The 57,095-nt window shown below is 51.7% G+C and carries 56 protein-coding genes (1 of these 56 cut by a window edge); 28 read left to right on the forward strand and 28 right to left on the reverse strand.

Annotated features, from left to right (window positions below; translation table 11 throughout):
* From hslO to ACFFJP_RS20620, 3 genes are all read left to right on the forward strand, one after another.
* A partial coding sequence (hslO, locus tag ACFFJP_RS20610; RefSeq protein WP_377248763.1) for an Hsp33 family molecular chaperone HslO occupies window positions 1-865 on the forward strand: 865 nt, incomplete at its 5' end.
* Window positions 866-1,115: 250 nt separating this feature from the next.
* Complete coding sequence (locus ACFFJP_RS20615) at window positions 1,116-5,114, forward strand: S8 family serine peptidase (RefSeq protein ID WP_377248766.1); 3,999 nt, start codon at window positions 1,116-1,118, stop codon at window positions 5,112-5,114.
* Window positions 5,115-5,424: 310 nt separating this feature from the next.
* Window positions 5,425-6,963, forward strand: a complete 1,539-nt coding sequence (locus ACFFJP_RS20620; RefSeq protein WP_377248769.1) for a phosphoenolpyruvate carboxykinase — start codon at window positions 5,425-5,427, stop codon at window positions 6,961-6,963.
* Between the two features lie 109 nt (window positions 6,964-7,072).
* On the opposite strand, the gene envZ is transcribed toward ACFFJP_RS20620, so the two are convergent.
* The 5 genes from envZ to greB form a co-directional block, all read right to left on the reverse strand.
* Window positions 7,073-8,389, reverse strand: a complete 1,317-nt coding sequence (gene envZ / locus ACFFJP_RS20625; protein ID WP_377248772.1) for a two-component system sensor histidine kinase EnvZ — start codon at window positions 8,387-8,389, stop codon at window positions 7,073-7,075.
* A complete protein-coding gene (gene ompR, locus ACFFJP_RS20630; RefSeq protein ID WP_377248775.1) occupies window positions 8,389-9,114 on the reverse strand; it encodes an osmolarity response regulator transcription factor OmpR in 726 nt (241 codons plus the stop codon). Before ompR ends, envZ begins: the two co-directional genes overlap by 1 nt.
* A 104-nt stretch (window positions 9,115-9,218) precedes the next feature.
* On the reverse strand, window positions 9,219-9,431 hold the full coding sequence (locus tag ACFFJP_RS20635; protein WP_377248778.1) for a hypothetical protein: 213 nt from the start codon (window positions 9,429-9,431) through the stop codon (window positions 9,219-9,221).
* Window positions 9,432-9,567: 136 nt separating this feature from the next.
* Complete coding sequence (locus ACFFJP_RS20640) at window positions 9,568-9,855, reverse strand: VF_A0006 family four-cysteine protein (protein ID WP_377248781.1); 288 nt, start codon at window positions 9,853-9,855, stop codon at window positions 9,568-9,570.
* 72 nt (window positions 9,856-9,927) lie between these two features.
* Entirely contained in the window at window positions 9,928-10,425 is a 498-nt protein-coding gene (greB, locus tag ACFFJP_RS20645; protein ID WP_377248784.1) for a transcription elongation factor GreB, read from the reverse strand.
* A 171-nt stretch (window positions 10,426-10,596) separates the two neighbouring features.
* On the opposite strand from greB, the gene ACFFJP_RS20650 reads away from it, so the two are divergent.
* Entirely contained in the window at window positions 10,597-12,918 is a 2,322-nt protein-coding gene (locus ACFFJP_RS20650) for a Tex family protein (RefSeq protein ID WP_377248787.1), read from the forward strand.
* Window positions 12,919-12,986: 68 nt separating this feature from the next.
* Here ACFFJP_RS20650 and ACFFJP_RS20655 read toward each other — a convergent pair whose 3' ends face one another.
* From ACFFJP_RS20655 to bioH, 3 genes are all read right to left on the reverse strand, one after another.
* Window positions 12,987-13,907, reverse strand: coding sequence for a putative metalloprotease CJM1_0395 family protein (locus ACFFJP_RS20655; protein ID WP_377248790.1), 921 nt, complete (start codon window positions 13,905-13,907; stop codon window positions 12,987-12,989).
* 10 nt (window positions 13,908-13,917) lie between these two features.
* Window positions 13,918-14,217: an excinuclease ATPase subunit gene (locus ACFFJP_RS20660; RefSeq protein ID WP_377248793.1), complete on the reverse strand. Its 300-nt coding sequence runs from the start codon at window positions 14,215-14,217 to the stop codon at window positions 13,918-13,920.
* Window positions 14,218-14,353: 136 nt separating this feature from the next.
* Complete coding sequence (gene bioH / locus ACFFJP_RS20665; RefSeq protein ID WP_377248796.1) at window positions 14,354-15,124, reverse strand: pimeloyl-ACP methyl ester esterase BioH; 771 nt, start codon at window positions 15,122-15,124, stop codon at window positions 14,354-14,356.
* Window positions 15,125-15,172: 48 nt separating this feature from the next.
* Here bioH and ACFFJP_RS20670 point away from each other — a divergent pair, with 48 nt between their 5' ends.
* On the forward strand, window positions 15,173-16,012 hold the full coding sequence (locus tag ACFFJP_RS20670) for a ComF family protein (protein WP_377248799.1): 840 nt from the start codon (window positions 15,173-15,175) through the stop codon (window positions 16,010-16,012).
* Here the strand turns inward: ACFFJP_RS20670 and ACFFJP_RS20675 are convergent.
* Window positions 15,958-18,501, reverse strand: coding sequence for a M14 metallopeptidase family protein (locus ACFFJP_RS20675; protein ID WP_377248802.1), 2,544 nt, complete (start codon window positions 18,499-18,501; stop codon window positions 15,958-15,960). The genes ACFFJP_RS20670 and ACFFJP_RS20675 overlap by 55 nt on opposite strands.
* Window positions 18,502-18,629: 128 nt before the next feature.
* Here ACFFJP_RS20675 and nfuA point away from each other — a divergent pair, with 128 nt between their 5' ends.
* Together nfuA and ACFFJP_RS20685 are read left to right on the forward strand one after the other, a co-directional pair.
* A complete protein-coding gene (gene nfuA, locus ACFFJP_RS20680; RefSeq protein WP_377248805.1) occupies window positions 18,630-19,208 on the forward strand; it encodes a Fe-S biogenesis protein NfuA in 579 nt (192 codons plus the stop codon).
* A gap of 227 nt (window positions 19,209-19,435) precedes the next feature.
* Window positions 19,436-20,461 (forward strand): polysaccharide deacetylase family protein, encoded by a 1,026-nt coding sequence (locus ACFFJP_RS20685; protein WP_377248808.1) that lies wholly within the window; start codon window positions 19,436-19,438, stop codon window positions 20,459-20,461.
* Window positions 20,462-20,475: 14 nt separating this feature from the next.
* On the opposite strand, the gene ACFFJP_RS20690 is transcribed toward ACFFJP_RS20685, so the two are convergent.
* The 5 genes from ACFFJP_RS20690 to ACFFJP_RS20710 are packed head-to-tail and all read right to left on the reverse strand — an operon-like array spanning window position 20,476 to window position 24,372.
* A complete protein-coding gene (locus ACFFJP_RS20690) occupies window positions 20,476-21,123 on the reverse strand; it encodes an SCO family protein (protein ID WP_377248811.1) in 648 nt (215 codons plus the stop codon).
* Between the two features lie 39 nt (window positions 21,124-21,162).
* Window positions 21,163-22,071 carry a heme o synthase gene (cyoE, locus tag ACFFJP_RS20695; protein WP_377248814.1) on the reverse strand — a complete coding sequence of 303 codons (909 nt, stop codon included), beginning with the start codon at window positions 22,069-22,071 and terminating at the stop codon, window positions 21,163-21,165.
* Complete coding sequence (locus ACFFJP_RS20700) at window positions 22,068-23,120, reverse strand: COX15/CtaA family protein (protein WP_377248817.1); 1,053 nt, start codon at window positions 23,118-23,120, stop codon at window positions 22,068-22,070. The genes cyoE and ACFFJP_RS20700 overlap by 4 nt, the downstream gene beginning before the upstream one ends.
* Entirely contained in the window at window positions 23,117-23,644 is a 528-nt protein-coding gene (locus ACFFJP_RS20705; protein WP_377248820.1) for a redox-active disulfide-containing membrane protein, read from the reverse strand. Before ACFFJP_RS20705 ends, ACFFJP_RS20700 begins: the two co-directional genes overlap by 4 nt.
* Window positions 23,644-24,372 (reverse strand): SURF1 family protein, encoded by a 729-nt coding sequence (locus ACFFJP_RS20710; RefSeq protein WP_377248823.1) that lies wholly within the window; start codon window positions 24,370-24,372, stop codon window positions 23,644-23,646. Before ACFFJP_RS20710 ends, ACFFJP_RS20705 begins: the two co-directional genes overlap by 1 nt.
* Window positions 24,373-24,385: 13 nt before the next feature.
* Between ACFFJP_RS20710 and ACFFJP_RS20715 the strand changes: the two genes are divergently transcribed.
* Complete coding sequence (locus ACFFJP_RS20715) at window positions 24,386-24,595, forward strand: DUF2909 domain-containing protein (RefSeq protein ID WP_377248826.1); 210 nt, start codon at window positions 24,386-24,388, stop codon at window positions 24,593-24,595.
* 55 nt (window positions 24,596-24,650) lie between these two features.
* Here the strand turns inward: ACFFJP_RS20715 and ACFFJP_RS20720 are convergent, their stop codons facing one another.
* The 5 genes from ACFFJP_RS20720 to lexA all read right to left on the reverse strand — a co-directional run bounded on the left by ACFFJP_RS20720 (window position 24,651) and on the right by lexA (window position 29,747).
* The gene (locus tag ACFFJP_RS20720; RefSeq protein WP_377248829.1) at window positions 24,651-25,532 is read right to left on the reverse strand and encodes a cytochrome c oxidase subunit 3; all 882 of its coding nucleotides are present in this window, start codon (window positions 25,530-25,532) and stop codon (window positions 24,651-24,653) included.
* Between the two features lies 1 nt (window position 25,533).
* Window positions 25,534-26,103, reverse strand: a complete 570-nt coding sequence (locus ACFFJP_RS20725; protein ID WP_377248832.1) for a cytochrome c oxidase assembly protein — start codon at window positions 26,101-26,103, stop codon at window positions 25,534-25,536.
* A gap of 6 nt (window positions 26,104-26,109) precedes the next feature.
* Window positions 26,110-27,702 (reverse strand): cytochrome c oxidase subunit I, encoded by a 1,593-nt coding sequence (gene ctaD, locus ACFFJP_RS20730; RefSeq protein WP_377248835.1) that lies wholly within the window; start codon window positions 27,700-27,702, stop codon window positions 26,110-26,112.
* 3 nt (window positions 27,703-27,705) lie between these two features.
* Window positions 27,706-28,854 carry a cytochrome c oxidase subunit II gene (gene coxB, locus ACFFJP_RS20735; RefSeq protein ID WP_377248838.1) on the reverse strand — a complete coding sequence of 383 codons (1,149 nt, stop codon included), beginning with the start codon at window positions 28,852-28,854 and terminating at the stop codon, window positions 27,706-27,708.
* A 260-nt stretch (window positions 28,855-29,114) separates the two neighbouring features.
* Window positions 29,115-29,747 (reverse strand): transcriptional repressor LexA, encoded by a 633-nt coding sequence (gene lexA, locus ACFFJP_RS20740; protein WP_377248841.1) that lies wholly within the window; start codon window positions 29,745-29,747, stop codon window positions 29,115-29,117.
* Window positions 29,748-29,901: 154 nt separating this feature from the next.
* Here lexA and plsB point away from each other — a divergent pair, with 154 nt between their 5' ends.
* Window positions 29,902-32,328: a glycerol-3-phosphate 1-O-acyltransferase PlsB gene (plsB, locus tag ACFFJP_RS20745; RefSeq protein ID WP_377248844.1), complete on the forward strand. Its 2,427-nt coding sequence runs from the start codon at window positions 29,902-29,904 to the stop codon at window positions 32,326-32,328.
* Between the two features lie 27 nt (window positions 32,329-32,355).
* On the opposite strand, the gene tesB is transcribed toward plsB, so the two are convergent.
* Together tesB and ACFFJP_RS20755 are read right to left on the reverse strand one after the other, a co-directional pair.
* Entirely contained in the window at window positions 32,356-33,231 is an 876-nt protein-coding gene (gene tesB / locus ACFFJP_RS20750; protein ID WP_377248847.1) for an acyl-CoA thioesterase II, read from the reverse strand.
* Between the two features lie 71 nt (window positions 33,232-33,302).
* Complete coding sequence (locus tag ACFFJP_RS20755; RefSeq protein ID WP_377248850.1) at window positions 33,303-33,605, reverse strand: hypothetical protein; 303 nt, start codon at window positions 33,603-33,605, stop codon at window positions 33,303-33,305.
* A gap of 115 nt (window positions 33,606-33,720) precedes the next feature.
* Between ACFFJP_RS20755 and ACFFJP_RS20760 the strand changes: the two genes are divergently transcribed.
* Entirely contained in the window at window positions 33,721-34,182 is a 462-nt protein-coding gene (locus ACFFJP_RS20760; protein WP_377248853.1) for an EVE domain-containing protein, read from the forward strand.
* Window positions 34,183-34,239: 57 nt separating this feature from the next.
* The gene (locus ACFFJP_RS20765; RefSeq protein WP_377248856.1) at window positions 34,240-34,479 is read left to right on the forward strand and encodes a hypothetical protein; all 240 of its coding nucleotides are present in this window, start codon (window positions 34,240-34,242) and stop codon (window positions 34,477-34,479) included.
* Window positions 34,480-34,488: 9 nt separating this feature from the next.
* Here ACFFJP_RS20765 and ACFFJP_RS20770 read toward each other — a convergent pair whose 3' ends face one another.
* Both ACFFJP_RS20770 and ACFFJP_RS20775 read right to left on the reverse strand, forming a co-directional pair.
* Entirely contained in the window at window positions 34,489-34,899 is a 411-nt protein-coding gene (locus ACFFJP_RS20770) for a hypothetical protein (protein ID WP_377248859.1), read from the reverse strand.
* A 207-nt stretch (window positions 34,900-35,106) separates the two neighbouring features.
* A complete protein-coding gene (locus ACFFJP_RS20775; RefSeq protein WP_377248862.1) occupies window positions 35,107-36,828 on the reverse strand; it encodes a DUF885 domain-containing protein in 1,722 nt (573 codons plus the stop codon).
* A gap of 332 nt (window positions 36,829-37,160) precedes the next feature.
* On the opposite strand from ACFFJP_RS20775, the gene ACFFJP_RS20780 reads away from it, so the two are divergent.
* The 13 genes from ACFFJP_RS20780 (at window position 37,161) to hemB (ending at window position 47,830) form a co-directional block, all read left to right on the forward strand.
* Window positions 37,161-38,177 carry a diguanylate cyclase domain-containing protein gene (locus ACFFJP_RS20780; protein WP_377248865.1) on the forward strand — a complete coding sequence of 339 codons (1,017 nt, stop codon included), beginning with the start codon at window positions 37,161-37,163 and terminating at the stop codon, window positions 38,175-38,177.
* A 5-nt stretch (window positions 38,178-38,182) separates the two neighbouring features.
* Entirely contained in the window at window positions 38,183-39,268 is a 1,086-nt protein-coding gene (locus ACFFJP_RS20785; RefSeq protein WP_377248868.1) for a DNA alkylation repair protein, read from the forward strand.
* 74 nt (window positions 39,269-39,342) lie between these two features.
* Window positions 39,343-40,110: a bifunctional demethylmenaquinone methyltransferase/2-methoxy-6-polyprenyl-1,4-benzoquinol methylase UbiE gene (ubiE, locus tag ACFFJP_RS20790; protein WP_377248871.1), complete on the forward strand. Its 768-nt coding sequence runs from the start codon at window positions 39,343-39,345 to the stop codon at window positions 40,108-40,110.
* Between the two features lie 11 nt (window positions 40,111-40,121).
* Window positions 40,122-40,748: a ubiquinone biosynthesis accessory factor UbiJ gene (locus ACFFJP_RS20795; RefSeq protein ID WP_377248874.1), complete on the forward strand. Its 627-nt coding sequence runs from the start codon at window positions 40,122-40,124 to the stop codon at window positions 40,746-40,748.
* Window positions 40,745-42,373: a ubiquinone biosynthesis regulatory protein kinase UbiB gene (gene ubiB, locus ACFFJP_RS20800; RefSeq protein WP_377248877.1), complete on the forward strand. Its 1,629-nt coding sequence runs from the start codon at window positions 40,745-40,747 to the stop codon at window positions 42,371-42,373. The genes ACFFJP_RS20795 and ubiB overlap by 4 nt, the downstream gene beginning before the upstream one ends.
* Window positions 42,374-42,473: 100 nt before the next feature.
* Window positions 42,474-42,779 (forward strand): twin-arginine translocase TatA/TatE family subunit, encoded by a 306-nt coding sequence (gene tatA / locus ACFFJP_RS20805; RefSeq protein ID WP_377248880.1) that lies wholly within the window; start codon window positions 42,474-42,476, stop codon window positions 42,777-42,779.
* The gene (gene tatB / locus ACFFJP_RS20810; protein WP_377248883.1) at window positions 42,779-43,264 is read left to right on the forward strand and encodes a Sec-independent protein translocase protein TatB; all 486 of its coding nucleotides are present in this window, start codon (window positions 42,779-42,781) and stop codon (window positions 43,262-43,264) included. The genes tatA and tatB overlap by 1 nt, the downstream gene beginning before the upstream one ends.
* The gene (gene tatC / locus ACFFJP_RS20815) at window positions 43,242-44,009 is read left to right on the forward strand and encodes a twin-arginine translocase subunit TatC (protein WP_377248886.1); all 768 of its coding nucleotides are present in this window, start codon (window positions 43,242-43,244) and stop codon (window positions 44,007-44,009) included. The genes tatB and tatC overlap by 23 nt, the downstream gene beginning before the upstream one ends.
* A 13-nt stretch (window positions 44,010-44,022) precedes the next feature.
* On the forward strand, window positions 44,023-44,535 hold the full coding sequence (locus tag ACFFJP_RS20820) for a hypothetical protein (RefSeq protein WP_377248889.1): 513 nt from the start codon (window positions 44,023-44,025) through the stop codon (window positions 44,533-44,535).
* 100 nt (window positions 44,536-44,635) lie between these two features.
* Complete coding sequence (locus tag ACFFJP_RS20825; RefSeq protein WP_377248892.1) at window positions 44,636-45,226, forward strand: hypothetical protein; 591 nt, start codon at window positions 44,636-44,638, stop codon at window positions 45,224-45,226.
* Window positions 45,216-46,019 (forward strand): TatD family hydrolase, encoded by an 804-nt coding sequence (locus ACFFJP_RS20830; RefSeq protein WP_377248895.1) that lies wholly within the window; start codon window positions 45,216-45,218, stop codon window positions 46,017-46,019. The genes ACFFJP_RS20825 and ACFFJP_RS20830 overlap by 11 nt, the downstream gene beginning before the upstream one ends.
* Window positions 46,012-46,833, forward strand: coding sequence for a GGDEF domain-containing protein (locus tag ACFFJP_RS20835; protein ID WP_377248898.1), 822 nt, complete (start codon window positions 46,012-46,014; stop codon window positions 46,831-46,833). The genes ACFFJP_RS20830 and ACFFJP_RS20835 overlap by 8 nt, the downstream gene beginning before the upstream one ends.
* Window positions 46,817-47,830, forward strand: coding sequence for a porphobilinogen synthase (hemB, locus tag ACFFJP_RS20840; protein ID WP_446686834.1), 1,014 nt, complete (start codon window positions 46,817-46,819; stop codon window positions 47,828-47,830). The genes ACFFJP_RS20835 and hemB overlap by 17 nt, the downstream gene beginning before the upstream one ends.
* A gap of 64 nt (window positions 47,831-47,894) precedes the next feature.
* Here hemB and gppA read toward each other — a convergent pair whose 3' ends face one another.
* Together gppA and rhlB are read right to left on the reverse strand one after the other, a co-directional pair.
* Window positions 47,895-49,439, reverse strand: a complete 1,545-nt coding sequence (gene gppA / locus ACFFJP_RS20845; RefSeq protein ID WP_377248901.1) for a guanosine-5'-triphosphate,3'-diphosphate diphosphatase — start codon at window positions 49,437-49,439, stop codon at window positions 47,895-47,897.
* The gene (gene rhlB, locus ACFFJP_RS20850) at window positions 49,405-50,691 is read right to left on the reverse strand and encodes an ATP-dependent RNA helicase RhlB (RefSeq protein WP_377248905.1); all 1,287 of its coding nucleotides are present in this window, start codon (window positions 50,689-50,691) and stop codon (window positions 49,405-49,407) included. Before rhlB ends, gppA begins: the two co-directional genes overlap by 35 nt.
* A 162-nt stretch (window positions 50,692-50,853) precedes the next feature.
* Here rhlB and trxA point away from each other — a divergent pair, with 162 nt between their 5' ends.
* The 4 genes from trxA to ACFFJP_RS20870 all read left to right on the forward strand — a co-directional run bounded on the left by trxA (window position 50,854) and on the right by ACFFJP_RS20870 (window position 55,474).
* Complete coding sequence (gene trxA, locus ACFFJP_RS20855; RefSeq protein WP_377248908.1) at window positions 50,854-51,180, forward strand: thioredoxin TrxA; 327 nt, start codon at window positions 50,854-50,856, stop codon at window positions 51,178-51,180.
* 192 nt (window positions 51,181-51,372) lie between these two features.
* The gene (rho, locus tag ACFFJP_RS20860; RefSeq protein WP_377248911.1) at window positions 51,373-52,641 is read left to right on the forward strand and encodes a transcription termination factor Rho; all 1,269 of its coding nucleotides are present in this window, start codon (window positions 51,373-51,375) and stop codon (window positions 52,639-52,641) included.
* A 322-nt stretch (window positions 52,642-52,963) separates the two neighbouring features.
* Window positions 52,964-54,259, forward strand: a complete 1,296-nt coding sequence (locus tag ACFFJP_RS20865; protein ID WP_377248914.1) for an NAD(P)/FAD-dependent oxidoreductase — start codon at window positions 52,964-52,966, stop codon at window positions 54,257-54,259.
* A gap of 144 nt (window positions 54,260-54,403) precedes the next feature.
* Window positions 54,404-55,474 (forward strand): DUF3083 family protein, encoded by a 1,071-nt coding sequence (locus tag ACFFJP_RS20870; protein WP_377248917.1) that lies wholly within the window; start codon window positions 54,404-54,406, stop codon window positions 55,472-55,474.
* Here ACFFJP_RS20870 and thpR read toward each other — a convergent pair.
* The 3 genes in view from thpR to ACFFJP_RS20885 are tightly spaced (at most 25 nt apart) and all read right to left on the reverse strand, a layout consistent with a single transcriptional unit that may run on beyond the window.
* Window positions 55,471-56,025, reverse strand: a complete 555-nt coding sequence (thpR, locus tag ACFFJP_RS20875; RefSeq protein WP_377248920.1) for an RNA 2',3'-cyclic phosphodiesterase — start codon at window positions 56,023-56,025, stop codon at window positions 55,471-55,473. The two genes, ACFFJP_RS20870 and thpR, sit on opposite strands and share 4 nt — an antisense overlap.
* On the reverse strand, window positions 56,015-56,554 hold the full coding sequence (locus ACFFJP_RS20880; protein ID WP_377248923.1) for an isochorismatase family protein: 540 nt from the start codon (window positions 56,552-56,554) through the stop codon (window positions 56,015-56,017). The genes thpR and ACFFJP_RS20880 overlap by 11 nt, the downstream gene beginning before the upstream one ends.
* Window positions 56,555-56,579: 25 nt before the next feature.
* Window positions 56,580-57,095 carry the end of a DUF418 domain-containing protein gene (locus tag ACFFJP_RS20885; RefSeq protein WP_377248926.1) on the reverse strand. It continues 546 nt past the right edge of the window, so only the last 516 of its 1,062 coding nucleotides appear in the window; its start codon lies off the right edge, out of view; its stop codon occupies window positions 56,580-56,582.

Here is a 57,095-nt window from a genome sequence, read left to right on the forward strand (position 1 = left end):
AATTGAGGTTGTCATGAACCAGTCTGATCAACTGCTACGTTTTTTATTCCGCGAACGCGATGTGCGTGGTGAAGTGGTCAAAGTATCCGCCAGTCTCGATGCCATGCTGGCCGGTCATCAATATCCACAACCCGTCAAAAAATTACTGGCAGAACTGGTAGCTGCCACCAGCCTGTTAACGGCTACGCTGAAGTTTGAAGGCCAGATCGCTGTGCAGTTACAGGGTGACGGACCGGTTCGTTTTATTGCCGTAAACGGCAATCATCAGCAACAATTTCGTGGTGTGGCCCGGTTGCAAAAAGAAGTGCAGGGTGACAGCTTTGCCGAGTTGATTGGTCAGGGCTATTTGCTGGTGACTATTACCCCCACCCAGGGCGAGCGTTATCAGGGCATTATTCCGTTGGTCAACGACAGTCTGACAGCCACACTGGAAGCCTACTTTAATCAGTCCGAACAATTGCCAACCCGCCTGTATTTGCATACCGAGATTGGCGCGGAGCATTGTCAGGCCGCCGGTTTATTGTTGCAGGTGCTGCCGGTTGACGCGGAAAAATCCCGCGCAGATTTTGCAGATCTTGAAGTGCTGGCCGACACGCTGACGCGAGAGGAGTTACTGCAATTAGCCCCAGAGGAGAGCCTGTACCGGCTATTTCATCAGGAAGTTGTCGAGTTATTCCCGGCGCAGCCCGTCCAGTTTGTTTGCGGCTGTTCACGCGAAAAATCGGAAGCTGCCATTGTCAGTCTGGGGACCGAAGCGATTGACGAACATATTGCTGAAGGCAAGTTGGATATCAGCTGTGAATACTGCAATACGTTGTACCACTTCGATGCCGCGCAACTGCGGTTAATCAAACAGAATTTCTAATTCTCGCCAAGCGTCTGTTTCTGGACAGACGCTGCTTCAAATTCACACTTCGTCGCATCTGCGCTGATATTGAGTATTCAAACTTCACGTCTTTCTACTATAGTGTTTTCGCATGCCGAGTTCCGGATTGCACACGGCCAACCTCAGAGCCGGGTCGACTTCGTAACCTCTGCAGCTAGCTAAATTGTCCCGCGACAGGATTGCGACTGGCGGCGACATCAAAAAAACAAAACTATTCAGGAAGCACAAAATGTTGGTCAAACCCTCAACCAAAACCTTGCTGGCGATCTCTGTCGCTGCAGCTCTGGCTGCACCAGCCTCCGCCAATTTCGAAATCAAACATAGTTATTCACCAGAAGTCTCCGGCGAGCTGCAATTCGATACTTCGGTTAAACAAAAAGCGCTGAAACAGGAATTCCCACAGTATTTTATCGTGCAACTGCAAGGTGAACCTTTAGCTGCAACCGCCGCCGCTACTGAACAATCAGGGCCGGGTAATAAGCTGGACCTCAGCGCGTCTGCCACACAAAAACAAGGCAGCGTATTGGCGCAGGAACGCAGCGCATTTGCTGCAGCCTTAAAACAAGCATTACCTAGTGCCGAAATCGACCGCCACTTTGATACGGTCATCAATGCCGTCGTCGTCACTTCCTCTGACGACATCTACGAGCAACTGCAGAACGTTGCCGGCGTCAAAGCGGTATTCCGTGAAGAAATGTACTACGAACAAATGGATACCTCGCTGGATCTGATTAAAGCCAAAGCGGTATGGGAACAAATGGGCGGCGACATGAATGCCGGTAAAGGCGTTAAAGTTGCGGTCATCGATGGAGGTATCCGTCCGGAAAGCCCATTGTTTAAAGACACCGGCTTCTCTGCACCTGCCAGCAAACCAAACAACGACTATTGCGCGACGGTTGAGCCAACGTTCTGTAATAACAAACTGATTGTGGCCCGTTTCAGTACACCAACCTTCGCGACAGTGCCGCAAGAGTATATGAGCCCGCTCGGCAATGGCGGCCACGGTACGCACACGGCCGGTACTTCAGTCGGTGTGCCAGCCAAAATCAAATTCAATGGTTCAACCAACATTATTCCAAGCGTTGCCGGCAAACCAGATGAAAGTGGTTTTACTGAAGTCACTGTCTCCGGCGTGGCGCCAGGCGCCTATCTGATGGCATATAAAGCATTATTTCAGGTTTTCCGTGCTGACGGCACCGTCACAGGCAGCGGCTCTAATGTAATGTTACTGGAAGCGCTGGACTGGGCGGTTAAAGATGGCGCCGACGTCATCAATAACTCCTGGGGTGGCAGCGCCGGCGCAGATCCGGCCACCAGCCCCTATCAGGCCGCTTTTAAAGCCGCAGAAGATGCCGGTGTAGTGGTCGTGACTTCAGCTGGTAACAGCGGCCCAGGCGCACAGACCGTAGGCTGTCCAGGTTGTATCGAAAGTGGTATTACCATTGCTAGTACGACAACAGGCCGGTTCTTCGGCAACACAGTCAAATTCGGTTCTGATGCGGCCATGCTCGGTATCGCCGGTTCACAATTTGGTGCCACGATCACCGGATTAACCGCAGACCCAGTGGCTAAAGTGATCGACACAGCCAAAGCCGCACCGACTAATGCACTGGCTTGTACCGCCTTCCCGGCAGATACCTTTAAAGACAGCTTCGCGCTGATTTCGCGCGGTACCTGTGCTTTTACCGACAAAATTAACAACGCGATGGCCGCTGGCGCCAAAGGCGTGATTATGGTGCAGAACAACGACGGTCAGCCAACGTCGATGTCTAACCCAAATACAACGATCCCGGCACTGATGATCAGTAAAGCGGATGGCGCCAAGCTAGCCAAATCAATTGAAGGCGCACCGAACAGTACTGCGACTCTCAGCCGCTTTGCCAGCCGTGTGGTGTCCGCACAATTCGCTGATAACATGAGCGATTTTTCATCACGTGGCCCGGACGGGGATAACAATATTCTGAAGCCGGATATGGGCGCACCGGGTAGCGATATTCTGTCTGCGACATCACCGGATGCCTTTGCTGATAAACGTGGCTTCCAGCTGATGAGCGGTACTTCAATGGCGGCTCCGCATGTGGCAGGCGCCGCGGCGATTATGCAGCAGAAATTCCCGAAATGGACTGCTGTTGAAATCAAAACCGCGCTGACATCTACTGCAGTCAACGGCCTGAAGAAAGAAGACTCTGTCTCCGCAACAACACCTTTTGATATTGGTGCTGGTCGTCTGGATTTAAGCCGCGCAGTCAAAGCCGCCGCGACCTTTGACAAGCCTTCTTTTGCCCAAAACCCTTGTGTGATTAACTGTAACTTCACCCGGTCAATCCGGAACATGTCGGACAAAGAAGTGACTTGGACCGGTACTGTCCAATTTACTGATGGCACCACCACAGGAAAACTGGATAAAACGTCAATCACGCTGAAACCATATGGTACCGCCGGAGATAAAGCAGACTTCGTACTGAGTGTCGATGGCACTATGTCGACTTATGGCAACTGGACTTTTGGCAATGTGCTGTGGACATCGTCAGATGCAACAGCGCCAACTGCAACGATGCCAATCGCTGTGCGCGTAGCCAATACAGCCGACGCGACTACGCTGGCCACATCCGGCAGCACCGTCATGAGAGCCGGTGAACCCACCCAGGTTACTGCGTCATTTGGTAATAAACTGTATGACAAACAAGTCACTATTCTGGCAACAGCTCCTGCTGGCACTAAGCTGGTGGCAAATTCTGAATCAGCGGTATTAAAAGGGGCTACAGAATTTTTACTGGATGGTAATGCTAATAACGGCCGGGTTGCCTGGACTGGTGTTGTCCAAAAACCAAGCCTTGCACTGGCCGCAGCAGCTGGCGCTGGCTCTGATGTATTAAAAGGCACTGTCGCCGCAGCAACATGTTCTGGCGAATGTGACGATAACGTCATCAGTTACAATCTGGGCACCACCACCATCAGTTATGGTGGGGTAAACTATAGCCGTCTGCATGTATCCACCAACGGTTTTGTCCAGCTGAGCAATAGTGCAACAGCACCTTCAGCAGCTGCCAATAATGCCAAATTGCCAAGTACTGTCGCGGCAGCAAATCTGTTGGCGCCATTCTGGACCGATTTAGATCTGGCCGGCGGTTCAACCGGAGCAGGTACTATTCACGTTGGCACGGCAACTGTCGGGGAGAAATCATACGTCATCGTTGAGTGGAACGGCGTTGAAGTATTTGAAGAACCAGGCAAAACATATACCTTCCAAACTTGGATGGCAGCCAATGGCACCGAAGACGTTCGGTTCAATTACATCAATATGGCTGCGGCTCCTGCAGCGCTGACTGTTGGTGTGCAGGACGCCAGTCGGACCTTGGGTAACTCGCTGTATTTTGCCGATGGAACGACGGCAACAGGTACGGCACCAGGCTCGAACTCAGGTGCTGCGGTGAACTTTAGACCTGCGGGCACTGTTGATCTGAAATACGCACTGGACCTGACAGGCGCGCTGGAACTTGGCACTAAAGATATGGCATCGACTGCGGAAGACACCAAGTCTGCCGCAATTGATGTTCTGGCAAATGAAAAAACCTCCTTTGCCAAAATTATCAATGTGGAAGTAACCAGTGACGGCAAATCAACTAAAGCCATCAACAAAACGGCTGCGGGCGCCAGTGGAGCCTTGTCTAAAGTGGCTATCGCGGCACAACCAGCCAACGGCACCGCTGAAGTGGTTGAAGGCAAAGTGGTTTACACGCCAAAAGCTAACTTCAACGGCAAAGATACCTTCACTTACACCGCTGAAGATACCAAAGGCCTGAAACTGGTGCCGACCACTGTTGAAGTCACTGTGACGGCTGTGAATGACGCACCAACAGTGACAAGCGCTGCTGTAACCGCCAATGAAAGCAGCACAGCTACTTTGACGGCGACTGGTGCGGATGTGGATGGTGATGCATTGACGTACACCTGGACTCAGACATCAGGTCCGGCAATGACTGTTACCGGCAATACCGCCTCAGTCAGCGTCTCGGTACCGGCGGTCACTGCAAACACTGCCGCAACATTCAGCGTTGTGGCCAGTGATGGCAAGCTGTCTTCAGCGCCAGCGACGGTCACGCTGAATATTACTGATGTACCGGCACCAGTTGTGGCGCCAGAGAAGAAGAGCAGCGGTGGTGGCGCCGGTCTGTGGTCTCTGCTGTTGTTACCACTGGTCTGGATGCGTCGTAACCGCCGGGGTTAATACCCTCGCGGTCAATCGACCTCCGGTTTGACCTATCCAACTGAAAAAGCCCGGCGTTTACGTCGGGCTTTTTGTTTTCAAACAACAGTTATTACGAAATTCATTTGGTAATAATTAATCAATTAAATCAGTAAAATTAGCTATAAATGCAATTAAAGCTGAATTTATATGCGATTAATGCGGTTTTATGCGCAAAAGCTGCAGGTCAGAGCAGTTTGTTCTGCATTTTTTTGTCGCCCGAAATGTCGACTTACGATACAATGATCAGGAAATCCAATCCCTGCTCTGTACCCGAAGGAGTCTGTTGAGAATGACCACGCAAACAAATAGCCACATGGATTTATCTGTGGCAGATCTGGTTGAACATGCTATCCGCCGTAACGAAGGTGTTCTGGCAGACAACGGCGCCCTTGTAGTGCGCACCGGTCATAGAACAGGCCGCTCACCGAAAGACCGTTTTATTGTGCGTGAAGCCAGCACTGAAAACGATATTCAGTGGGGCAATGTGAACCAACCAGTCGCTGCTGACGTTTTCAACGCGCTGTGGAACAAAGTAGAACACTTCCTGAACGACCGTGAACACTTCACTTCACACCTGGAAGTCGGTGCGGATCCTGAACACTATCTGCCGGTTGTAGTCCGTACTGAAACCGCCTGGCAACATATCTTCGCTAAAAACCTGTTTATCACCCCAGCTCAGTGGAACGTAGCAGGCAAAGCAACCTGGCAAATTCTGAACGTGCCTGGTTTTGCCTGTGATCCGGCGCGTGACGGCACGCATTCAGACGGCACTGTGATGATCAACTTTGCTGAGCGCAAAGTGCTGTTAGCTGGTATGCGTTACGCCGGCGAAATGAAAAAAGCCATGTTCTCAGTCCAGAACTTCCTGTTACCAGCCAAAGGCGTGCTGCCAATGCACTGTTCAGCCAACGTTGGCGAAGCCGGCGATGTGACTTTGTTCTTTGGCCTGTCAGGTACAGGGAAAACCACATTGTCTGCCGATCCGAAACGCTTCCTGATCGGGGATGACGAGCACGGTTGGGCACCAGGCAGCGTGTTCAATATTGAAGGCGGTTGCTACGCGAAATGTATCGACCTGTCGAAGAAAAACGAACCGGTGATTTGGGATGCGATCCGCTTTGGCACCATCCTCGAAAACGTCGTGCTGGATGACAACCGCACGCCAGACTACAAAGACGCCAGCCTGACACAAAACAGCCGCGCTGCTTACCCACTGGCGCACGTGGAAAAACGTGTTGAAGCAAACCGCGCCGGCGAACCACGTGCAGTCGTATTCCTGACCTGTGACGTGTCAGGTGTTCTGCCACCAGTATCGGTGTTATCAGAAGAAGCTGCTGCTTATCACTTCCTGTCTGGTTACACGGCGAAAGTCGGCTCGACTGAAATTGGTTCTACCTCAGCCATTGAATCGACCTTCTCGACTTGTTTTGGTGCACCTTTCTTCCCACGTCCGGCTGGTGTGTATGCCGAACTGCTGATTAAACGCGTGCGTGAATTCAACTCGAAAGTCTACCTGGTCAATACCGGCTGGACGGGTGGCCCACATGGTGTTGGTCAACGTTTTGACATCCCGACTACCCGCGCCATCATCGACGCTATCGTGTCTGGTGAGCTGGCTAATGTTGAGACAGTACACCTGCCACAACTGAATCTGGATGTGCCGGTAGCTATTCCGGGCGTTGACAGCACGTTGCTGAACCCACGCGAAACCTGGGCTGACAAAACACAATATGATCAGTTCGCGGCCAAGCTGGCAGCTGAATTTGCCAACAACTTCAAGAAATACGACGTTTCTGCGGCGATCCGCGATGCAGGTCCAAAAGCCTGACACTGAGACTGTCTGCGACAGAACATAACAAAGGCCGCAATTGCGGCCTTTGTTTTTAGATAACACTTAGTCAGTGTTCCTCGGTCTCAGCCATATTGCTGTCTGCAACTCAGGCTTGCTTCGCTTTTTTCAGCGGCAAATACACCGTTGCCACCAGACCACCAAAAGCATGGTTGTGCAGGCGGATCTCGCCATGATGCATATCCACAATCTTTTTAATGATCGCAAGTCCCAAGCCGGAGCCTGCGCTACCGCGTGCAGTGTCACCCTGAGTAAAAGGCTCAAACATTTTTGCCATCTGCGCCTCTGGAATACCGGGACCATGATCACGCACCTGCACATAGACCCGCTGGCGGTTTTTCTCATAGCCAGTGCGTACTTCAATGACACCATCGGAATACTTCAGCGCATTCTCAATCAGGTTACTCAGCACACGCTTAATCGCAATACGCCGGATTGGCACTAGCGGCAGCGTTTGTAACAACTCAGTACTGATCTGGCGTTGCTGCAACCGATCCGCATCGACTTGCTCCAGCACCAGCTGGTTCAAATCTTCTTCGGTCAGCGTTTCTTCTTTGTGATGGCGGATATAGTCGATGAATTGATCGATGATGGCATTCATATCTTCGATATCACTGACAATCCCGTCGCGGATCCAAGCATCCTGTTCACTGACCATTTCACTGGCCAGCCGGATCCGTGTCAGCGGTGTTCGCAAATCATGTGAGACGCCGGCCATCAGCAGACTGCGGTCTTTCTCCAGCTGCCGGATACCATTGGCCATATGGTTAAAAGCGCGGGTGACTGCAATAATCTCGGTTGAGCCATCTTCCGGCAACGGATCCGGAATATCCCCACGGCCGACCAGTATCGCCGCGCGTTGCAGCTGCTGCAGTGGTCGGTTCAACTGTCGTGCAAACCACCAGCCACCAGCCACGCTTAAAAAACCAATCAGCAGAATATAAATTTGCAGCGGCGAAAAATCGGTTTCGTTGAGACCGGTCAGCGGGATTTTGATCCAGTATTGCGGGGCTTGTGGTGGGCGTACCCAAAAAGAAAACTGCTTATCCTGCTCAATCCTGACTTCCGCCGGACCGCCCAATTCACGTGACATCTCGTCCGAGAAATACTGGTAATGGATGGCGTTGTTCAGACCTTGCCGTAATGCCTGTGCTTCCGTCAGCACATCAATGCCGGTCGCCTGTTGAAAACGTTTGGTCAGCTCTTCTGACAACAGACGGTCTTCACCACCGACATCGATAAATACTACTTTAATTTGCTTGGCAATCAGATGGTTAGTTTGCTGCAAGGTCGGTTGGATCACATACACAGCCACCAGAAAATACGAGACCAGCTGATTGATCAGCAACAACAGGCCGATCAGAAACACTGTTTTGCCAAACGCACTGCGCGGTAAAAAACGCATCAGCTGGCCGCACCATCCGGCACAAATACATAACCCAGGCCCCAGACGGTCTGGATATAACGTGGATTGGTTGGATCATCTTCAATCATTCGGCGCAAGCGGGATACCTGCACGTCGATACTACGCTCCATCGCGGAGTAATCACGGCCACGTGCCATATTCATCAGTTTGTCGCGTGACAACGGCTCACGAGCGTGACTGACCAGTACTTTTAATACGGCAAATTCACCGCTGGTCAATGGCATCAGTTGCTCGCCTTTATGCATCTCCCGGGTCGCCAGGTTGAAGCTGAACGGGCCAAACTTCACCATGGTCTCTTCTTGCGTTGGAGCACCCGGCAGCTCTTTAGATTTACGCCGCAACACGGCACGAATACGGGCCAGCAGTTCACGCGGGTTAAAAGGTTTTGGCAGGTAATCATCAGCGCCCATTTCCAGTCCGATAATACGGTCTACTTCGTCGCCCTTCGCCGTCAGCATAATGATTGGAATTTCATTTTCCTGCTGGCGCAAACGTCGGCAAATCGACAAGCCATCTTCACCGGGCAACATCAGATCCAGTACCAGTAAATGGAAATTCTCCCGCTCCATCAGCCGGTTCATCTGCTCGAAGTTTGCGGAAGTCCGCACAATGTACCCCTGCTCGACCAAATACCGTTCCAGTAATGCCCGCAACCGCATGTCGTCATCGACAACCAGAATTTTGGTGGTTTCCTGTGTTTGCATCAGAAGGGTCCTTAATACAGAATTTTCCTCACTATAAACGAAAAACCCGCAATGTTGACGAGACATTGCGGGCTCAGGTGTTACAAATTCTTTCCAGTGGTAAATCAGGGTTTTGGTTGCTCCGCCAGCGCGACTTTACGCAGTGGTGGATTAATCCAGACCACATGCGAAACCTGACGCTGTTGGCGCTTCAGGTTGTCCGCTTTGCTGACCTGATCCTGATCAACGACAAAGGCATATTCTGGTTTGACGGTGGCGCAACCGCTCAGCAACACAGCTGCAACGGCCACGACAGTGAATACAGTTTTTTTCATCATGTTGCTGTCTCCGGCGGTTAGGTTCAGTTTGACTATAGCGAACGCCTGCCCCAGATCGCCAGCATATTTTTGTGACACGTAGATGACAGAAATAGATTATTTAAAAATAATTTTATCTAATTGATTTTATTTAAAATTATTTTCTGAAATCATGTCGCTCGCGGCAGACCTGTAATAAATCGGCAATCACTTCCGGCGTTTTCACCGGCGGAATGTAATCTAGGACACATTGCCAGTAGGCTTTTTTGCGCGGTAGCAAAGCCAGTTCACGATGAATATGATCACAGGCGCTGCGCACCAGCCCAACCACCTGCGGTACTTCAACTTTGCTTTGATATTGCAACAGACATTGCTGGTAGGCTTCGTCATCCGCCTGTACATGCCAGGCACAAGCCGCCAACAACACTATCCACAGATTTTTCATACAGACTCCTTTAATGTCAGATCTGGATTAAATTGCGTCGACTTGGCTGATCGGCTGCTGAATGGTGTCGCTTCAAGCGGGTTGCGGGTAATAAATCTCAGTAACCCACCACTCTTTTGTCCCGGCCGGTGTGGTGACTGTGGCACTGTCATCGACTTGTTTTTTTAGCAGTGCACGTGCCATCGGCGCATCAATTGAGATGTAATCGGTGCGGCCGTAGATTTCATCAGGTCCGACAATACGGAATTTCAGGCTGTTACCGTCTTCATCTTCCACTTCAACCCAGGCACCAAAAAACACTTTGCCCGCCTGCTGTGGCGAATAATCGACGATTTGCAGATCTTCCAATCTTTTCCGTAAATATCTAATTCTACTGTCTATTTGCCTTAACAACCTCTTATTAAAGGTATAGTCGGCGTTCTCCGATCTATCCCCGAGACTGGCGGCCCAACTGACAATTTTGGTGACTTCCGGCCGCTTTTTGAACCACAGCTCATCATGTTCAGTTTTCAGCTGGTTATAACCTTCCCGGGTGATTAGTTTGGTTTTAGCTTGTTTTTGCCCACTCATTTGACACCACTTTGCCGGTTACTTTGCGACTCAATGGCGGTTTATACCAAGCAGCGCGGACGCTGTCAGCCGCCACAGGATGGATTTTTTTACGCCGCCGTATGACAATAGCCGCAACTTTATCAGAAGCGGCCGGCAATCATGCCGCTTTGCAAGGAACCCAAACAAACCATGTCGATGATTATCAAACAGATCGCAGCTGAAATTGCCGCTCGCCCGGACCAGGTTAATGCCGCAGTGCAGTTACTCGACGAAGGCGCAACAGTGCCTTTTATTGCCCGTTACCGGAAAGAAGTGACAGGCGGCCTCGACGATACTCAACTGCGTACGCTGGAACAGCGCCTGAATTATCTGCGCGAACTGGAAGACCGTCGTCATGTCATCCTGAAAACGATTGCCGAACAAGGCAAACTGACCGCGACGCTGGAAAAAGACATTCTGGCGGCCGACAACAAAACCCGTCTGGAAGACTTGTACGGCCCCTATAAAGCCAAGCGCCGCACCAAGGGCCAAATCGCCATTGAAGGTGGCTTGTTGCCGCTGGCTGATGCGTTGCTGGCAGATCCGAACCTGGTGCCAGAACAAGCTGCCGCTACCTATATCAATGCCGACGCTGGTTTTGCTGACGTGAAGGCGGTACTGGATGGCGCCAAATACATTCTGATGGAACGTTTTGCCGAGGATGCCAACTTATTGGCAAAACTGCGTCGTCATCTGGCACAGCACGCGGTGTTAAAGAGCAGTGTCGTAACCGGTAAAGAAGCAGAAGGCGCGAAATTCCGCGATTATTTTGAGCATACAGAACTGTGGAAAAACGTGCCGTCACACCGCGCCTTAGCCATGTTCCGTGGCCGCAACGAAGGGATTTTAAACCTGCAATTGCAACCAGATGCCGACGAAACCAGCGCCCATGCCAGCTGCGAACAAATGGTGGCCAGCCACTTTGATTTGCGCCAGCAAGGTCGCGCCGCAGATGCCTTTATCCGCACTGTCGTACAGTGGACCTGGAAAGTTAAATTACACCTGCAGCTGGAGAACGACCTGCTCGGCGAGCTGCGTGAAAAAGCAGAAGAAGAAGCTATCGCAGTTTTTGCCCGCAATATGAAAGATTTGCTGATGGCCGCACCGGCCGGTATGCGTGCAACGCTTGGACTGGATCCAGGTTTACGCACCGGTGTCAAAGTGGTGGTGGTTGATCAAACCGGTAAATTAGTGGCCAACACCACCATATTCCCGCATGCGCCACAAAATCTGTGGGACAAATCAGTCAAAACGCTGGCCGCCTACTGCAAGCAATTTAAGGTTGAACTGATCGCCATCGGCAACGGCACGGCATCACGCGAAACCGACAAACTGGCCGCCGATGTGATCAAATTATTGCCAGAGCAACCGCTGAGTAAAATCATGGTTTCTGAGGCAGGTGCATCGGTTTATTCCGCGTCCGAGCTGGCCGCCCTTGAATTTCCGGATCTGGATGTGTCTTTACGCGGCGCGGTCTCGATTGGCCGCCGGTTACAGGACCCGCTGGCAGAGCTGGTCAAGATTGAACCGAAAGCGATCGGCGTCGGCCAATATCAACACGACGTCAACCAGAGCCTGCTGACCAAATCACTGGATGCCGTGGTTGAAGACTGTGTAAACGCCGTCGGCGTTGACCTGAATATGGCCTCTGTCGCTTTATTGGCTCGCGTGGCAGGCCTGAATAAAACCCTGGCGCAGAATATCGTCATGTATCGCGACAGCAATGGCCGGTTTAACCAGCGCCGCGACTTACTGAAAGTACCAAGACTCGGGCCTAAGGCCTTTGAACAGGCCGCCGGCTTCCTGCGTATTAGTAACGGCAGCAATCCATTGGACGCTTCGGCAGTCCACCCGGAAGCCTATCCATTGGTAGAAAAAATTCTCGCCAAACACCAGCAACCGGTTGATGCCGTGATTGGCAACAGCAGTTTTCTGAAATCGATTAATCCGGCCGAATTTGCCGATGAACATTTTGGTATTCCAACCATCACCGACATCCTGAAAGAGCTGGATAAACCGGGTCGTGATCCGCGGCCAGAGTTTAAAACGGCGCAGTTTAAAGACGGTGTGGAAAAACTCTCTGATTTAAACCCTGGCATGTTGCTCGAAGGCGTCGTTACGAACGTGACGAACTTTGGTGCTTTTGTCGATATCGGTGTGCATCAGGACGGCTTGGTACATATTTCATCGCTGACCGACAAATATGTCTCAGATCCGCATCAGGTGGTCAAAGCCGGCGATATCGTCAAAGTTAAAGTGCTGGAAGTCGAAGTCGACCGCAAACGTATTGCGCTGACGATGCGGATGGACGAGCAACCACAACCAAAAGCGGCTGGCAGCAACAAAGAACGTGCGGCACCGGCGAAACCTTCCGGCAATGGCGCCCGTCCGTCAACTCCGCGTCAGCAAGACAATGGCAACGCGGCGATGGGTAATGCGTTTGCTGCGGCGCTGGCCAAGCTGAAAAAGTGATCACTACACCGCGTTTACATAAAAAAACCGCCGTCAACTGACGGCGGTTTTTTGTCTCGCAGAAAATATCAGGCAGTTTGTAACAACGGACGTTCCTGCGGCTGCACAGCCTGTTGGTAAAAACCGCTAATCACTTTACTACGCTGTTGCATTAACGCGGCAAACTCCAGACTACGTTGTTCCAACTGCGGGCCTTTATTGAGCGGTTGACCCAGAGCATTGGCCTTTGCTTCAGCATCCACAGTGCCCGGACGGGCAGCGCCACGTTGTTGACTTTCGGTCTGAGATTTTTCCAGCCAATAGTCGGCGTCCGCAGCTGGTGGATCGTTTAACGCAACATTTTGCTGAGCTAGCTCCGTTTGCGCTTGCAAAATACGCTTGGTCGCTTCAGATGCCACACTACGGTCAGCGGATGATGGATCCGCGGGTGCTAATGCTGCGGCTCTGACCTTCTGCATTTTGACGATAGTCGCCTGAGGATCACCAGGGACCATTGCTAAATCAATATTGACCTCACCGCCCACTGCGTATTGCTTGCCGTCCGGTCCCAACTCAAATTCATAACTCGGAGCGGCAGCCAAATCACCACCAGCATTGGCATGCGCCTGTTCATGCGCCCGGACTTCGGCATCGCGTTTTTTCAGTTCTGCCAGTTTGCGCTGTTCAGTCGATTCCTGCTCCGACTCCCGCCCAGACTGTCCTGAACTGTCCTGCCCCGAGCGCCCTTCCGAATCACGTTCTTGCGAGCGTCCTTCAACGGCTTGTTTCAGTTCAGTACCGCGGTTTTTGATTTCTTCGCTGTAGGTGGGATTGTTTTGGGTAGTATTGCGACTTTTATCTTCGGAGATAACGCCTTTCTCAGCCGCACTGCGTTCCATCTGTGCGACAGGCTCGATGATATCGCGCTTCAGATTTTCCCGACGCGCCAGATCTACTGCCGGATTTCCGACATAAGGCGTGACATTGGGATAAACCGAAGTGATGGCCATTGTTTACACCTCAGGCACTGACATCAATCAGCGTACCGAGCATTTCATCGGCGGTCTTCATCGATCGGACGTTGGCCTCGGCATACACAGATTCGGTGGTCAGTTGCACCAGGCTTTGTTCCAGCGCCGGCACTCTTGGCGCAGCGACGGCGGGCTCTGGCTGTTGCGCAGCAGCGTTGCTGACCTGGGCATTTTGCACCCGCTGCTGATTGATCGCTTCGCGGTTAATATTGACCGTGGCTTCCGTAATTCCATTGGAAGCACGTTGCAAGCCTTGCAAACCAGAGGCATAAGCGGACTGTATTTCCATTGACGGATCTCCACAACATGAACGGATGATTAAATAGTAACCAACCGATGTGATTGAGACAAGCACAATGGCAATTTAACGCCACAAAAGCGGCAATTTTATGCCGGACAATAGTGCAAATACCGGCCCGGTATCTTTACATCGCCGATCCGGCCTGCAGAAACCGCCGCAACCAACGCAGAAATTCTGCCGGATGAGAAATAAAAGGCGCATGCGAAGCCTTGGCCAGTACTGTGATGTCCACTTGTGGCGCAAAAGTGATTAACTGCTGAGTCATTGCCACAGGTACCAGCGAATCAAGCCGACCAAAACATCCCCACAACGGCATCTGCAGCTGCGACAATACCGGCCGTAAATCTGCACTGGCCAGTATATCGAGACCACCCGCCAGAACTATCGCGTCCGGCAACGGCAAACTCAGCACAGCTTGTTTCAGCTGCTTGATATCCTGCCGGGCCGTTGTGCTACCCATCGCCTGGATCGCGAGAAAACGCTCCACGGTCAGTGCCAGATTGGCGGATAACGCGCCTGCAAATTGCTGCATGACGTTTGCGTTCATGCCAGGCCAGTCTGTCTGTTGCAAAAAACAGGGGGAACTCGCCAATAACGCCAGCGCCCGGACTTTCGCTGGGTGGCGCAGTGCCAGTTGCGTCGCTATCAGTCCACCCAGTGACCAGCCAAGCACCAGGCTTTGTGGTGGGATACTCGCGGCTAGTTGATCGGCAAGCGCATCAAGCTCATAAGGCATTGGATAATCAGTAGCCAGACCATAACCGGGTAAGTCTGGTGTCAGCACAGTACATTCGTCCGCCAATGCCGCAGCTATGGGTTGCCAGATCGCATGGTTTAGGCCCCAGCCATGCAGTAATACCAGCGTCGGTTTGGTCTTTTCTGAAATCTCGGTCATAGTTAATTTTTTGTAAATTTATATATCCAGGCACCTACAGGGATTTGTATGCGCATACTGCAAACTATTGTGCCAGCGCTGTTGCCACTGGCGCAGCGCTTTTTGCACTTTTGTCTGCCTAATTGTTGTTTATGGTGTGATTTTGCCGTGCAGCGACCGGGAGCGCAGCTTTGCGACTACTGTCAGGCCGCTTTACCGCGCCTGCATTGGCCAGCTGGCGCGCAAGCGTTGCAATTGCCGGCAGTGCAGCGTGGCCTGCAGTCACCGCAGTTTAATGCGGTGTGGAGTCTAAGTTGGTATCAGCAGCCTTGGAGTCACTTTATCAGTGCCTGGAAGCTGCAACAGGATCTGGCCTGTGGCGTGATGTTACGCCAACAACTCGCCACAGTGCTACCTGAATGGGTATTGCACCAACATTATGACGCGGTAGCTTATGTGCCGGTGCATCGCAAACGCCTGCGCGAGCGCGGTTTTAATCAATCCCGGCAATTGGCGATGACAGTATCCTGCAGTACCGACTTGCCACTGTTAGATCTGTTTCTGGCACAAAGTCACTTGCCACACCAGCTAGGGGCAAGCGCCAGTGCACGGCGCGCACAGCTGCGCCGGCAATTCCGGCTGCGGCCTGCTGTCAACGACTGGCAACAACTACCACAGCGGATCTTACTGGTCGACGATGTATTGACCACTGGCGCTACGTTGAACCAGCTGAGCCGGCTGCTGCGTAAAGCAGGTGTGCAGCAGATTGGCGTGGTGACACTCGCCATCACTCCAGCGCCGGGAGTCAGTACCACGCTTTATGCATCGCAGGCCCCATATACAGGGCCAGCACTTTATTCTTCGCCATCGCCGCTGTCGTCACCGGAATCAAACAATTTGCCGAAATAGAGACTGTTGACCAGCAACCGGCCCGAGCCGACAAAATAACCGCGAAATACCGGGTTATCGGTCATCGCAACAATACGGCCGTCGCCGACATTTTGTGCCAGCACAGTCGCGCTATTGCGAAACGCGCTCACCAGCGCCGGATCTGCATAACCAGCAAGCTGTGCCTGGTCGCTGTAACGCGCCACAGTGACAAATGGCTGGACCGACGGTTCCATGAGTAACAAATCATTCTTAAATACCGGCAGTTGCTGCCTTGCGATGCCAAAGCTCAGCGGATGACTTAAATCGAGCTCAGTCTGAAAAATCGCGCCAGCAATACGTTGACGACCCGCCAGCTGTTCTTTGTCGCCATAAGCTGGTGAGTCCATTGTCACCAGTGCTTTGAGTTCACTGGCTTTTTTCACTTTGGCCTGCAACAGGTTTTTTTCAACCAACCAACTGACTGCGGCTTTTTGCGCCCACAGCACACCGCCTTGTTCCAGCCAGGTCTTCAACTGGGCCACTTCGGCTTCGCCCCAACTGCTGTAATTACCGTCCGGCATTAACAGATGGGTGTAGCGGCTCAAATCAAGTTTTTTCAACCGCGCCGGCTCAGCCATCGACGGAGAGATGCCGGCCAGCCGCTCGGTGGCAAACCACAGTTCACCGGCTTCGGTGGAATTCATGCCGGGTCCTGCAATCAATAACACTTGCGGTAAAGTCAGTGGTTTTACCTGATTACTGCCAAGGTCCTGACCTTTGGGCGTTAAACCTGAAGTCAGCGCGACCAATGGCAACTGAAGTTGCTGCTGCACACCAGCGAGCTTTTGTTGCCAGCCGTCTTGCTGCAAACCTGCCGGCAATAACACGGTACCAGCTGCAAACTCAACCGGACCTGCTGCCGTCAGCGCGCTGAATGCTTTTGGTGCCACGCGCAGTTGAAAACCAGCTTGCAGCAACCTGGCTGTTTGTACCGGAGCTTGTTGATCGGCCCAGTGCAGGGCATAGGCATACGCATTCTCTGGCAGTGTCACAGGCTGATTAGCCGATGCGGTCCATGGTTGTTCGGACAATGCCGCCGGCACTTTGCGGCTGGCAGCAAAATCGATGTTATAGGCGTACGGCAAGGTCCAGGCCGATACGTCATAAAAAGTGTTGTCGCGGAAATTGGTGTCAGTGTTAAAGGCCGCTTTGATCAGGTTGTACTGGTTTTGCTCTACCGGCACAAAATAACTGCTGCCTGCGGCAAACGTCTTCCCATTAATCTGAAAATCTTCAGCCAACGCATAAGCCTGGATCTGATGTTGTTGCAGCAATGTCAGCAAAGCCTGTAACCGGCTTTTGTCCGCTGATTCATGCAATAAATAGCCGCGTACCACATCCAGGCGCGCCTGCTCTTTGGAGTTTTGCGCAAACTGATACTGCGCCTGCTGCAGATCCTTTTTGTGCGCCACCGCGCCAGTCAGCGTCGAAAACGACGTGCGGTACTGGTTATCAATGGCGAAGGGGAAGCTTAAATCCCCCTGCAGGCTTTCCTGCACGTGCCCCCGGCTGCTGCCCTGTTCAAACAAAATACCGACACTACCGTGTACATCCGGATAAGTTGAACCTTTACCGACATAAAAATCGTCAAAGGCTTCTTCAGTGAAATAGAGCCGGTTGACCTCATCCAGCGCTTTGGCGTGAAACTTCGCCAGCTGATTGGTCAGTTTGATGGTGGAATCCGGTGCAAACGGACTGTTGCGGCTCGGGATCCCCGGTTGGAAGAAAAAGGTGCTGTTGGTGCCCATTTCGTGGAAGTCCGCAACGATTTGCGGCCGCCAGCGGTGGAACTGCTTAATCCGCGCCTGACTTTCCGGGTGTTGTAGCAATAACCAGTCGCGGTTCAAATCAAACCAATAGTGATTCGGCCGGCCATTCGGCCAGGGTTCGACGTGCTCGCGATGTTGCGGATCAGCGACTGGCGAGGTGCCCTGGTGCATATTGACCCAGTTGGCAAAACGGTCGTTACCGTCCGGATTCAGGCTGGGCTGCAACAGGATAATGCTATTGTCGAGTAAGGCCTTCACTTGCGGATCTTCAGAGCTCAGCAATTGATGCACCACCCGCATCGACGCATTGGCGCCGCTGGCTTCATTGCCGTGAATGCTATAGCCGAGCCAGACAATGGCTGGCAGCGACGGATCTGGTTGTTTTTCGCCACGACTGATCGCCAGATGTGCTTCGCGGATCTGTTCCAGTCGCTGCATATTACTGGCGGAGCTCAAAGTCAGTTGCAACAACGGGCGCTGTTCATGAGTCCGGCCTATCACTTCAAACTGAGTCCGGTCAGGTGCAGCAGCCGCGACAGCGCGCAGATAGGCTTCAATCTGGTCATGCCGGGCATGCCACTGGCCGGGTTCAAAACCCAACACTGTTGCCGGTGCCGGCACTATCGTCGCCGTTTGCGCAGAAAGTGCACTGTGAAATACCGATGTTGTCAGCAACACCATAAGAGCTAAATTTCGCACCAGCCGTCCTCCATCAATTCGACGCTCCACCTTAGCAATAAAGACCTGCTCCGCTCAAGCAGGCTTGGCAAGGCCGATTTGCGGGCGTATCATAGGCATTAACCTAGTAATTTAGTCAGGTACTACCGATGATCATGATCTCCGAATCGGCACAAGCGCATTTTGTGAAACTGTTAGAAAAACAGGCCAGTGGCACCAACATCCGGGTGTTTGTGGTCAATCCCGGCACGGCTTCCGCCGAATGTGGCGTGTCTTATTGCCCGCCCGACGCGGTTGAATCAACCGACCTGACCGTGCCTTTTACTGGTTTTGCCGCCGTCATCGATGCCGACAGCAAACCATTTTTGGTTGACGCCGAAATCGATTTTGTCACCGATCAGATGGGCTCCCAACTGACGTTAAAAGCGCCGAATGCCAAAGTGCGCAAGGTGAGTGACAACGCGCCGCTGAAAGAGCGGGTGCAATATGTGATCGATGCCGAGATTAATCCGCAGCTGGCCAACCATGGTGGCCGTGTCTCAGTTGTTGAACTGACGGACAACGGTGTGGCTGTGTTGCAATTTGGCGGCGGCTGTAACGGTTGCTCGCAGGTCGATCTGACACTCAAAGAAGGCATTGAAAAAGAGTTGCTGAACCGTTTTCACGGTGAGTTGAATGGGGTACGGGATGTGACCGACCATCAACGCGGCGAACACTCTTACTATTAAGACAATGCCCAAACTTCCTCTGACAGCGGCCCAATGTGGCCGCTTTTTTGTAATAGGACTCGGCCTGTTCTGGCTATTATTGCTGACTATTTGGCTGATTCCGGCGGAACAAACGAGTTTGCTGCTCGGTTTAAAATGGGTATGGCTCAGCTGTTTTGGCCTGACGCTGACCAGCTACCTGCTTATATTGCTGCAACGCATCGGTATATCGTTGCTGCAGGAGTCTGATGATGAATAAATCACTGTTTCTTGCCTGTGCGCTGTTCACTGCATGTGCCACGCAGGCTGCTGTCATTTTGCAATACCACCATGTCGACACAGGCACGCCGCGTACCACCAGTGTGACACCTGCCGAATTTCGCCAACAGATGCAGCATCTAAAGGATTTGGGCTATCAGGTGGTAAGTCTGGATACCATAATCGATGGATTAGTCCGGAACCAGCCATTGGCGGATAATGCGGTCGCCATTACGTTTGACGATGGCTTTGCCAATGTATTCACCAATGCCCGACCGATTTTAAAAGAGTTTAACTACCCCTATACGATGTTTCTCGGGCCGGCACTGATTGACCGGCGTGAAGGTCCGGTGCTCAGCTGGCCACAAATTCAGACCATGCAACAAGAAGGCGTTATCATCGCCAACCATAGCTCCTACCATCATCGCCTTGCCGTCCCGAACAAGGGCGAGAGTAAAGCGCAGTGGCGGCAACGCGTTAAAACGGACATTCTGCTGGCGCAACAACAGCTTGAAGAAAAGCTGGGACAAAAACGGAAATGGCTGGCGTATCCATATGGCGATTTCAGTGCGGAACTTGAAGCGCTGGTGAGTGAGTTGGGCTTTATTGGCATTGGCCAGCAATCCGGCGCAGTTGGGCCAGGAGTATCACTGACTCGCATTCCGCGTTACCCGTCTTCCAGTCAATTTGCCGCGATGAAACACTTCGTGCCTAAGCTGAAAACTTTGGCTTTGCCGGTGACGGATTACAGCGGCGCCGATCCGGTTAGTACTACAAACCCGCCAGTACTGACACTCAGTGTCGATAGCAGCGATTTTCGCACAACCAGCCTGAATTGCTTTTTTGACGGCAAACCACTGCCATTAAAATGGTTGGACGCCGACACGTTCAGGGTGCAGGCGACCGCCCCATTGAAACTCAATCACAATAGATACAACTGCACAGCGCCGAGCCGTAGCAAACCCGGCTATTTTTATTGGTTTTCACAGCCGTGGGTCTTTGTCAGCGACAAATAAGCATCTGCAAAAGGTCAGGGAGTGACTTGCTGTACTACCTCAGGAAAATCTCGCAGTAATTGTGCCTTGGTCACCACCGGCACACTGTTTTGGTCGGCACTCAGCTCTGGTTTAAACATCGCAACCAGTTGTCCTTTTGGGTTAATTAGTACAACAGAAGCACTGTGATCGACGCGGTAATCTTCATCGGTGGTGGTACTGATCGCATACATCAGCCCCAATTCACGCACAAAAGGAAACAGCTGGTCATGGTTGGCGGTCAAGCCAATAATGGCGGGTTGCTCGAAATAGCCAACATAGTTATTCAGCTGCGCTACCGTATCGCGTTTCGGATCGACCGAGACAAACCACAGTTGCAACGATTGGCCCTGCGGCAACACTTTGGCAAGCTCGGCATAGCTACCCGACAGCATCGCCATCGTCATCGGACAAATATCCGGACAAAATGTGTAACCGACAAAAGCCAGAGTCCAGTGCCCATTCAGTTGTTCACGACCCGCTGGTTGTCCGGTATGACTGGTCAGGCTAAAAGATTTCAGCTCACGTGGTGCCGGATAGACCAGCACATTGGCAAATTCAGCCGGCTGTTGCAATTGCCGGTACACCAATACACCAGCCACTACCGCCGCCAGCAACAACAACGTCGCCCAGATTTTTTGCATGTACGCTTTCCTTATGACTGTCCCGCTGCGGCGCAGGCTTTATTGCCAGCGCCAGAACCATTGCTGGTCCAGAATCAGCAGCAAGAATAACAACATCAGATGGTAAATGGAAAAGCGAAACATCAGCATTGGTTGTTTTGGGTCATCCGCAAATTTCAGCCGCCAGGCATGACTGATAAAACCCAGATTCAGCAACAAACTGCCTGCCAGATAAAGCACTCCAGACATACCGACCAAATAGGGCATCAGACATACTAGTGTCAGGATCATTGTATAAAACAAAATTGCTGTTTTGGTGAATTCGATGCCGTGGGTCACCGGTAGCATCGGCATATTGACCTTGGCATAGTCATCCCGCCGATGAATGGCCAAAGCCCAAAAATGTGGCGGAGTCCAGGCAAAAATAATCATCACCAATAGCCAGGGCTCAGCCGACAGAGTCCCGCTGATACTGGTCCAGCCCAACAGCGGAGGCATAGCACCCGCCAGACCACCAATCACTATATTCTGCGGTGTGGCACGCTTCAGGAACATCGTATAGATACCGGCATAGCCAAATAAACTTGCCAGCGTCAACCAGGCCGTCAGCGGATTGACCCAGCTGTACAACACGACAAAACCGACTGCAGCCAACGTCAGTGCGAACCCCAATGCCTGATGACTACTCACCCGGCCGGTCGCCACCGGTCGACGCTGGGTACGGGCCATTTTCGCATCAATGTTTTGATCCAATACATGATTCAGTGCTGCCGCCGCGGCTGACAACATACCGATACCGCACAAAGCTATCAGCATCAGAACAGGCTGTGACTGCACTGACGGCGCCAGCAACATGCCGACCCAGGCGGTCAACAACAACAATGCAACAACTTTGGGCTTGGTCAGTTGATAATAATCCCGCCAGCTCTGCCGCAGTTCCTGCGTTAACAACATCTTACTGATACTCATGCCCGACTCCCTGACGATGATGGACTTTGCATTACAGAGTGTTGTCGCACTGATTGCATAGACCTGCCTAACTGCACCCGTGCGAGAATCGTTGCAGCGAGCAGATTGGCTGCGACAAAGTTATGCGCTACGGCATTTGGCAAAGGCAATAACCACCAGATGTTTAATACACCCAGCACAAATTGTAGACTCAGTAATAACAACACTAGCAGCGCCTGCCGGCGGTACAGTGCTCCTTCCATCTGATTGCCGACACCAAAGCGCCAGAGCCGGATGGCAAAAGCACCAACCAGCAACAAGGTCACTACGGCACCTAGTCGATGGCTGATATGAATGGTCTGGCGCGCCTCTTTACTCATGACACCAAATTCGTAATTGTCATGCCCTAAATGCAGGTCAAAGGCCTCATCGAATTTCAGCTGTTGGGTCCAGCCGGCGTGACACAACGGCAACTCAACACAAGCCATCGCGGCATAATTGGCCGAGGTCCAGCCGCCAAGCGCAATTTGTAGCACCAACACCAGGCTGGCACAGGTGCCGAGCAGGCGCAGCCGCGACGGTACGGCTGGCGCAGGAGTCACTACCGGTGGAGCCAGCTGGCGACGGTACAACCATAACAGCGTCAGTAAACTGAAGCCGCCGAGCAAATGGCCCATCACCACCAACGGGAACAGGTTCAGCGTCACAGTCCACATACCGAGTGCCGCTTGAAATACCACCAACGCGAGCAATGCCGCAGGTAACAACCTGACTTTACGCTCTGCCAATGTACTTAGGACAAAAATCGCCGCGATCACCAGCCCCAAGGTACCGGCAAAATACCGATGCACCATTTCATTGCGGGCCTTATGCGGCTCCAGCGGCCGTTCCGGGAAACGACTGGCGGCAATGTCCGCATGATGTTCCTGCGGCAACTGCATAAAGCCATAACAACCCGGCCAGTCCGGACAACCAAGGCCGGCGTCGGTTAACCGGGTATATGCGCCCAGCACAATCACCACCATCGTCAGAGCAATGGCAAAGCTAACCAGTCGCTTTAACCCGCTCATACCGGCCCCCGGTCAAATTTCATCAGTTTCTGCAGGTCGGCCATCACATCTTTGCCCAATAACGGGAAGCGCTCGACAGCTGGCGGCAGCGGATAATGCAGCAACGCTAACCCATGATGCTCGACGATGATCAAGCTGCCGGCCGGTAGCCCGGCAAAGGTACTTTGGATAATTGGTATCTGCGCTTTGGTATCGACGCTTACTGACGTCAATGCAGTCGGTTGCGCGGCAAGTACCAACAAATCCAGTTGGTCTTGTTTGCGCCCGAGAGCCAGATCTATTTGTTGCATTAACTTTACGACCGCCTGGCAATGACTATCACAGCTATCCGGCTGCAGATAGACCAAGCGCCAATGCGCCGAATTTGGCTCTGAGGCCGGCAACAGGCGGATCTCCTGTTGGTACCAGACGCCTTTGTTATTAACGCCAGACTGATACCAGCCGGTTTTTAACAACACAAATGCCGCCAGCAGTGGCACCACCCCTACTAACAAAAACAAACTGAGAAAACGCTGCTTATTCATCAACTCTCCTTCTGATACCGGACTGCGACTGCAACAAAAACCACGGCGATCGCGAGCAGAGCCCACTGCACGGCATAAGCGCGGTGTTTCTCCGGTGGCATAATCACCGGCAAGTAATGCGGTTGAAATGCGCTGCGTTGTTGATAAAACACGGCATCAACCAACGACAGACCGCTGCTATCCGCCAAATCAGCCGGTACAATCGCCTGCACCCGGTGCGGGTAAGTTCGACTCACTTCCACATTTTGCCCGAGCACAAACGGGCGCGGTGCATCGCGCAAAACACCGTTTAATTCAAAAGATGACGGGACTTCGACCTTTGGCAAAACTGAGCGCTCCGGCGTGCCCGCCGTCCAGCCGAGATTTACCAGCAACACCAACTTGCTGCCTTTGGCCTGCACCGGAATTAACACGTCGTAACCCACCACACCGTTGAGGATTTGATTGTCAACCAACCAAATATAAGGTGATACCCAGAATGCTTCGCCTTGCAGCGGCGCACCGTCAAACTGGGCTAACTCAGTGACAGAAAGCTGTTGCAGCGGCACGCCATCCTGTTGTTGCCACGCAGAAATCTGTTGTAATTGTTGTGTTTTTTCTTCAGCACGCTGCCATTGCCACCACGCCAGCTTGCTTAACAGTAAAAATGCCGCCACAGTTATCAGCACAGCCGCATATTGCCAGCGATTACCGGCACCACGCGCTGAACTCCCTGGTATATGCGTCATAAGGACACCTGCCATGCTGATCAAAATTGTCTTGGTTTGTTTGTTATTTTTTGTCGTGTTTCAGTTATTTCGTGCCTTGTGGCTGATGTTAAAAAACGACCCTACTCAGGCTTCGATGTCCAAACATCTGGGTAGGCGCGTGATGTTCTCTGTACTGGTTATGGGGTTAATCATTCTGGCACTGGCGCTAGGCTGGATTGAGCCGCACCAGCGTCCATATTGATAAGACCCGGTGAGTACGGACGAATTCGTGTCGAATTCGTCCGGTTCTGTTTCAGCTACAACACATAAACAAACACAAACAAGCACAACCAGACCACATCAACAAAATGCCAGTACCAGGCAGCAGCCTGAAAGGCGAAATGGTTATGCGCGGTAAAATGATTTTTCAGCATAATGCGCAGCCAAATGATCGCCAGAAATAATGCGCCTAATGTCACATGCAGGCCGTGAAAGCCGGTTAGCAGGAAAAAGGTATTACCGTAAATACCGGAATCGAGGCGTAAATTCAGATCCTGATAAGCATGCATATACTCATAAGCCTGCAAGCCAAGAAAACTGGCGCCAAGCAGTACCGTCAGTAATAACATCAACCGTAACTGCAGCCTTTTACCTTGTTCAAGAGCCACATGTGCAAACTGCAGGGTGACCGAAGAAGTCAGCAAGATCAGTGTGTTATATAGTGGTAGGCCCTGCCAAGGCATAGCCGTGGTTTCAATACCTCCGGGCGTTTTGGTCATAGGCCAGTGTGCGGTGAAGTCGGGCCAAAGAATTTCTGCAGTCATGGCATTGTTGCTTTCGCCATCCAGCCACGGCATCGCAATCATCCGGGCGTAAAATAACGCACCAAAGAACGCAGCAAAGAACATCACTTCAGAAAATATGAACCAGCTCATCCCCTGCCGGAACGATCGGTCCATCTGCGCGCTGTACAAACCGCTCATCGATTCATCGATGACATTGCGAAACCAACCCACCAACATAAACACCAACAGCGCCACTCCGGCCATCAGCATATATTCGCCGTGACCTTCTTTGTTGCGTGTGACTTCATTCACAAAATGGCCGGCACCAAAAGCCAGCAAAAATAAAGCAATAGCCCCGACTATCGGCCATGGGCTTTGCTCCGGTACATAATAAGTTTGATACGTCTTGGCCATGTTACTTCCCCGTCTGATAAACAGCAGCCACTTGCGCGGCTGGACTATGCTGGGTTACGTCGTACAGCGTGTAAGACAGCGTAATGGTTGAAAACTGCTCCGGCAGCGCCGGATCTACGTAGAACTGTAGAGGCATCAGCAACTTCTCGCCGGCTTTTAAAGTCTGGCGCTGAAAGCAGAAACATTCCATTTTGTTAAAATATAAAGCCGCCTGTCCGGGCGATACTGACGGCACGGCCTGCGCGACCATCAATGCCTGCGTCGGATTTTCTGCTTCGTAATACACCAGTTTAATTTCGCCAGGATGCACCTGGATTTGCCGGGTTTGCGGCTGAAATAACCAAGGCATTTTCGGATCCGGCTTGGCCAAAAACTCAATAGTGACCTGACGTTTCAGATCAGCAACCGCTTTATCTGCTGTCGCCGCCATGCTGCTGGTTTTGCCATTCAGCCCGGTCAAATCACAAAATACGTCATACAACGGCACCAAAGCGTAACCAAACCCAAACATGCCTCCGGTGATAAGCATCAGTTTAAGCAACAGTGGCCTGTGATTTGGTGCCGTCATCATTTGGTCCTATTTCACATCCGGTGGCGTGGTAAAACTGTGATAAGGAGGGGGTGACGTTAATTGCCATTCCAGTCCTTCCGCACCTTCCCAAACCTGTGCCGTCGCCGGCTGCCCGCCCTTGATGCATTTCACCAGTACCCAGACAAACAGCAGCTGTGACAGCCCAAAGGCAAATCCACCAATACTAATCAACGCATTAAAGTCAGCGAATTGCAGCGCATAATCTGGGATCCGTCGCGGCATACCGGCAAGGCCAACGAAATGCATCGGGAAAAACAGCACATTGACAGAAATGAGCGAACACCAGAAATGCCACTGCCCCAGCGTCTCGTCGTACATATGACCGGTCCATTTTGGCAACCAGTAATATGCAGCCGCAATGATCGAGAATATGGCGCCTGTCACTAATACGTAGTGGAAATGCGCAACGACAAAATAAGTATCGTGGTACTGGAAATCCGCTGGTGTAATTGCCAGCATCAGCCCAGAGAGCCCGCCAATGGTGAACAGCACGATAAAGGCGATGGCAAACATCATCGGCACTTCAAACGTCAGCGCGCCACGCCACATGGTCGCTACCCAGTTAAACACCTTCACGCCGGTTGGCACGGCAATCAACATGGTGCAGTACATAAAAAACAACTCGGCAAAGACCGGCATCCCAGTGGTAAACATATGGTGTGCCCAAACCAGAAAAGACAATAACGCGATACTGGATGTGGCATAAACCATCGATGCATAGCCAAACAACGGCTTGCGTGAAAAGGTCGGGACTATGCTGGAAACAATGCCAAAAGCCGGCAGAATCATGATGTAGACTTCAGGATGGCCAAAGAACCAGAAGATATGCTGGAACAAAACCGGGTCACCACCGCCTGCAGCATCAAAAAAGCTGGTGCCGAAGTACTTATCTGTCAGCACCATTGTCACGGTACCTGCCAGAACAGGCATCACCGCAATCAGCAAAAATGCCGTAATCAGCCAGGTCCAGACAAACAATGGCATTTTCATCCAAGTCATGCCTGGCGCACGCAGGTTAAAGATAGTCACTATCACGTTTATTGCGCCCATGATCGACGAAATACCCATGATATGCACCGAAAAAACAAATAACGCCGTACTATCACCACTGTACTTAGTCGATAGCGGTGCATAGAACGTCCAGCCAAAGCCGGGGCCACCACCTTCCATAAACAGCGACATCAGTAGAATGGCAAAAGCAAATGGCAGGATCCAAAAACTCCAGTTGTTCATCCGCGGCAATGCCATGTCCGGCGCCCCAATCATCATCGGGATTAACCAGTTAGCAAGTCCGGTAAAAGCCGGCATCACGGCGCCGAAGACCATGATCAGGCCATGCACCGTAGTCATCTGATTAAAAAATGCTGGCTCTACCAGTTGTAAGCCGGGCTGGAACAGTTCGGCACGGATCACCATAGCCATCGCACCACCAATAAAAAACATGGTCAGCGCAAACAACAGATATAAGGTGCCAATATCTTTGTGATTTGTCGTATAAAACCAGCGTTTCAGACCCGCTGGAGGGTGGTGATGACCATGGTCGGCGTGATGATGTGGATCAGTTGAGATTGTGCTCATGCCTTACTCCTTCTGTCCATTTTTCGCGGCCTGTACATCAGCAGCCTGGACAAGATCGCCGGTATTATTGTCCCAGGCATTGCGCTCATAGCTAATCACCGCAGCAATTTCCTGCAGGCTTAACTGTTTGCCAAATGCCTGCATCGCTGTGCCCGCCTTTCCGTTCAGCACAATGTTGATGTGCGCGGCCTTTTGGTCAGCTAAGGTTGCCATTTTACTGCCTTTGAGCGCTGGGAATACGCCGGGTAGGCCCGTGCCTCCGGCCTGATGACATGCTGCACAATAACCCTGATAAACTTTCTCCCCCAGTGTCATTGCTTCTGCCATTGTCATCTGCATCGACAGTAATTCCTGCTCTGCCGCTTTGAGTTTGGCCAGCCTGGCACCTTCGGCCTCAATCCACTGGTTAAAATCATCCGGAGACTTGGCGACAACTACAATCGGCATGAAACCGTGGTCTTTGCCGCAAAGCTCCGCACACTGACCGCGATAGGTCCCTGGTTCATTCACCTGGGTCCAGGCTTCGTTGATAAACCCAGGGTTTGCGTCTTTTTTCACCGCAAAGGCAGGTACCCACCAGGAATGAATCACATCGTCTGAGGTCATCAGAAAACGAACTTTTTTACCGGTCGGGATCACCAGTGGGCGGTCGACTTCCAGTAAATAATTCTCGTTTTTCTGCAGTTTGTTCTGGATTTGTTTGGCAGGTGTGGCGAGTAGCGAATAATACTCCACCGGGTATTCAAGATATTTGTAGTGCCACTTCCATTGTGAGCCGGTGACCAACACCGTCACATCGGATTTGGTAGTGTCCTCCATCGCAATGAGAGTCTGGGTGGCGGGAATTGCCATTAACACCAGAATAACAACGGGAATTGCAGTCCAAAGCAGTTCAACTTTGGTGCTTTCATGGAATTGCGCAGGCTGCACACCTTTTGCTTTGCGATGATGGACAATGGACCAGAACATAGCTCCAAATACCACAAGGCCAATTCCGCAACAAATGTAGAAAATCGTCATATGCAGGTCATACACCTGCTGACTGATCTCCGTAACCCCCTTGGTCATATTCAGGGGCATTTCTGCGGCAATAGCCGAATCGACACACAACAAGGCCGGCAGCGAGCAACGATTAAACATCGTGTTCGCCACAGCACGTCTCCTCTGTCAGTTTGCATAAACTGTTGCCAGAATCCGACGCGCCCACCACTTTGCATCCCGATTCTGCAACTTATCGTTGTTATTTTTTCCTGTAAGAAACCGCCCTTGGCCTTCTAGTTGACCATTTGTTTTGGCCGGTTCCGCTTAAGAATTAGACAAAATCTGTAAAAAGCCAAGGTGAGAATGAAAAAAAACGCCACAATGTCTAAAACTGTGGCGCTTCTGTATAAATCAATGATTTGTTTTAAAAATCACCAGGTCTGAGTACGGACAACTCCAACGGCTAAACCTTCAATTGCAAAGAACTGCTGGGTTAAGTCTACTTTTATCACATTAAAGTCAGTGTTTTCGGGGTGTAAGTAAACAAATTGTCCATCCTTGCGGAATCGCTTTACTGTGACATCTTCATCAACCCGCGCAACGATCACTTCACCTTGCCTGGCTTCGGTTGTTTTGTGCACAACAAGTAAATCGCCATCAAGAATGCCAATGTCTTTCATACTCATGCCAGATACTTTAAGCAGGAAATCCGCGGATGGATGGAACAGGTTAGCGTCGATCTGATGGTATTGTTCAATATGTTGTGTTGCCAGAATAGGCTGACCGGCAGCAACTCGGCCGATCAACGGCAGCCCCTGAATTTCAGGCTCATTGGCCGCGACTTCAGTGGTATCTTCAATGAGACGGATCCCACGCGATGTCCCCGGCAACATTTCAATAAAACCTTTTTTTGCCAGCGCTTTTAAGTGCTCTTCAGCAGCATTCGCCGACTTAAATCCGAGCTGCGTTGCAATTTCCGCTCGCGTCGGTGGCATCCCGGTCTGGGCCTGATAATCTTTCAGAAGTTGCAGAATTTCGGCTTGTCGTGGTGTAAGTGGTCGCATGATGCTGAATGCCTATACAGTGGATACTGGGAGTATATACAGTGAAAAGCGGCGTGCCAAGCGCCTTACGGCACAATTTACTGGTAAGACCTGAATTTGGCGCTGTTTTTCATTCCGTGCTAAAGTAGCGGGCTGTCGTTTTTGCAGGTTTCTTATGTTCGCCCGACTCACTTTTTTGGCCAGGATGCTTTATTGGCCACTTAAACCGCTGGTGCAGTGCAAAATTGTTGCCGCGCCGCCATCTCAGTCTGCATTAGGTGCAGATAAGCCATTGTTTTACATTACCAAAGTATCTTCGGCCAGCGATCTGGCCACGCTGATGCGTGTCTGCCGGCAACTGGGATTACCTGCACCAGATGACGAAGTACAACTGGGCTCAGTGCGCTTACCGCGTACGCTGTATCTGGAAAATCCGAAAACCCTCAGTGGACATCAACGTCCTTCTGCAGCCCTGCAAATTGGTCAGCAGCTGTTAGAAGCTCATCTTGATCACACACAAGATGCTCAACTCATCCCGGTTTCGATCAATTGGGGCCGCGCTCCAGGTAAAGAGGCCAGTGTTAAAGCCATTATTGGTGAGCAAGCCGCACCAAACTGGCTACGTAAGCTATTGATTGTGCTTATTTCCGGCCGCCATACGCTTGTGCAATTTTCCGATGCATTGTCATTGCGGGACATGGCCGGCCAGTATGGGGCGGCGACTGATACTGCGCATAAGTTGTTGCGGATGGCCCGTTTCCACTTTTATCGCCAACAGCTAGCCGCGACCGGGCCGCGCCAGCCTGACCGTGCAGCCTTGTTTAATGCGTTATTAGGTTCAGCGTCCGTTCGGCAAGCAATTGAAGAAGAAGCGCTGCAGAAACAAATGCCACTGACGGCTGCCCGGCAGGAAGCATTATTGTTACTCGAAGAAATTGCTGCCGATCAACGTGAATCCACAGTGCGGCTTGGCGAGCGTTTTTTACGCTGGTTATTTGGCAAACTCTATACCGGTATTCAGGTTCGCAATAACGAACAAGTACGAGAGCTGGCTCAGCGCGGGCACGAGATAGTCTATCTGCCCTGTCACCGCAGCCATATGGACTATTTGTTGCTCAGCTATGTGATTTATCAGCAAGGTCTGGCGTCACCGCATATTGCAGCCGGTATTAACCTGAATTTCTGGCCCATTGGGAAAGCTTTCCGTCGGGGCGGTGCGTTTTTTATCCGGCGCAGTTTCAGTGGTAACAAGCTGTATTCAACGGTATTTCGTGAATATCTGACGCAGTTATTCCGCAAAGGTTATGCCGTGAAGTACTACAGCGAAGGTGGTCGCAGCCGCACTGGCCGGCTGTTGCAACCGAAAACCGGCATGCTCGCCATGACGATCCAGGCGATGCTGCGTGGCATTGACCGACCGGTCACTATTGTGCCGGTTTATCTCGGTTACGAACATGTGATGGAAGTGGGCACTTATTTACGTGAACTCAAAGGCACTCATAAGGCCAAAGAATCTGCGTTTGGTATTGTCAAAGCCGCAACAAAGCTCAGAAATTACGGTTTTGGCTTTGTAAATTTTGGCGAACCGCTGTCGCTGAATCAGTTTTTGCAACAACAAGTTCCGGACTGGAAAACTGCCATTGACCCGCTGGAACCACCAAGACCTGACTGGCTGAACCCCGTCGTGTCGGTGCTGGCCCATCAGGTGATGCTGCGAATTAATCAGAGCGCTGCCGTCAACAGCGTTAATCTGCTGGCAACCTGTATTCTGGCTGCGCCGCAACAGGTATTGCCAAAGCCGCAACTGTTGGCGCAAATGGAGTTGTATCTGCGATTGTTACGCGACGCGCCTTATCATGCCAATGTGACATTGGCGGCAGGCTCAGCCACGGAATTATTACAGCATGCGGAGCGCTTGCAAAAAGTGCAGATCGAACAAGATGACTTTGGTGCTTTGGTACGATTTGCACCACATGATCAAGTACTGATGAGCTATTACCGTAGTAATATCAGTCATTTGTTTATGATACCCGCTATTCTCGCTACAGCGTTGTTACAACAACCACAGACCAAGCATGCGTTACTGCAATTGACTCAACAGCTGCAGCCATTGCTGGAGCAAGAACTATTCCTGGCCCCTCAGCATCTCGGTAACTATGTTGAAAGCCTGATTCAGTTTATGCAACAGGAAGGTCTGATTGACTGTAACTCGCAAACTGATAGGTTGAGTGTCGCCGAACCACAGCGAGCCAAGCTGGAATTGCTGGCCTGCTTGGCTGATGCGGTCTTGCAAAGGTACAGCATGGTCTTGCAACTGATCCGCGGTGCTGAACCGATGGAACGCGATGCACTGGAGCAAAAAGCACATCAGCTGGCGCTGCGGCTGTCGACGTTACACGGACTGGATTCACCGGAGTTTCACGACAAACGTTTGTTTGTCACGCTGATTAATGCATTGAAAGATCTGGGTTATATCCATGCGGATGCGCAATACAAGCTGCAAATCAGTGAAAGCTTTGACGGCTTAGATCGGCAAATCAGCCAACTGCTCAGTGCTACCGTCAATGCCAGTATCCACCAAATTGGCAGCCAATCCGCCTAGTATCGGTTCGAAGTCACAAATGGGCGATCACTCGCCCTTTGCTTTGTCGTAACTGCGGATCACACCTTCTTGCATGGTCGACGCCACTAAAGTACCGGCGCGGTTAAAAAACTGTCCGCGAACCAGACCCCGGGCGCCGGATGCACTTGGGCTGTCCACCGAGTACAACAACCAGTCGTCGAAGCGGAAATCTTCATGAAACCACATCGCATGGTCAATCGTGGCCACCTGCATATTGGGCGCCATAAAAGACTTCCCATGCGGCTGCAGCGCTGTTGGCAGGAAATTGAAGTCTGATGCATACGCCAATAAATATTTGTGTACACGCAAGTCATCCGGCATCGCGCCATTGGCTTTAAACCAAACGTGGCGTTTGGCCTGACTCACTTGCGGCCTGAATGGATTATGAAATGCCACTGAACGCATCTCGATAGGCTTTTCACAGATAAATTTACTACGGATCGATTCCGGGATTGAAGCAGCATGCTCGCGATAAAACTCCAGATCTGAAACCAACTCTTCAGGTTGAGGCACTTGTGGCATCAAATCCTGATGGGCAAATCCCGGTTCATCAGCCTGAAAAGATGCCGTCAGATAAAAAATTGGCTTGCCGTATTGGATCGCACTGACGCGCCTCGTGCTGAAGCTTTTGCCGTCGCGAATGTTTTCGACTTCATAGACAATAGGCCTGGCTGCATCGCCGGGCCGCAAAAAGTATGAGTGAAAAGAATGGACTTTCCGGTCTTCCGGGATGGTCTCTTTAGCGGCAGACAAAGCCTGCCCCATGACCTGACCACCGAAAACCGCTTTAAACCCCAGGTCTTGACTCTGACCGCGATACAGGCCGTATTCGATAGTTTCTAACTTCAATAGCGACAACAGATCTGACAGTACCTGGCTCATCCGATGTTCCTCAAAATGCTGGATAAGCCACTATTTTGCAGGAACATCGGCCAAAGTGCCAAGTTTCTTACTCAGCCACCACCGCCCAGCGACTGTTGTAAAGTGCGGTCATTGACCATTTGCTGTGCTTGTTTACGCTCATCATTCTGTTGGGCAATTGTTTTACAGACTTTCACGGTACGATTGCTTCCCAACGTTTTTTCTTTGCGGCACACGACTGCGTTTTTGTCCGTGTCTTTATTATATGATTTCACCACCGCAACTTTGACAGGTGCGCTGGTCGTCTTAGCGGCAGATGCGGTTTCTGATGGTGTTGATGTGCAAGCGACCAGGTGTATACAACCCAGCAGCAACATCCATTTAGGCTTGAACATAGTGTTTCCTTGTTATCAATAATGCAACATCTAACTTACCCCGCCTGACCTTGCCGTGCAAGTACGACAGTGATAATTTACCTACAATGATTACAAAATAAGAAATCAGCAGCTTATGTTCTGGGTATTTAAAACTGAACCTGCGGAATGCAGTATTGCAGATATAGAAGCGGCAGGCAGCGCTGGTGTGGTTTGGGAAGGTGTGCGTAACTATCAGGCACGTAATTTCCTACGGGATCAGGTAAAAACCGGCGATATGGTACTGATCCATCATTCCAGCTGTGCTGCTGTTGGTATTGCGGGTGTCGCAACCATTATTGCTGAAGCATTTACCGACCCCAGTCAGTTTGTTACTGACAGCCTCTATTACGACCCTAAAGCCAATGCAGACAAAGCGCCCTGGGTTGCCGTCAGAGTTGGATTTGTCCGGAAATTCCCGCGGATCCTGCCCATGGCAGACCTTCGCGCTATAGCAGGACTTGCAGAAATGCAATTGTTGAAAAAAGGCAACAGATTGTCGATTATGCCGACAACAAATGCAGAATTTGACCTTGTACTTTTGGCGGCGAAGGCTTAGAGTCTAAGGTGCACCTCGAATGAGGATCTGTAGCCGACTTAAGACGGAGTTGTTAACATGGTCGCTGTAGCTGAAGACAGACGCGCAGAAGAAAGAGATCTCAACTACTTTTGGGATCGATTAAATATCGCACAAAAATTTTCGGTGTCTGAGTTACAACGCTTTGGCTACGAACTGGCATTTGTCCGCCGCAGCCCGAGCTTTAGCATGGCTGTGTTGAGATCAGGCGAACGCCTGGCCGCTGTTGATCAGGACGGACAAATCGATACTACCCCAACGATTTCATTCCGAAGTTAAGATTGCAGGTCAATTACTGACACCCGCATGTGTCGGTTTCTGTATATCTTTGTGTGAAAACTCTTTTGTCAACAAAAACATCTGCTGACACATCTGTAAGTACCCTGCAAAATTTTGCTTTTGCCAGCCGTTGATTAAACGACCGTGTTTGCTAATGACGGCTTCGACCGCCGGAAACTCCAAATCTGCATGTAATTTCAGTGCACGCTGCAACGCAGGCTTTAATGCCAGCTGCCGGCTAGACATTTCTTTGCATAGTGTCGGGATCAGCTGGATTGCCAATTCAAAGATATACAATTCCTCTTCAGCCAGACGACTCATGCGCCGGACGCTACCAAGCTGAAGTAACAAAAACTGACTGAATTCCTCAGCCAACTCATAAGTAAATTGCTGAACTTGTGAAGACTCTTGATCTAACATTCTGAACTGAGCTAACAACCGTTTGTGTTCAGATGCGAGGCTGTCGGTCCTGACCAACATCACGACCATTAATACAATGAGACAAACAAAGGCAAGAACCCACCAGACCACAACAATTTTCCCAATCACTGACAGATAATGTACTGAAATTTAACACAAACAGTGGTCAGCCAGCCAGCGCTTACCAACCACTGTTCCCATTCCGCTTTATCTAGCCTGCTCGATATACAAATCGATCTGCTGTTCCAGTACTGGCAACGGCACACTGCCATTGGACAACACTGCATCATGGAACTCGCGTACGTTAAATTTATCTCCCAGCACAGTTTCTGCTTTTTGACGTAACCGTTTAATGGTCAGCTCGCCCAGCTTGTAGGACAACGCCTGAGCCGGCCAGCTGATATAGCGATCGACTTCAGTCGTGACATTGTGCATTGACAAAGCGGTATTTTGTGCAAGGAAATCAATAGCCTGCTGCCGACTCCATCCCATGGTATGCATGCCAGTGTCCACGACCAGACGGCAAGCACGCCACATTTCATAAGTCAGCCGGCCAAAATTGCTGTACGGGTCCTGATAAAAACCCACTTCCAGTCCAAGATATTCGGAGTACAAACCCCAGCCTTCACCAAAAGCAGAAGTATAAAAACTGCGTCGGTAGCTGGGCAGATTTTCCTGCTCATTGGCCAGTGCGACCTGCAAATGGTGACCCGGTACTGCTTCGTGCAACGTCAGCGCCTCCAGCTCGTATAAAGGCCGACGGTCCAACGCGTAGGTGTTGACCCAATAAAACCCCGGATCGCCTGCCACCCGACCGCCTGAATAACGACCTGTGGTGTATTTAGGCGCAATCTCGGCTGGCACAGGCTCTACACCGTACGGTGTGCGTGGTAAGGTTTTAAACAGCTTTGGCAGCTGCGCATCAATTTTTTTCGACAGATACGCAGCTTCTTTTAGCAACTGTTCCGGCGTGTTGACATAAAACTGGGGATCGGTACGCAGGAACTGCACGAAATCGGCAAAACTGCCCTTAAACCCCGTTTTATCAATAACCTGCTGCATTTCAGCCCGAATTCTCGCCACTTCTTTCAGGCCAATATCATGGACCTGCTGCGGCGTCATTTTCAGCGTGGTGTAATGCTCCAACCGGTTTTGATAAAAGGCAGCGCCATCCGGTAAAGCAACAGCGGCGATATTATCCCGCGCCCCTGGCACATACTGGCCGACAAAAAAGTCCAGATACTGTTGATACACCGGTGTGATCTGGCTGCTGATCAGGGTTTTGGCTTGTTGCTGCAGCGCCTGCCAGCGTGTGGCGTCAATGCCCGCAGGTTGCTTCAGCAATGGCCGGTAAAACGGGCTTTTTGTCGGATCGTTCGAAATAAAAGACTTAATGCTGTCTTCATAGCCTGCCAGTACGGCTTTGGGCTGGGTATAACCGGTTTTTAGCCCCTGCTGCATCCAGCTGATCTGTTGCTGCATGTAAGTGGGTACTGCGGCCAGTTTCTCCAGATATGTCTGTATATCCTTGTCTGTTTTCACTGAGGACATATTCAGCATAAACAGCACGTCGCTGTGGAAGCCAGACTCAGCCGTCAACGGCATGTAATGTGCGCCAAACCGATATTCATCGATATCATTCTGCAGCCGGTATTGCAGGATGGCGAAATTGATTTTCTGTTGTTCTGTTAGATGACTGACATTGGTTTTATTCAGCTCTGCAATCAGCTGTAAACGTTGCTTGTGGGCTTTCTCCAACGCTGCCGCAGACATGTCGGGTAACCCTGATTTGGTATTGGGTTGCACCTGACCAACCTTTTCCCACCAATCATTGGCAAAGCGGTCAAAATCAAGGGGGGAGCTTGCAGGCTGCTGTGCACACGACATCAAAGTGGCACAACAGAGGGCAACCAACAGTTTTTGCTTCATATCTGGCAATCCAAGTGGCTAATTTTGTCGATTGATTGTATACAATTCTGCACGTCGCTCAGTCGCTAACCAACTTGCATTTCTGCCTGTTGAACCGATTTGGTCTGCAGTCGCAGTACATTCAGGATCTCATATTAGGCAAACACCTGAATAATTTGAAAAAAATGTAGGAAACAGATAAAAAACGCTTGGCGGGATCCACTTGTCCCGTTATTTTAAGGATGACAGCGCTGTAATTTCCCCGCAGTGCTTGCGTTGGCATGGCATTTCCGTAACATATCGGCCTTAAGTTACGCTAAGTCTATGCAGTATCCATTGGAGTTTTACTTGGCATGATGTATCAGGATTCAATCGAGCAAGCGAGCGAGAAGGCGGCATTAGCCATAGCCTTCCTGCAGCGGCATCGTTTGGCCGCTCACCCGGTAAACTTCACCGTCGCCTATGAGTATATCAGCGGTGTGATCGCTGAATTATGTCAGGCGATCGAAGACAAGCTCAGCGCCCGTATCCCGTTTGACGACTTCGTCATGACCGAATTGTACAGTAATTACATAGTCCCGACCGGTCGCCAGAACGAGCAGATGATTGCGGCTGTGTATAAGATGGTCAGTACGCTGAATCAGCAATCTGAACAGGCCGGCGAAGCGATCCACGACTATATCGATGTACTGGACCATAGTCTGGTTGCGTTGAAAACTGACACCCCTGTGCAGGCTCGTGACACCATCAGCCGGATCATGAGCGCTACGTACGAACTCAAAGCCACTCAGCAAAAGCTGCGCGACCAACTGGCACAATCCAATGACCAGAGTTATCAGTTACGTGCAGAGTTGGAGCAGCTCAAACGCGAACGTCACGTTGACGCATTAACCGGTTTGTATAACCGGTTAGCGATGCAGGAACACATTGACCAGTGGCTGGCCGAAAATCCACAACGACGGATCGCTGCCATTGCCGTTGATTTAGACCATTTTAAGCAATTCAATCAGGATTATGGCTACAACATCGGTGATGTGATCCTGTCGAAAGTGGCGAAAAAAATCAGTGCCTACGTGCAGGAAAGTGGTCTGCCGGTGCGTGCTGGTGGTGAAGAATTTCTGATCTTGCTGCCCGATGTTGACCTGCGCACAGCCAGTGAAATTGCTGAGCAGGTGCGTCGGGGTGTAGAGAAACTGCGTTTTGTCTCGTCCCGCAGTAAAAAAGCGCTGCCAAAAGTGACGATTTCTTTAGGTGTGGCGTTATACCAAGCACAAGAAAATTGGCACCAGTTTTTGGCGCGCTCCAATCAGGTTCTCAGCATTGCGAAAAAACGCGGCCGCAATCAGGTCGCCACTGAAGCCATGCTGTAAGCACGATGAGTGCACCTCTGCTCAAAGACCTGTTAGACCTGCCGTTACTGCAGCGACTGGCGGCCTCAATACAACAACAGCATGCCGCATTTGACCCTACCCGGTTTATCCACTCTTTATGGGATGCGCAATACGCCGAACAAGGCCTGAAACAACGGGTGCGGCGAATTGCGACCACCTTGTACCACCAGCTTGATTTGCCCTTTGCCGACATCTGCACGCTGTTACAACCGGTCAGTACAGAGATCACCGGCCTGCCCGGCTTTATTTTCCCCGATATCGTTGAGCAGTTTGGCCTTGATGACTTCCCGACATCGATGCAGGCGCTGGCACATTTCACCTGTTATTCCACCGCTGAATTTGCCATCCGGCCATTTTTCCGAGTGTATCCTGCGCAGAGCCTGCAACAATTGCAAATCTGGAGTCAGTCGGCCAATGTGCATCATCGCCGGCTTGCCTCTGAAGGCTGTCGGCCACGTTTGCCCTGGGGCCAGGCTTTGCCGCAGTTTATCGCTGATCCAACGCCGATTATACCGGTGCTGCAGGCGCTGAAGCAGGATCCGGAAGATTATGTGCGGCGCAGTGTTGCCAATAACCTCAACGACATCAGCAAAGATCACCCGGCACTGGTGCTGCAACTGGCCCAGCAATGGCACGGTGCGCACGTGCACACCGACTGGATCCTAAAGCACGCACTGCGTGGTTTACTGAAACAACGCAACAGTGCGGCACTGGCGTTATTCGACTGCGCTCCGCGGCAACTCACTAACGCCACCCTGTCGCTCCAACAGCCAGTGTTAAATTATGGCGAGACGCTGCAATTTAACGCAGCATTGACGCTGGCGGACGGCCCGTCGCCGCTTCGAGTGGAATATGCGATTGATTTTGCGTCAAAAAACGGTGCCAAACGCCACAAAGTATTTCAGTGGATCCAACGGGAGCATGGGCCGGGTTTGCTGTCGCTGCAGAAGTCTTATCGCTTTGCTGATCTAACGACACGTAAGCACTATGCTGGCGCCCATCAACTGCATCTGATCGTCAACGGCGAAATTGTCGTAACACAACAGTTCGATTTGATCCGCGACAATTGATCCACCGCTTTCGGTTGGACTCTGCCCGAGGATCTTTTACACTAGCGCCAACTTCTTCTGGTTAAGGCAATTTCATGTCCGAACAACAGCATTCCGGCAATCAAGACAGTACTCACTTTGGTTTTAAAACTGTTGCGCGCGATGACAAAGTCTCGCTGGTTGCCAACGTATTTCACAGTGTTGCCGCCAAATATGATGTGATGAACGACCTGATGTCATTAGGTATTCACCGGTTGTGGAAACGCTTCACGATCGATTGCAGTGGTGTTCGTCCGGGCCAGAAAGTGCTGGATTTAGCCGGTGGTACCGGTGATCTGACCGCATTGTTTTCCCGCCGGGTTGGTCCGACCGGTCAGGTCGTACTGGCAGATATTAACGAATCGATGCTCAATGTCGGTAAAGACAAACTGCGTGATCTGGGCCTCGTCAACAATATCAGCTATGTACAAGCCAATGCCGAAGCGCTGCCATTTGCCGACAACAGCTTTGACATCATCACCATCGCGTTTGGCCTGCGTAACGTCACTGATAAAGACGCTGCACTGCGCTCGATGTTCCGCGTACTAAAACCTGGTGGCCGGTTACTGGTACTGGAATTTTCCAAACCAACTGAAGCCTGGCTCAGCAAAGTGTATGACGTGTATTCCTTTAAGCTATTGCCGGCGATGGGTCAGCTGGTCGCTAATGACCGCGAATCTTATCAATATTTGGCGGAATCGATCCGGATGCACCCGGATCAGGAAACACTGAAGCAGATGATGGAACAAGCCGGTTTCAGCGAGACCAGCTACCACAATCTGACCGGCGGCATCGTCGCGTTACACCGCGGTTATAAATTCTGACGGAAATCATCATGTTAAAACTGCTGTGGCCCGGCCTGCTCTGTACGCTCGGCGAGAAAGTCCTGAATCCACTGATCAGCATGGATCCGGACGCTTTAATGCGACTACAGCGGCTACAAGGCAAACAATTAGCAGTGTGTTTACGCGGCATCGATATACGGCTGGTGCTGACCGCTCAGCCGAACGGCATCTGGCTGAACAGCCATCAGGAAGTCGTGGATTGTGCCGTAGAAACTGAATTCAGCGCCTTGCAGCAATTGTCAGATCCGAGCCAGCTGACGCGGCTGATCCGCGAAAATAAATTACAAATTGACGGGGACCTGCAGACTTTGCAGCAATTCTCGCAGTTTTTCCAACAGCTGAACCCGGACTGGCAGGAGAAACTATCGGCCTTGTTGGGTGATGCAGTTGCCCACAAAACAGCCCGCGCCATTGCCGCGCTGCAACAGGGCATCCGTAATTATCTGCAACAGGCTGACCAGACCATTCAGGAACTGGCACAGGATGAATTACGTCTGACGCCGGTCGCAGCCGAGGTTCAGCAATTCAGCCGGGAGGTCAGTACTTTGGCTGGCCGTACCGAATTATTACAACGCCAGCTTGCTGGCCTGCTCCCGCAGCTACAGGCGTCCTCATGAGTATCAGTCGTTTTTACCAGATCATTAAAACCTTGCTGCAATACGGCTTAGACGAGCTGATCCCGCAGGCGCGACGGCCCTGGTGGCTGGCACCGCTGCGTACTGCGCTGTTCTGGTTGCGTAACCGTCATCCTGAGCAAAGCCCGGGCATGCGGCTGCGCCTTGCACTGCAAAGCCTCGGGCCGGTTTGGGTCAAATTTGGTCAGATGTTATCAACACGACGTGATTTGTTCCCGCCGGAACTGGCCGACGAACTGGCCAAACTGCAAGATCAAGTGGCACCTTTTGATGGCCACGCAGCTCAGCGCCTGATAGAACAGGCGTTAGGTCTGAATGATATCAATGAGTTGTTCGCTGATTTTGCAATAAAACCACTGGCATCAGCTTCGGTGGCGCAAGTGCACACGGCGCGGCTTCGCCTGCCAGACGGCACAGAGCCGGAAGTAGTGATCAAAGTGATCCGGCCGGACATCCGACAGCAAATTCTGGCAGATCTGGAACTGATGGCCGATTTAGCCATCGCAGCAGCTCGCTTTTTACCGGATGGCAAACGCCTGCGGCCACGGGAAGTCGTCGCCGAGTATCGTAAAACCATTCTGGATGAATTGGATTTACAACGCGAAGCCGCGAACGCCATTCAACTGCGGCGCAATTTCGAGGGCTCTGAGTCGCTGTATATTCCATTTGTGTACAGCGACCACAGCCGGGTTAACGTGATGGTGATGGAGCGGATTTACGGTATTCCGGTCTCAGAAACCGAACGGCTCATCGCCAATGGCACCGACATGGAGTTACTGGCTAAACGCGGCGTTGAAGTCTTTTTCACTCAGGTATTCCGCGACAGTTTTTTCCATGCCGACATGCATCCCGGCAATATTTTTGTCGCCGCGGACAAACCACTGAACCCACAATATATTGGGATCGATTGTGGTATTGTCGGCACCCTGAACCGCGAAGACAAACGTTATCTTGCGGAAAATTTTGTCGCCTTTTTTAATCGCGATTACCGCAAGGTGGCAGAGCTGCACGTCGATTCCGGCTGGGTGCCGGCAGATACGTCGATTGAAGAATTTGAAAGCGCGATCCGGACTGTATGCGAGCCGATTTTCCAAAAGCCACTGGCCGACATATCTTTTGGTCAGGTGCTGATGAATCTGTTTAATACCGCGCGACGCTTCAACATGCAGGTACAACCACAGTTGGTGCTGCTGCAAAAGACCTTGCTGTACATAGAAGGGCTGGGCCGACAGTTGTATCCGCAGCTGGATCTGTGGAAGACCGCAAAGCCATTTCTGGAAAACTGGGTCAAACAGCAAATGGGACCCTGGGCTGTGCTGCGGCAAATTAAAGAGAATCTGCCGTTCTGGGCCGAGAAACTGCCGGAAATGCCGACGCTGCTACATAGTTACCTGCAACAACATCCGCGCTCTCAGCAACAGCTACTAAGCCAATTGCAACAACTGCAGCTCAAGCAGCTGGAACAAGGCAAAAGCCTGAAACTGGTGATTCTGGCGGCAGCTTTTGTCGTCAGCGCGACCATCCTGCTGGCACTCGGCCACTCAGGGTTAGCGCTTGCCGCCTTTGTGGTTGGTTGTATCGGCGCTATCAAAGCGATTTTGTCATAATTTTTTTATAGAATCGGCATCGTTCGCGAAACCGGGCATGGAGTTCGGTTAGACAACAAGCGTATACTGGAACGGTTTTTACTCTGAGGAAGTACATATTATGGGTCTTGGCGGCGTAAGTATTTGGCAATTACTGATTATTCTGGTGATTATTGTGTTGCTGTTTGGCACCAAACGGTTGCGTAACATCGGCAACGATTTGGGTTCTGCCATTCGTGGATTCCGGAGTTCAATTAAAGATTCTGAAGAAAACACTGAACAGGACGCGACATTTCCAGCTGAAGTAAAACGTGATCCGGCAGTGACTGCACAGCCAACTGCCGCGACACAGCCAGCGGCACAACAAACGACTACGCCTGCGCAGCCAGCAGCAGCACCGGTCAATCAGGTTCAAGATAAGCACTGATGAGCTTCTGGGAACTGGTTGTTGTTGGCGTGGTAGCTTTACTGGTGTTAGGGCCAGAAAAGCTGCCGGGCGCAATCCGCTCAGTCACTGGCACTATCCGCTCCATCCGGCAATTTGGCCATCAGATGAAGTCGGAGTTGTCAGACGAGCTGCGTGTGCATGAACTGCATGAAAAACTGCGCCAGGCTGAAGAAAAAGGCTTGCTAGGTTTATCCGCCGACGAAATTAATGCACTGGCGGAATTGCGTCAGGCCGCTGCCGACGTGAACAATCCTTATGGTCAAGGCAACACAACGTCAGCCCCTGAGCTCCCAGCCGGTTTTAGTACTGCGGCACCCGTACAAACTGCAGCGACGCCGGCGCCTGCCCTCGCTGCAGCAGCACCAATAACATCAGTACCGCCATCCGCAGCAACAGCCCCGGCTGCTGCACCTGCCAGCAATAACCACACAGCACAAGTGAATGAGCAAAAAACATCGTCATGACCCCAACAGCCTGATGGGGCACCTGATTGAACTGCGTAACCGCCTGCTGAAATCTATTGCTGCGGTGGTATTGCTGTTTTTAAGTCTGGCCTATTTCGCCAACGACATTTATCACATGCTGGCACTGCCACTGCTGGCGTCTTTGCCCAAAGGCACCACCATGATCGCCACCGGCGTGGCATCCACTTTTTTCGTGCCTTTTAAACTGACTTTTATCGTCGCTTTTGTGCTCGCGATCCCTTATGTGTTGTATCAAATCTGGAGTTTTGTCGCGCCGGCTTTATACAACAAAGAAAAACACTTGATAGCGCCATTGATTGTTTCGTCGACATTGTTATTTTATGCCGGCATTTCTTTTGCGTACTTCTTTGTATTTCCTTTGGTTTTTGGCTTTTTTACCAGCGTCACGCCGGAAGGTGTGGTCAATGCGCCCGATATCAGTACCTATCTCGATTTTGTCCTGCAGATGTTCTTCGCCTTTGGCCTCAGTTTTGAAATTCCGGTCGCGATGTTGCTGCTGATCTGGTCCGGAGTGATGGACAGAGCAACACTGATAGAAAAACGGCCTTATTTCATCGTGATTGCCTTTGTCATCGCGATGTTTCTGACGCCGCCAGACGTATTGTCACAGACCTTGCTTGCCGTCCCAATGTGTATTTTGTACGAAATTGGCATCTGGCTGGGCCGGTTTTATGAAAGACCTGCCGATCCTGAAGACGAACAGCCAGAAGAGAAAACTGAATAACAGGAGTCTGTGCATGCGTTGTTTTACCGCATTTGTTGCTGTTTGCAGTTTGAGTATTGCCGCGAATGCAACGGCTGGCTCACTGCAGCAGTGTCGCGCCATTACTGACTCAGCAGCACGGTTATTATGTTACGACCAGTTAGTCGACGCCGCAGCCGAGCCAACCAGTGCCGCAGCAGTCGCACCCACAGTGCCAGTGTCGCCAGCAGTGACAACGTCAGAAGCCGCGCCGGTTGCTGCATCAGTATCGGTACAAAACCGCGATGAAGCTTTGTTTGGCACCAGTGGCGAAACTATTGAGTCTGCCATTGCTGATTTGACCGTGCAGGTCAAAGCTGTGGCACAGGACTCACGCCAAAAATTACTGCTGACGATGAGTAATGGTCAGCGCTGGTTACAACTGGACCAGGCTTTCCTGAAAGTCAGTGCAGGTGACAGCTGCGTCATTAGCAGTGGTGTGTTTGGTTCCTTTACACTGAAATGTCAGCAGGGCCGCAAAGCAATCAAAGTAAAACGGCTGCAATAACGCTGTTTCAGCCCAATCGGCATGCTGATTGACCGTTCGAACCTGACGATAAAAAATAAAGATTGCGGATCTGACACGCAACAACAAGACGGGAGTAGATATGCGCCACATGTGGTTAATCACTGGTTTGATGGTCGGCACTGCCCAGGCGCAGAGCACTGATCTCAATGCACAGATGCAACACTGTCTGGCGATGTCCCAGGATCAGGCCCGTCTGCAATGTTATGATCAACTGGCTCGTAGCCTGAATACTTTAGCTGCTGTGCCTGCTGTGCCTGCTGTGCCTGCTGTGCCTGCTGTGCCTGCTGTGCCTGCTGTGCCTGCTGTGCCTGCTGTGCCTGCTGTGCCTGCTGTGCCTGCTGTGCCTGCTGTGCCTGCTGTGCCTGCTGTGCCTGCTGTGCCTGCAACAGTAACCCCGGCAGCAGATCCTGTCGATAGTTTTGGCCTGGAAAACCGCGCACCGGAACAACAAGTGGACGACTTACGTCTCGAAGTGAAATCAGTGCGGCTCACAAAAAAAGGCCGTGCCGAAATCACCATGCAAAATGGTCAAATCTGGTTACAAAGCGACGATAGCCGTTTGGATATCAAAGCCGGTGACGTTTGTACTATTGAGCGCGCCATGTTGGGTTCTTTCCTGCTGAATAATGGCCGCAGCAACCGCAAGATCCGGGTGCGTCGTGTCGACTGACCCTGCTCGCTGGTTTGATGCTGGCGTTAATCTGTTCAGTGCACAGTTTGATGCCGATCGCCAGCAAGTCGTCATGCAGGCACAACAGGACGGTGTTAATGAGCTGCTGCTGATCAGCAGTGACCTCAGCGAAACCCTTGATAATGTCCAATTCTGCCGGCAACAAACCGGCTGTTACACCACCGCCGGTGTGCACCCGCATCAGGCCGACCACGTCAGCGCAGATTGGCTGATACAGCTGGAACAACAACTGCAGCAACCTAATGTGGTTGCAGTTGGCGAATGCGGGTTGGATTTTAACCGGATGTTCTCTGAAAAAGCGCAGCAGCTTCGCGTGTTTTCTGCCCAACTTTCTCTTGCCAAACAACAGCGAAAAGCGGTTTACTTACATGAACGTGACGCTTTTGCCGACCAGATCGCTCTGCTGCAGTCGCACCAAATCAACCATGGCATTGCCCATTGTTTTACCGGTGATGAAACTGAGTTGCGCGCCTATCTGGACCTCGGTTTATACATCGGCATTACCGGCTGGCTGTGTGACGAACGCCGGGGTCAGTCGTTGCAACAAGCGTTGAACTATGTGCCGCTGGACCGCTTGGTCCTGGAAACGGATGCACCTTATTTGTTACCGCGCAATTTGACCGACAAACCGAAGAACAGGCGCAATGAACCAGCCTTTTTGCCCGCTATCGGCGCAAAAGTCGCCGCGTTGCTGCAGCTGGAACTCAGTGCTGTTGCAACAGCCAGCCGGCAGAACGCCCTGCAGCTGTTTGGGATAAACGCCGATGCCTGATTTCCAGCCTGTACTTTTTTTCTTCAGCCCACTGTTACAGTTTCCGTGGTTATTCATCTTTGTCACCAGTCTGAGTATCAGCATCGGCGCTGCGCTCTGCGCTTTAGTGGTCTATCGCAAGCAATTGATCTGGCAGCGCGAAACAGCTGAACGATTAGAAGACAGTATTCAGTCCCGCACCCTGGAGTTACAGGTGGCGCTAACCGAACTGGGTGAGAAAAACCGCGCGCTGGAAGAACAGAACACGCTGGATGCGCTCAGCGGCGTGCGCAACCGCGCGTATTTTGACAAAAAAATCCAAGCAGAAATGAAGCGTAGCCGGCGGGAACAACGCCCGCTGGCATTGGTGATGCTGGATATTGACCACTTCAAACAAATTAACGACCAACATGGTCATCTGGCCGGTGATGCGGTGATCCGTGGGGTCGCACAGCGTATTCAGTCTTTACTGAAGCGGTCCAGTGACCATGTCTGCCGCTACGGTGGCGAAGAATTCGCGCTGATCCTGCCAAATACTGATGCCGACGGCGTGGTGGCATTGGCCGAGCAGATCCGTCAGAGCATCGCCGATACGCCGTTTGATACGGAGATTGGCGCGCTGAGTGTCCGGATCAGCGCAGGTTGTTATGCCGCCATCGCCGAATCTGCTATGGTCAGCAGCAATTATATTCAGGCCGCCGACGAAGCGCTGTATCGCGCCAAACATGGCGGGCGCAATCAGGTTCAACTGACGCCGGCGCCATCAGCAGAAACAGCCGCCGGACAGCCTGTGACCGAACCAACCGAAGGAACTGCGGATGAATCCGAACTCTAGTTATTTCCCTGCCGGCCGTCTGCGCCGGATGCGTGCCGACGATTTCAGCCGCCGGCTGATGGCCGAACACCAACTCACTGTCAACGATCTGATTTACCCGATGTTTATTATCGATGGTGACAATAGACGCGAAACCATCGCGTCGATGCCTGGCATTGAGCGCATGACGCTGGACCTGTTGTTGCTTGAAGCGCGTGAACTGGCAGATTTGGGTATTCCGGCTATCGCCATTTTCCCGGTCACCGCTGCAGATAAAAAATCGCTGGCCGCAGAAGAAGCCTGGAACCCGGAAGGTTTAGCACAACGCGCAGTGCGCTTGCTGAAACAGCACGTGCCGGAGCTCGGCATCATCACCGACATCGCACTCGACCCGTTCACCACACACGGTCAGGACGGCATTATCGACGACAAAGGTTATGTGTTGAACGATATCACCACCGATGCATTGGTCAAACAGGCGCTGTCACACGCGGCGGCTGGCGCCGACATCGTCGCACCTTCAGATATGATGGATGGCCGCATTGGCGCCATTCGCGAAGCGTTGGAAGCTGAAGGTTATGTCAACACGCGCATCATGGCGTATTCAGCCAAATATGCATCAAGCTACTACGGTCCATTCCGTGATGCTGTAGGCTCGGCCGGCAATTTAAAAGGTGGCAATAAAAAGACTTACCAGATGGACCCTGCCAACAGCAATGAAGCGTTACGTGAAGTGGCGATGGATCTGGAAGAAGGCGCCGACATGGTGATGGTCAAGCCAGGCATGCCTTACCTGGATATTGTCCGTCGGGTCAAAGACGAGTTTGGCGTACCCACTTTTGCTTATCAGGTCAGCGGTGAATATGCGATGCATGTCGCGGCGATTCAAAATGGCTGGCTGGCAGAAAAGCCGGTGGTGATGGAATCGCTGCTGGCGTTTAAACGCGCTGGCGCAGACGGCATCCTGACTTATTTCGCGAAAAAAGTGGCGACTTGGCTGAAAGAGCAATCGGTCTGAGCGTCACACTGTCCATAAATAAAAAAGGCCGCAATTGCGGCCTTTTTTATTTATGGACAAGTCATCAACGTACCTGCAGCTGCCAGCCGGCGGCTTGCTGGTAAGCGACTTCCTGCTCCAGCTCGGCCCGCATTAACGGATGTTGTTCCAGCCAGCCTTTTGGCAACGCCACCAATAACACCTCGGCCTGTGCACTGATCTGCACTTCCGGCAGCGCCTCATGCTTACGCCGCATCGACAGAATGACGGCCAGACGCAGCAGCCGGGTCAGCCTTACCGCCAACAACACCGACGTCATCGTCTGCTTGGCAATAATGTCACGCTGAATATCGGCACGGTGATTAAATACCAGTGCCATCAGCAGTTGTTGCTGCGCACGGGTAAAACCAGGCAATTCGGTATGGCTGATAATATATGCACCATGATGATGGTGATTTTTGTATTCGATGAGTAAGCCCAGCTCGTGCAGCAACGCGCCTGCCCGCAGCATACTCAGGCCTTCGAATTTAGCGAGGTTCCATTGATCCTGCAGTTGATGCGCCAGTTGCAGCGCCATTTCTGCGACACGGTTGGCGTGTTGCTGGTCGATGTAATAGCGCACCATCAGACTGGCAATAGTGCGATTACGAACGTCGGTATGCTGTAACTGTGGCAACATGCCGTACAGAATGCCTTCGCGCAGCGCACCGCCGGACAGCGTCATACCAGGAATATGTAACTGCCGGAACAGGCCAATCAGGATCGACAACCCGGACGCAAACACTTGTTTGCGCTCCTGCGCCAGGCCGACGATATCGAGCTTATCGATCTGACCACAGGCAATGCTCTGCTGCATGATGGTTTCCAGCCGCGTCAGCGTGATGACTTCATCCATGCCCTGACCGACCAGAATTTCCTGCATCGCCTGCACAGTGCCGGAAGCGCCAACTGACAACTGCCAGCCAGTCCCGAGAAATAAAGCGGCGACGCCTATGGTTTCAGCTTCTGCGGCGGCAATTGCCGCATTAAAGTTGTCTTCGCTGAGTAAACCGTCGCTGAAATATCGATCGAGATAAGTGACACAGCCCATATGCAGGCTGGCCAGATGCAGCGGAGAAAAGCCGTGGCCGATCACCATCTCGGTTGATGCACCGCCGATATCAATCACCAGCCGGTTACTGTCTGAACTGGATGTATGGGCCACACCAAGGTAAATCAGTCGCGCTTCTTCTTCGCCGGAAATGACTTCGATGCGGTGGCCGAGGATTTTCTCAGCTTCGGTCAGGAAAACTTTGACGTTGTGAGCGAGGCGTAACGTCGCAGTGCCGACGATACGGATATTATTTGATGGAATGTCCTGCAACCGTTCGGCGAACAGCGCCAGGCATTCCCAGCCACGGGTCATGGCTTTTTTACTGAGGACCAGATTGTCATTCAGGCCACTGGCCAGACGCACTTTGCGTTTGACGCGGCCAATCACCTGCACACTGCCACCAACAACTTTCACCATCAACATGTGAAAGCTGTTGGAGCCGAGATCAATCACAGCATAAATATCCTGATGCTGTGTAGAACCCGGCAGCACAAAGCCGGTATCAACGAGGTCGGGTGCGAGCTGGTCTTGGTCCATTCGAACTTCCACGGCCACCACTACGATTTTGACCTGGTCTTGGCTGGCCCATCCGGCGCCGTACGCGCGCCTTTGGTACCACTAAATCGGTCAATAACGCACTGGCATCGTATTGAGTAACAGCGATTGAGTGTTTGATATAGTCTTCAATGGCAGTCAGATTCAGCGCATAACGTTCGCAGGCAAAACTGATCGCTTTGCCGCTCTCGCCGGCGCGGCCAGTCCGGCCAATCCGGTGCACGTAATCTTCACAGTCATCCGGCAGGTCAAAGTTAAACACATGGCTGACTTTTGGAATATGCAGACCACGCGCCGCAACATCTGTTGCTACCAGAATATCCAGCTTGCCACTGGTGAAGTCGTCGAGAATTTTCAGCCGTTTTTTCTGAATAACATCACCGGTCAGCATGCCAACCCGGTGGCCATCGGCTTCCAGCCAGGCAAAAATATCTTCGCACCAGTGTTTGGTATTGGCGAACACAATGGCTTTATCCGGCCACTCTTCTTCCATCAGGGATAACAACAATGGGATTTTGTGTTCGCTCGAAGGATAGAAAAGCTCTTCGCTGATACGGCTACCGGTCATTTGTTCCGGCGCGATGTGAATATGTTCCGGTTGGTTCATCTGTTCAAACGCCAGTTCCTGCACTTTATAAGACAAAGTGGCAGAAAACAGCAGGCTCAACCGCTCTGTGGCAGGTGGCATGCGGCGGAACATAAAGCGGATGTCTTTGATAAAACCCAGATCGAACATACGATCGGCCTCATCAAGCACCACAACCTGGATTTGCGACAGGTCATACAGACCTTGTTTCAGGTAATCAATGAGCCGGCCTGTGGTACCGATCAGAATGTCAGCACCTTTTTCCAGCATCTGGCGTTGAGAATCGTAACCCTCGCCCCCATAAATCAGAGCAAGCTTAAAACCGGCACTTTTTGCCAGCGCTTCTGCGTCGTTGTGAATTTGTACGGCCAGTTCACGGGTCGGCGCCATAATAATAGCGCGCGGCTGACCTGAACCTTTTGGCTCATGGTTCAGTAAATAGTGAAAAGTCGCGGTCAGAAAGGCCAGGGTTTTCCCGGTACCGGTCTGAGCTTGTCCGGCGATGTCTTTGCCCGCTAATGCTAAAGGCAAAGTTTGCGCCTGGATCGGCGTACAATATTGATAACCTTGCGCACTCAGTGCATCAAGGATCTGAGGCGCCAGCGCGAAGTCGGCGAACTTATGTGTAGTGAGATGTGTTTTATTCATAGCCACTAAGCATAACCGTTGCGCTTGCAATAAGGAACAGTCCGGATAAAATTGAAGCGAGTTTTTTAACAGGTATTTCAGGCCTTGCCGACGATGCGGCCAGGTCCGGTTTAATGGCAACACAGCCGTGCAGATAACGGCCCTGCCCCAGCGGAGATAGTAATGAGCGACAAAATTTTACAAGTGACCGACGACAGCTTTGAAGCGGACGTGTTAAAGGCAGCAGGCCCGGTTCTGGTTGATTTCTGGGCTGAATGGTGTGGTCCTTGCAAAATGATCGCGCCAATCCTGCATGACGTAGCTGAGGAATATGCCGGCAAAGTGACTGTGGCGAAAGTGAATATCGACCACAATCCGGATACACCACCGAAATTCCAGATCCGCGGCATTCCTACATTGTTGTTGTTCAAGAACGGTCAGGTTGCGGCGACCAAAGTCGGCGCTCTGTCAAAAACTCAATTAAAAGAGTTCCTTGACAGCAACATCTAATATCGGTTGCAGAAAAGGCGTATTTTTTATACGCCTTTTTTTTGTTTGAACTAGACGACCAAAACTTATCCTGCTAAGGTGTGATCCAGCAACTTTTCTAAAACCCGCTTGCTCGTTGACCAATCCAAACCCTTACTGCATTTGCTCAGCGAAAAGCTTTCTTTCCGTTTTGATACACAAGAATCCATCAATATGCATTTAACCGAACTGAAACTGAAGCCGATTAACGAGCTGGTTGATCTGGCTGAGTCCATGGGCCTCGAAAACATGGCCCGTCTGCGCAAGCAGGACATCATTTTCGCCATTCTAAAATCTCACGCCAAAAACGGCGAAGAAATCTACGGCGATGGTGTTGTGGAAATTCTGTCCGACGGCTTTGGTTTCCTGCGTTCTTCTGATAGTTCTTACCTGGCAGGTCCGGACGACATCTATGTGTCGCCGAGTCAAATTCGCCGCTTTAACCTGCGTACCGGCGACAGCATTTCAGGCCTGATCCGCCCGCCAAAAGAAGGCGAACGTTATTTTGCCTTGCTGAAAGTAAACGAAGTTAACTTCGGCCGGCCGGAACAAGCGCGCAACAAAATTCTGTTTGAAAACTTAACGCCATTACATGCCAATTCCCGTCTGCGGATGGAACGTGGTAACGGCAGTAAAGAAGATATCACTGCCCGGGTACTGGATTTGGCCTCGCCAATCGGTCGCGGTCAGCGTGGTTTGATCGTTGCTCCGCCAAAAGCCGGTAAAACCATTCTGCTGCAAAATATCGCTCAGTCGATTGCATCGAATTACCCGGAGTGTGTGTTGATGGTACTGCTGATCGACGAGCGTCCGGAAGAAGTCACCGAGATGCAACGGATGGTCAAAGGTGAAGTAGTCGCGTCCACCTTCGACGAACCAGCCAGCCGCCACGTCCAGGTTGCTGAAATGGTGATCGAAAAGGCCAAACGCCTGGTCGAACATAAAAAAGACGTGATCATTTTACTCGACTCCATTACCCGTCTGGCACGTGCTTACAACACTGTGATCCCAAGTTCAGGCAAAGTGCTGACCGGTGGTGTCGATGCCAACGCGTTGCATAAACCAAAACGTTTCTTCGGTGCAGCCCGTAACGTCGAAGAAGGCGGCAGTCTGACCATTATCGCCACCGCGCTGGTCGATACCGGTTCAAAAATGGACGAAGTGATTTACGAAGAATTTAAAGGCACAGGTAACATGGAATTGCACCTGTCGCGCAAAATCGCTGAACGCCGTGTATTCCCTGCCATCGATTTCAACCGTTCTGGCACCCGCCGTGAAGAACTGCTGGCGTCGTCAGAAGAGCTGCAAAAAATGTGGATCCTGCGCAAAATTCTCAATCCGATGGATGAGACCGATTGCATGGAATTCCTCATCGACCGGCTGCAAATGACCAAAACCAACGACGAGTTCTTCGATTCGATGAAACGGGCGAAAAACAGTTAATCCCGAAACCGGCCCTCGAGCCGGTTTTTTTATAACCAAGGACGGTTGGTATGGCGAAAACGGGATCTCAGCAAGCCAACCTTTTGGCTTGCTGCCGTTTGAACGCCAGTCAGTCTGTGGCGAAACCATCAGGGATGGTGGAAAATAAACAATATCTTGCTGTCTCTGATGTTGGGCTGCCTGGGCAGATCAGGTATAGCAGGATTAAGCCGTAGAGACCCGGTGGTATCTGCGCCGTTGTCAGTTGTAGGAGTTGGGCCTACCACTGTCAGCGTACAAGACAAAAATCTTGTATCTCGATAACAAACAAAGGTTAGGAAAAATGGCAATTCCCCGTATTCTCGTTATTGGCGGCGGCGCAGGTGGGCTTGAACTAGCTACCAGTTTGGGTAATAAACTCGGCAAATCAGGCCGGGCAGCAGTGACCCTGGTCGACCGCAATCCGACTCATATCTGGAAACCGCTACTACATGAAGTGGCGACCGGTACACTAGATGTCGATATTGATCAAATTACTTATCGTGCGCACGCCAGTGCCCATCATTTTGAGTTCCAGTTGGGGACTATGACGGGACTGGACCGAGATCAGCGTCAGGTCATTCTGGCACCGCTGACCGATGAACAAGGCGAAGAAGTATTAGCTGAACGCCGTGTTGGCTACGATTATCTGGTCCTCGCCATTGGCAGTATTTCCAATCACTTCAATACCCCAGGTATCGCCGAACACTGTATTTTCCTCGATAGTCCTGCCCAGGCAAATCGCTTTCAACGACGTTTGCTCGAAGCCTATATCAAACTGAATTCACCGCAACATCCAAAAGAAAACCTGAATATCGCTATTGTTGGCGCAGGCGCCACCGGCGTGGAACTGTCGGCAGAGCTACACCATGCCGCCCGTGAACTGAATCAGTACGGTTTTAATGAGATGAAACGCGACCGGCTGAAAATTACGGTGGTAGAAGCAGGTCCGCGTATTCTGCCGGCTCTGCCTGAGCGGATCGCCGCCGCCGCGCATCAGGAACTGGTCAAACTCGGCGTGGATGTTCGGGTGGCGACCAAGGTCACAGCAGCGACGGAAGATGGCCTGCAACTGGGTGACGAATTCCTGCCTGCAGAACTGATGGTCTGGGCAGCAGGTATTAAAGCGCCGGATTTCCTGAAGGACTTAGCTGGCCTTGAAAACAACCGGCTAAACCAGTTACTGGTATTGCCGACCTTACAAACCACCCGCGACAGCCAGATTTATGTGATTGGTGATGCGGCGGGCTGCCCGTTACCGGACAACAAATGGGTACCACCGCGCGCCCAATCGGCACACCAGATGGCATCACATGTGTTGAAAAACCTGATGGCGGCGCTGAATGGCAAACCGCAAACTGACTACCAGTATAAAGACCACGGTTCGCTGATTTCGCTCAGCCGTTTTGGTACTGTCGGTAGTCTGATGGGCAATCTGGTTGGCGGCGCGATGATGATTGAAGGGCGCATTGCCCGAATGGCGTACATCTCGTTATACCGCATGCATCAGGTGGCGTTACATGGCTGGCTACGTACTATTGCCATTTCGGTGATAGGCCGGATCAACAAGATTATCCGCCCTCGGCTGAAACTGCACTAGAACTGGCGTACTCAGAGCAAACAGGGACCTATTCGGTCCCTGTTTTTTCTCACACTCTTACTAAAGCTTGCGCTAAGACAACTTCCTGTTCCGAAAAACTTCCTACACTGTGCGCCGAATCCTGATACCTAACACGGAGCCGTTATGCACTCTTCTTTGCACAAAGTTTATATTCCGCAAACCGCCAAAGATAATCAGTATCTGTTGGCCGAACTGCAGGTCAGCGAAGCCTTACTGGCACAATATGACGATCAGGCCAGTTGCTACAACGACCTTGGCCAGTTGTTTTTCACACTGTGCCAACAAGCAGGTTTGCGCCACGTAAGCTTTATTGCCAACGACAAATTGCCGGTGGTGCGTTACCACACGGAAGCCTTCAGCTTTCAGACCCAAGACCAAATCCTGTTTTTTTACAATCCACGTTATCACGAAGCGCAGCACAGTTTTATCGACCCCTATCACCGCGCCCGCAAAATCAGTTTGTTGTTTCTGGCCACTGGCAGCGAGATCCGACCGCAGGCAGCGGCGTTCCATCAGCAGGTGGTGCAGGTCGTTCAGCAATTCCGCCAGCGTTTGCCATTGCCTGACCAGACGATGAAGCTGCGTGACCATCAGCATTTGTCTTATGATTTATTTGCCCGGCAAAAAGGCTGTAACGACAGCTACGGCTACAAATTACGCGATCTGGAAAAACGCTACGAAGCGCGTGACGTGGCCATTCCGTCGTCACATCAAACGATGAATTACGCCATCGTTAGTCTGCCATTTAGCCGTAAAATCAAAGAAGTATTGGGCGTGGACCCGGAGCAAATGCCTCCTTGGTCGGGATTATTTGTCCGGATGGAGCATCTGCTGACAGAAGCCGCCAATGCCAACCAACTGCGGCATGTTGCCCTGGTCGCTGACGGGACTTTACCGCTGGTGCGCAACAGTCATTTAGATAAAGCCCGCGCCGGTCGCGAGCTGCGGATGCTGAATTTTGATTTAACCAGTCCAATGCTGCAGCTACAAAGCCATTGGCAACCTGATGTGTTACCAGACACGGTACATCTGGTATTTGCCGCTGGCCGGGATGACAGTTCTGAATGGGGCTACGGCCATTTTATGAATCAAGTCGAAACTGCATTAAGACAGCTATGCCGCAACCTGGCATTGCAAGGCGATACCGACGACTGTGTGATCCGTTTCCACCAGCATCTGAGCTATTTACTCTAGTCAGCCAGTAGCGGCAAAGACGCCAACACCGGGTAACGTACACCGGCTGGCGTTGAGACGGACTGATACAAGTGCAGCTCAGATGGCTGCACTTGCAATGCCGGCACTGTCAAAGGCGATTGCGGTAATTGTTTCGCACCTCGCGCCAGTGTCAGATGAGGGTGCAGCGAATGCTGCGCCGGTGGATATCCAGCACCGGCTGCTGCTTGCGTGATACAGGCGTCCAGATCCCGTAATGCCGGATCTAGAATATCCCCTGCCAAGCACAGTACCCGTGGACCCGGCCAACACAACAATTGCTCCAACCTTACCGAAAAAACCGGCAATGATGCAGCGCTAAGCTGGGCCCAAAGCTGACGAGCCTGTGTCTCGCTGCTTTGCCCTAAAAACCTCAAGGTCAGATGCAGGTTCTCTGCCGGTACCGGTTTCAGTTCCGCCGGCAACAGCGCCAGCACAGCCGCAATTTGCAGCTGTTGCGCCGGACTTAAAGCCACGCCAACGAAAAGCCGGCAGTCGCCGCCAGGCCAGTCGAATCTATTATCAGCCGACAAATACTACCTCTGCCGCCGGTACAGGCCGGATCGGGACACCAAAACTACGTACTGCAGCCAGCGTCGCATTATGATGGGCACGGATACTGGCCGCGGCTAAATGCGGTTTATCGTGCGTCGTATGGCTGTCTGCCACTAAATCGATGGCATAACCATGCGCAGCGGCACTGCGGACCGTCGTATCGACACAAAATTCGCTGGCATAACCGGCGATGACTAACCGGTTAATCTGACGCTGTTGCAGCAATTGATGCAGATCGGTACGTAAGAATGAATCCGGCGTGGTTTTACGTACCAGTAAGTCACCCTGAGACAGCTGCAGCCCTTCGACCAGTTGCCAACCCGCGCTTTGATAGGCCAGCACAGAATCCGGCGCTTCGTGGCAAACGAATATCACCGGTCGCTGTGCCTGATGGGCGGCTTGGTAGAGTAACTGCAAACGTTGCAACACAGCGGCATAATCGTCCGGTAGCCGATCCGCCAATAACCCCTGTTGCATATCGATAATAACCAGTGCAGTCGCGTCCAATATTGTACTCCTGTGCCTTGCCGCTTTATGCAGATCTGGTGGCGCCGGCGACTTTTCGCAAGCACCATTCCAATGGTCCGCTTTGAAAATGCCGCCGATGCCAGACTGAAAATAACCCAAACAATATAAAGTAAGCGCAGGCGCTGCCTACTGCCAGCGGCAAAGACGTCTGCTGCAACAGCCCCAGCGCATCCAGTATGCCAAGCCCTAACAGAATGTGTGTCAGGTACAAGGTCAGCGCCAACCTGCCTAGATGCTCAAGCTGTTGCACCAGTGGGTGGCTGGCATACACACTCGCCACTTTCACTGCCAACACCAGCCAGATCAGCGTCGAGCCCATGGCAGAACACATATATAAAGGTAAAGGTGGCATTGGAGACATTTGTCCCAGCCAGACCGACCACAGCGGATCAGTACAGAATCGCGCCAGTGTTTCAGCAAGCAGACAGAGGCCCGCTCCCGCCAATAACAGGCGCCATTGCACTGCGCTATGTTGCCAGTTCAACCGGCCCAGCCACAACCCGAGCAGTAAAAACGAGAA

It is taken from the genome of Rheinheimera tilapiae, from assembly GCF_042432165.1.
Classification (GTDB): domain Bacteria; phylum Pseudomonadota; class Gammaproteobacteria; order Enterobacterales; family Alteromonadaceae; genus Pararheinheimera; species Pararheinheimera tilapiae.

Excerpts from the sequence above, each read along its gene's own strand:
- ACFFJP_RS20615 (WP_377248766.1), top strand. The coding sequence starts at position 1,116 with ATGTTGGTCAAACCCTCAACCAAAACCTTGCTGGCGATCTCTGTCGCT.
- ACFFJP_RS20620 (WP_377248769.1), top strand. The coding sequence starts at position 5,425 with ATGACCACGCAAACAAATAGCCACATGGATTTATCTGTGGCAGATCTG.
- envZ (WP_377248772.1), bottom strand. The coding sequence starts at position 8,389 with ATGCGTTTTTTACCGCGCAGTGCGTTTGGCAAAACAGTGTTTCTGATC.
- ompR (WP_377248775.1), bottom strand. The coding sequence starts at position 9,114 with ATGCAAACACAGGAAACCACCAAAATTCTGGTTGTCGATGACGACATG.
- ACFFJP_RS20635 (WP_377248778.1), bottom strand. The coding sequence starts at position 9,431 with ATGATGAAAAAAACTGTATTCACTGTCGTGGCCGTTGCAGCTGTGTTG.
- ACFFJP_RS20640 (WP_377248781.1), bottom strand. The coding sequence starts at position 9,855 with ATGAAAAATCTGTGGATAGTGTTGTTGGCGGCTTGTGCCTGGCATGTA.
- greB (WP_377248784.1), bottom strand. The coding sequence starts at position 10,425 with ATGAGTGGGCAAAAACAAGCTAAAACCAAACTAATCACCCGGGAAGGT.
- ACFFJP_RS20650 (WP_377248787.1), top strand. The coding sequence starts at position 10,597 with ATGTCGATGATTATCAAACAGATCGCAGCTGAAATTGCCGCTCGCCCG.
- ACFFJP_RS20655 (WP_377248790.1), bottom strand. The coding sequence starts at position 13,907 with ATGGCCATCACTTCGGTTTATCCCAATGTCACGCCTTATGTCGGAAAT.
- ACFFJP_RS20660 (WP_377248793.1), bottom strand. The coding sequence starts at position 14,217 with ATGGAAATACAGTCCGCTTATGCCTCTGGTTTGCAAGGCTTGCAACGT.
- bioH (WP_377248796.1), bottom strand. The coding sequence starts at position 15,124 with ATGACCGAGATTTCAGAAAAGACCAAACCGACGCTGGTATTACTGCAT.
- ACFFJP_RS20670 (WP_377248799.1), top strand. The coding sequence starts at position 15,173 with ATGCGCATACTGCAAACTATTGTGCCAGCGCTGTTGCCACTGGCGCAG.
- nfuA (WP_377248805.1), top strand. The coding sequence starts at position 18,630 with ATGATCATGATCTCCGAATCGGCACAAGCGCATTTTGTGAAACTGTTA.
- ACFFJP_RS20685 (WP_377248808.1), top strand. The coding sequence starts at position 19,436 with ATGATGAATAAATCACTGTTTCTTGCCTGTGCGCTGTTCACTGCATGT.
- ACFFJP_RS20690 (WP_377248811.1), bottom strand. The coding sequence starts at position 21,123 with ATGCAAAAAATCTGGGCGACGTTGTTGTTGCTGGCGGCGGTAGTGGCT.
- cyoE (WP_377248814.1), bottom strand. The coding sequence starts at position 22,071 with ATGAGTATCAGTAAGATGTTGTTAACGCAGGAACTGCGGCAGAGCTGG.
- ACFFJP_RS20700 (WP_377248817.1), bottom strand. The coding sequence starts at position 23,120 with ATGAGCGGGTTAAAGCGACTGGTTAGCTTTGCCATTGCTCTGACGATG.
- ACFFJP_RS20705 (WP_377248820.1), bottom strand. The coding sequence starts at position 23,644 with ATGAATAAGCAGCGTTTTCTCAGTTTGTTTTTGTTAGTAGGGGTGGTG.
- ACFFJP_RS20710 (WP_377248823.1), bottom strand. The coding sequence starts at position 24,372 with ATGACGCATATACCAGGGAGTTCAGCGCGTGGTGCCGGTAATCGCTGG.
- ACFFJP_RS20715 (WP_377248826.1), top strand. The coding sequence starts at position 24,386 with ATGCTGATCAAAATTGTCTTGGTTTGTTTGTTATTTTTTGTCGTGTTT.
- ACFFJP_RS20720 (WP_377248829.1), bottom strand. The coding sequence starts at position 25,532 with ATGGCCAAGACGTATCAAACTTATTATGTACCGGAGCAAAGCCCATGG.
- ACFFJP_RS20725 (WP_377248832.1), bottom strand. The coding sequence starts at position 26,103 with ATGATGACGGCACCAAATCACAGGCCACTGTTGCTTAAACTGATGCTT.
- ctaD (WP_377248835.1), bottom strand. The coding sequence starts at position 27,702 with ATGAGCACAATCTCAACTGATCCACATCATCACGCCGACCATGGTCAT.
- lexA (WP_377248841.1), bottom strand. The coding sequence starts at position 29,747 with ATGCGACCACTTACACCACGACAAGCCGAAATTCTGCAACTTCTGAAA.
- plsB (WP_377248844.1), top strand. The coding sequence starts at position 29,902 with ATGTTCGCCCGACTCACTTTTTTGGCCAGGATGCTTTATTGGCCACTT.
- tesB (WP_377248847.1), bottom strand. The coding sequence starts at position 33,231 with ATGAGCCAGGTACTGTCAGATCTGTTGTCGCTATTGAAGTTAGAAACT.
- ACFFJP_RS20755 (WP_377248850.1), bottom strand. The coding sequence starts at position 33,605 with ATGTTCAAGCCTAAATGGATGTTGCTGCTGGGTTGTATACACCTGGTC.
- ACFFJP_RS20760 (WP_377248853.1), top strand. The coding sequence starts at position 33,721 with ATGTTCTGGGTATTTAAAACTGAACCTGCGGAATGCAGTATTGCAGAT.
- ACFFJP_RS20765 (WP_377248856.1), top strand. The coding sequence starts at position 34,240 with ATGGTCGCTGTAGCTGAAGACAGACGCGCAGAAGAAAGAGATCTCAAC.
- ACFFJP_RS20770 (WP_377248859.1), bottom strand. The coding sequence starts at position 34,899 with ATGTTAGATCAAGAGTCTTCACAAGTTCAGCAATTTACTTATGAGTTG.
- ACFFJP_RS20775 (WP_377248862.1), bottom strand. The coding sequence starts at position 36,828 with ATGAAGCAAAAACTGTTGGTTGCCCTCTGTTGTGCCACTTTGATGTCG.
- ACFFJP_RS20780 (WP_377248865.1), top strand. The coding sequence starts at position 37,161 with ATGATGTATCAGGATTCAATCGAGCAAGCGAGCGAGAAGGCGGCATTA.
- ACFFJP_RS20785 (WP_377248868.1), top strand. The coding sequence starts at position 38,183 with ATGAGTGCACCTCTGCTCAAAGACCTGTTAGACCTGCCGTTACTGCAG.
- ubiE (WP_377248871.1), top strand. The coding sequence starts at position 39,343 with ATGTCCGAACAACAGCATTCCGGCAATCAAGACAGTACTCACTTTGGT.
- ACFFJP_RS20795 (WP_377248874.1), top strand. The coding sequence starts at position 40,122 with ATGTTAAAACTGCTGTGGCCCGGCCTGCTCTGTACGCTCGGCGAGAAA.
- ubiB (WP_377248877.1), top strand. The coding sequence starts at position 40,745 with ATGAGTATCAGTCGTTTTTACCAGATCATTAAAACCTTGCTGCAATAC.
- tatA (WP_377248880.1), top strand. The coding sequence starts at position 42,474 with ATGGGTCTTGGCGGCGTAAGTATTTGGCAATTACTGATTATTCTGGTG.
- tatB (WP_377248883.1), top strand. The coding sequence starts at position 42,779 with ATGAGCTTCTGGGAACTGGTTGTTGTTGGCGTGGTAGCTTTACTGGTG.
- tatC (WP_377248886.1), top strand. The coding sequence starts at position 43,242 with ATGAGCAAAAAACATCGTCATGACCCCAACAGCCTGATGGGGCACCTG.
- ACFFJP_RS20820 (WP_377248889.1), top strand. The coding sequence starts at position 44,023 with ATGCGTTGTTTTACCGCATTTGTTGCTGTTTGCAGTTTGAGTATTGCC.
- ACFFJP_RS20825 (WP_377248892.1), top strand. The coding sequence starts at position 44,636 with ATGCGCCACATGTGGTTAATCACTGGTTTGATGGTCGGCACTGCCCAG.
- ACFFJP_RS20835 (WP_377248898.1), top strand. The coding sequence starts at position 46,012 with ATGCCTGATTTCCAGCCTGTACTTTTTTTCTTCAGCCCACTGTTACAG.
- hemB (WP_446686834.1), top strand. The coding sequence starts at position 46,817 with ATGAATCCGAACTCTAGTTATTTCCCTGCCGGCCGTCTGCGCCGGATG.
- gppA (WP_377248901.1), bottom strand. The coding sequence starts at position 49,439 with ATGGACCAAGACCAGCTCGCACCCGACCTCGTTGATACCGGCTTTGTG.
- rhlB (WP_377248905.1), bottom strand. The coding sequence starts at position 50,691 with ATGAATAAAACACATCTCACTACACATAAGTTCGCCGACTTCGCGCTG.
- trxA (WP_377248908.1), top strand. The coding sequence starts at position 50,854 with ATGAGCGACAAAATTTTACAAGTGACCGACGACAGCTTTGAAGCGGAC.
- rho (WP_377248911.1), top strand. The coding sequence starts at position 51,373 with ATGCATTTAACCGAACTGAAACTGAAGCCGATTAACGAGCTGGTTGAT.
- ACFFJP_RS20865 (WP_377248914.1), top strand. The coding sequence starts at position 52,964 with ATGGCAATTCCCCGTATTCTCGTTATTGGCGGCGGCGCAGGTGGGCTT.
- ACFFJP_RS20870 (WP_377248917.1), top strand. The coding sequence starts at position 54,404 with ATGCACTCTTCTTTGCACAAAGTTTATATTCCGCAAACCGCCAAAGAT.